45 protein-coding genes and 1 tRNA gene are annotated in these 47,513 nt (G+C 60.9%); 32 read left to right on the forward strand and 14 right to left on the reverse strand.

The features are described from left to right. The 12 genes from BFN10_RS28755 to BFN10_RS11240 all read left to right on the forward strand — a co-directional run. Window positions 1-701: transposase (locus BFN10_RS28755; protein ID WP_208610097.1), on the forward strand; the 701-nt coding region annotated here is incomplete at its 5' end. Window positions 702-1,161: 460 nt separating this feature from the next. Further along, on the forward strand, window positions 1,162-1,554 hold the full coding sequence (locus tag BFN10_RS11190; protein ID WP_170856112.1) for a DUF2846 domain-containing protein: 393 nt from the start codon (window positions 1,162-1,164) through the stop codon (window positions 1,552-1,554). A gap of 79 nt (window positions 1,555-1,633) precedes the next feature. Continuing rightward, window positions 1,634-2,329, forward strand: coding sequence for a hypothetical protein (locus BFN10_RS11195; RefSeq protein WP_071489754.1), 696 nt, complete (start codon window positions 1,634-1,636; stop codon window positions 2,327-2,329). A gap of 58 nt (window positions 2,330-2,387) precedes the next feature. Then, window positions 2,388-3,269, forward strand: a complete 882-nt coding sequence (locus BFN10_RS11200; protein WP_162276393.1) for a tetratricopeptide repeat protein — start codon at window positions 2,388-2,390, stop codon at window positions 3,267-3,269. Window positions 3,270-3,561: 292 nt separating this feature from the next. After that, a complete protein-coding gene (locus BFN10_RS11205) occupies window positions 3,562-4,143 on the forward strand; it encodes a hypothetical protein (RefSeq protein WP_071489786.1) in 582 nt (193 codons plus the stop codon). A gap of 40 nt (window positions 4,144-4,183) precedes the next feature. After that, window positions 4,184-4,864 carry a CsgG/HfaB family protein gene (locus tag BFN10_RS11210; protein ID WP_071489756.1) on the forward strand — a complete coding sequence of 227 codons (681 nt, stop codon included), beginning with the start codon at window positions 4,184-4,186 and terminating at the stop codon, window positions 4,862-4,864. Between the two features lie 29 nt (window positions 4,865-4,893). After that, window positions 4,894-5,256, forward strand: a complete 363-nt coding sequence (locus tag BFN10_RS11215; protein ID WP_025855472.1) for a DUF4810 domain-containing protein — start codon at window positions 4,894-4,896, stop codon at window positions 5,254-5,256. After that, window positions 5,253-5,903, forward strand: coding sequence for a DUF799 domain-containing protein (locus BFN10_RS11220; RefSeq protein WP_058426354.1), 651 nt, complete (start codon window positions 5,253-5,255; stop codon window positions 5,901-5,903). Before BFN10_RS11215 ends, BFN10_RS11220 begins: the two co-directional genes overlap by 4 nt. A 185-nt stretch (window positions 5,904-6,088) precedes the next feature. Continuing rightward, entirely contained in the window at window positions 6,089-7,711 is a 1,623-nt protein-coding gene (locus BFN10_RS11225) for a vWA domain-containing protein (RefSeq protein WP_071489757.1), read from the forward strand. Window positions 7,712-7,863: 152 nt separating this feature from the next. Next, window positions 7,864-8,436, forward strand: a complete 573-nt coding sequence (locus tag BFN10_RS11230; RefSeq protein WP_071489758.1) for an RNA polymerase sigma factor — start codon at window positions 7,864-7,866, stop codon at window positions 8,434-8,436. Then, entirely contained in the window at window positions 8,433-9,026 is a 594-nt protein-coding gene (locus BFN10_RS11235) for a hypothetical protein (RefSeq protein WP_071489759.1), read from the forward strand. The genes BFN10_RS11230 and BFN10_RS11235 overlap by 4 nt, the downstream gene beginning before the upstream one ends. Before the next feature lie 254 nt (window positions 9,027-9,280). Then, a complete protein-coding gene (locus BFN10_RS11240) occupies window positions 9,281-10,345 on the forward strand; it encodes a 2,3-butanediol dehydrogenase (RefSeq protein WP_231999541.1) in 1,065 nt (354 codons plus the stop codon). An 83-nt stretch (window positions 10,346-10,428) separates the two neighbouring features. Here BFN10_RS11240 and BFN10_RS11245 read toward each other — a convergent pair. Continuing rightward, window positions 10,429-10,505, reverse strand: a tRNA-Arg gene (locus BFN10_RS11245). A 371-nt stretch (window positions 10,506-10,876) separates the two neighbouring features. Between BFN10_RS11245 and gabD the strand changes: the two genes are divergently transcribed. The 3 genes from gabD (at window position 10,877) to BFN10_RS11260 (ending at window position 15,127) form a co-directional block, all read left to right on the forward strand. After that, window positions 10,877-12,319 carry an NADP-dependent succinate-semialdehyde dehydrogenase gene (gene gabD / locus BFN10_RS11250; RefSeq protein ID WP_025855477.1) on the forward strand — a complete coding sequence of 481 codons (1,443 nt, stop codon included), beginning with the start codon at window positions 10,877-10,879 and terminating at the stop codon, window positions 12,317-12,319. Between the two features lie 181 nt (window positions 12,320-12,500). Beyond that, a complete protein-coding gene (gene gabT / locus BFN10_RS11255) occupies window positions 12,501-13,778 on the forward strand; it encodes a 4-aminobutyrate--2-oxoglutarate transaminase (protein WP_071489761.1) in 1,278 nt (425 codons plus the stop codon). Window positions 13,779-13,918: 140 nt separating this feature from the next. Next, window positions 13,919-15,127, forward strand: coding sequence for an HDOD domain-containing protein (locus tag BFN10_RS11260; RefSeq protein WP_071489762.1), 1,209 nt, complete (start codon window positions 13,919-13,921; stop codon window positions 15,125-15,127). Window positions 15,128-15,234: 107 nt separating this feature from the next. On the opposite strand, the gene BFN10_RS11265 is transcribed toward BFN10_RS11260, so the two are convergent. Both BFN10_RS11265 and desA read right to left on the reverse strand, forming a co-directional pair. Beyond that, a complete protein-coding gene (locus BFN10_RS11265; protein ID WP_071489763.1) occupies window positions 15,235-16,236 on the reverse strand; it encodes a sensor domain-containing diguanylate cyclase in 1,002 nt (333 codons plus the stop codon). A 188-nt stretch (window positions 16,237-16,424) separates the two neighbouring features. After that, window positions 16,425-17,609 carry a delta-9 fatty acid desaturase DesA gene (gene desA / locus BFN10_RS11270; protein ID WP_071489764.1) on the reverse strand — a complete coding sequence of 395 codons (1,185 nt, stop codon included), beginning with the start codon at window positions 17,607-17,609 and terminating at the stop codon, window positions 16,425-16,427. A gap of 166 nt (window positions 17,610-17,775) precedes the next feature. Here desA and dibA point away from each other — a divergent pair, with 166 nt between their 5' ends. From dibA to BFN10_RS11300, 6 genes are all read left to right on the forward strand, one after another. Then, on the forward strand, window positions 17,776-19,689 hold the full coding sequence (dibA, locus tag BFN10_RS11275; RefSeq protein ID WP_071489765.1) for a phosphodiesterase DibA: 1,914 nt from the start codon (window positions 17,776-17,778) through the stop codon (window positions 19,687-19,689). Between the two features lie 301 nt (window positions 19,690-19,990). Beyond that, the gene (gene oscA, locus BFN10_RS11280; protein WP_003170956.1) at window positions 19,991-20,173 is read left to right on the forward strand and encodes a sulfur starvation response protein OscA; all 183 of its coding nucleotides are present in this window, start codon (window positions 19,991-19,993) and stop codon (window positions 20,171-20,173) included. 65 nt (window positions 20,174-20,238) lie between these two features. Beyond that, window positions 20,239-21,249: a sulfate ABC transporter substrate-binding protein gene (locus BFN10_RS11285; RefSeq protein ID WP_071489766.1), complete on the forward strand. Its 1,011-nt coding sequence runs from the start codon at window positions 20,239-20,241 to the stop codon at window positions 21,247-21,249. Window positions 21,250-21,414: 165 nt separating this feature from the next. Continuing rightward, window positions 21,415-22,233: a sulfate ABC transporter permease subunit CysT gene (gene cysT, locus BFN10_RS11290; protein ID WP_016975029.1), complete on the forward strand. Its 819-nt coding sequence runs from the start codon at window positions 21,415-21,417 to the stop codon at window positions 22,231-22,233. Between the two features lie 13 nt (window positions 22,234-22,246). Then, on the forward strand, window positions 22,247-23,119 hold the full coding sequence (gene cysW, locus BFN10_RS11295; protein WP_010214166.1) for a sulfate ABC transporter permease subunit CysW: 873 nt from the start codon (window positions 22,247-22,249) through the stop codon (window positions 23,117-23,119). Between the two features lie 3 nt (window positions 23,120-23,122). Continuing rightward, window positions 23,123-24,103, forward strand: a complete 981-nt coding sequence (locus tag BFN10_RS11300) for a sulfate/molybdate ABC transporter ATP-binding protein (protein ID WP_034101869.1) — start codon at window positions 23,123-23,125, stop codon at window positions 24,101-24,103. 118 nt (window positions 24,104-24,221) lie between these two features. Here the strand turns inward: BFN10_RS11300 and BFN10_RS11305 are convergent, their stop codons facing one another. Continuing rightward, entirely contained in the window at window positions 24,222-24,749 is a 528-nt protein-coding gene (locus BFN10_RS11305) for an Mpo1 family 2-hydroxy fatty acid dioxygenase (protein ID WP_071489767.1), read from the reverse strand. Between the two features lie 83 nt (window positions 24,750-24,832). Here BFN10_RS11305 and BFN10_RS11310 point away from each other — a divergent pair, with 83 nt between their 5' ends. After that, window positions 24,833-25,522 (forward strand): Crp/Fnr family transcriptional regulator, encoded by a 690-nt coding sequence (locus tag BFN10_RS11310; RefSeq protein ID WP_071489768.1) that lies wholly within the window; start codon window positions 24,833-24,835, stop codon window positions 25,520-25,522. On the opposite strand, the gene uraH is transcribed toward BFN10_RS11310, so the two are convergent. Beyond that, complete coding sequence (gene uraH, locus BFN10_RS11315; RefSeq protein WP_058424846.1) at window positions 25,519-25,929, reverse strand: hydroxyisourate hydrolase; 411 nt, start codon at window positions 25,927-25,929, stop codon at window positions 25,519-25,521. The two genes, BFN10_RS11310 and uraH, sit on opposite strands and share 4 nt — an antisense overlap. A gap of 10 nt (window positions 25,930-25,939) precedes the next feature. Next, the gene (locus tag BFN10_RS11320; RefSeq protein WP_071489769.1) at window positions 25,940-26,413 is read right to left on the reverse strand and encodes a GlcG/HbpS family heme-binding protein; all 474 of its coding nucleotides are present in this window, start codon (window positions 26,411-26,413) and stop codon (window positions 25,940-25,942) included. A 98-nt stretch (window positions 26,414-26,511) separates the two neighbouring features. Here BFN10_RS11320 and BFN10_RS11325 point away from each other — a divergent pair, with 98 nt between their 5' ends. Next, entirely contained in the window at window positions 26,512-26,877 is a 366-nt protein-coding gene (locus tag BFN10_RS11325) for a response regulator (RefSeq protein ID WP_071489770.1), read from the forward strand. Window positions 26,878-27,004: 127 nt separating this feature from the next. Here the strand turns inward: BFN10_RS11325 and BFN10_RS11330 are convergent, their stop codons facing one another. Further along, window positions 27,005-28,009: an AraC family transcriptional regulator gene (locus tag BFN10_RS11330; RefSeq protein ID WP_071489771.1), complete on the reverse strand. Its 1,005-nt coding sequence runs from the start codon at window positions 28,007-28,009 to the stop codon at window positions 27,005-27,007. Window positions 28,010-28,109: 100 nt separating this feature from the next. Between BFN10_RS11330 and BFN10_RS11335 the strand changes: the two genes are divergently transcribed. Beyond that, entirely contained in the window at window positions 28,110-29,189 is a 1,080-nt protein-coding gene (locus BFN10_RS11335) for a fatty acid desaturase (protein WP_071489772.1), read from the forward strand. Here BFN10_RS11335 and BFN10_RS11340 read toward each other — a convergent pair. The 3 genes from BFN10_RS11340 to BFN10_RS11350 are packed head-to-tail and all read right to left on the reverse strand — an operon-like array spanning window position 29,161 to window position 33,197. Further along, window positions 29,161-30,771 carry an arylsulfatase gene (locus BFN10_RS11340; protein WP_071489773.1) on the reverse strand — a complete coding sequence of 537 codons (1,611 nt, stop codon included), beginning with the start codon at window positions 30,769-30,771 and terminating at the stop codon, window positions 29,161-29,163. The genes BFN10_RS11335 and BFN10_RS11340 overlap by 29 nt on opposite strands. A 15-nt stretch (window positions 30,772-30,786) precedes the next feature. Beyond that, complete coding sequence (locus tag BFN10_RS11345; protein WP_071489774.1) at window positions 30,787-31,602, reverse strand: ABC transporter ATP-binding protein; 816 nt, start codon at window positions 31,600-31,602, stop codon at window positions 30,787-30,789. After that, window positions 31,599-33,197 carry an ABC transporter permease gene (locus tag BFN10_RS11350; RefSeq protein ID WP_071489775.1) on the reverse strand — a complete coding sequence of 533 codons (1,599 nt, stop codon included), beginning with the start codon at window positions 33,195-33,197 and terminating at the stop codon, window positions 31,599-31,601. The genes BFN10_RS11345 and BFN10_RS11350 overlap by 4 nt, the downstream gene beginning before the upstream one ends. A 287-nt stretch (window positions 33,198-33,484) precedes the next feature. On the opposite strand from BFN10_RS11350, the gene BFN10_RS11355 reads away from it, so the two are divergent. Continuing rightward, entirely contained in the window at window positions 33,485-34,486 is a 1,002-nt protein-coding gene (locus BFN10_RS11355) for an ABC transporter substrate-binding protein (protein WP_071489776.1), read from the forward strand. Window positions 34,487-34,492: 6 nt separating this feature from the next. On the opposite strand, the gene BFN10_RS11360 is transcribed toward BFN10_RS11355, so the two are convergent. Further along, entirely contained in the window at window positions 34,493-35,413 is a 921-nt protein-coding gene (locus BFN10_RS11360; RefSeq protein WP_071489777.1) for a LysR family transcriptional regulator, read from the reverse strand. A gap of 179 nt (window positions 35,414-35,592) precedes the next feature. On the opposite strand from BFN10_RS11360, the gene BFN10_RS11365 reads away from it, so the two are divergent. Beyond that, window positions 35,593-36,498 (forward strand): TauD/TfdA dioxygenase family protein, encoded by a 906-nt coding sequence (locus tag BFN10_RS11365; RefSeq protein ID WP_071489778.1) that lies wholly within the window; start codon window positions 35,593-35,595, stop codon window positions 36,496-36,498. Here the strand turns inward: BFN10_RS11365 and BFN10_RS11370 are convergent, their stop codons facing one another. Beyond that, entirely contained in the window at window positions 36,499-38,106 is a 1,608-nt protein-coding gene (locus tag BFN10_RS11370) for an alkaline phosphatase family protein (protein WP_071489779.1), read from the reverse strand. 190 nt (window positions 38,107-38,296) lie between these two features. Then, window positions 38,297-39,241, reverse strand: a complete 945-nt coding sequence (locus tag BFN10_RS11375) for a LysR family transcriptional regulator (protein WP_071489780.1) — start codon at window positions 39,239-39,241, stop codon at window positions 38,297-38,299. Window positions 39,242-39,396: 155 nt separating this feature from the next. Between BFN10_RS11375 and BFN10_RS11380 the strand changes: the two genes are divergently transcribed. Next, entirely contained in the window at window positions 39,397-41,745 is a 2,349-nt protein-coding gene (locus BFN10_RS11380) for a TonB-dependent receptor (RefSeq protein ID WP_071489781.1), read from the forward strand. On the opposite strand, the gene BFN10_RS11385 is transcribed toward BFN10_RS11380, so the two are convergent. After that, window positions 41,742-42,926, reverse strand: coding sequence for a CynX/NimT family MFS transporter (locus BFN10_RS11385; protein ID WP_071489782.1), 1,185 nt, complete (start codon window positions 42,924-42,926; stop codon window positions 41,742-41,744). The two genes, BFN10_RS11380 and BFN10_RS11385, sit on opposite strands and share 4 nt — an antisense overlap. A gap of 109 nt (window positions 42,927-43,035) precedes the next feature. Between BFN10_RS11385 and BFN10_RS11390 the strand changes: the two genes are divergently transcribed. The 5 genes from BFN10_RS11390 to BFN10_RS11410 all read left to right on the forward strand — a co-directional run bounded on the left by BFN10_RS11390 (window position 43,036) and on the right by BFN10_RS11410 (window position 47,461). Then, window positions 43,036-43,887, forward strand: coding sequence for a LysR family transcriptional regulator (locus BFN10_RS11390; RefSeq protein ID WP_071489783.1), 852 nt, complete (start codon window positions 43,036-43,038; stop codon window positions 43,885-43,887). A gap of 240 nt (window positions 43,888-44,127) precedes the next feature. Continuing rightward, window positions 44,128-44,937 carry an energy transducer TonB gene (locus BFN10_RS11395; RefSeq protein WP_071489784.1) on the forward strand — a complete coding sequence of 270 codons (810 nt, stop codon included), beginning with the start codon at window positions 44,128-44,130 and terminating at the stop codon, window positions 44,935-44,937. 51 nt (window positions 44,938-44,988) lie between these two features. Further along, window positions 44,989-45,711 (forward strand): MotA/TolQ/ExbB proton channel family protein, encoded by a 723-nt coding sequence (locus BFN10_RS11400; RefSeq protein ID WP_130898165.1) that lies wholly within the window; start codon window positions 44,989-44,991, stop codon window positions 45,709-45,711. A gap of 1 nt (window position 45,712) precedes the next feature. Then, the gene (locus tag BFN10_RS11405) at window positions 45,713-46,114 is read left to right on the forward strand and encodes an ExbD/TolR family protein (RefSeq protein WP_010565408.1); all 402 of its coding nucleotides are present in this window, start codon (window positions 45,713-45,715) and stop codon (window positions 46,112-46,114) included. A 198-nt stretch (window positions 46,115-46,312) separates the two neighbouring features. Next, the gene (locus BFN10_RS11410) at window positions 46,313-47,461 is read left to right on the forward strand and encodes an integrase core domain-containing protein (protein WP_071488463.1); all 1,149 of its coding nucleotides are present in this window, start codon (window positions 46,313-46,315) and stop codon (window positions 47,459-47,461) included. Window positions 47,462-47,513: the final 52 nt, after the last annotated feature.

The following is a 47,513-nucleotide window of genomic DNA, read 5'->3' on the forward strand; positions in this document are numbered from 1 at the left end:
CTAGAGTTATACTGCCGGATATCCCGTTGCACATTATTCAGCGGGGAAACAACCGGTCTGCGTGTTTTTATTCAGACGAAGACTATATTTTCTACATTGATAAATTAGACCTGCTTGCTGAATTGTATGGCTGTAAAATTCACGCAATGTGCTTGATGACAAATCACGTTCACTTGTTGTTGACTCCCACCTGCTTCGCAGGGGCTGGTCTACTTATGAAAGGGCTGGGGCAGCGCTACGTTCAATACATCAATCGAACCTATCAACGAACGGGCACGTTGTGGGAAGGACGTTTCCGTTCCTGTCTGGTTCAAAAAGACAACTATGTTTTAGCTTGCTATCGATATATCGAAATGAATCCGGTTAGAGCGGGCATGGTTGCTCATCCGGGCGACTATCGCTGGACCAGTTACAGGGCAAATGCACAGGGCGAGCCATCAAGCTTTTTAAGCCCACATGCGGTCTATAGAGAGTTAGGTAGTAGCACCATGCAACGAGCCGAATCCTACCGGTCTTTATTCAAGGATCGGCTTTCAACTGAGTTGATAGAGAAAATTCGATTTTCTACAAACGGTAATTACGTTTTGGGCGATCAGAAATTTGCGGCCGAGATTGAGCAGGCATTAGGTAAACGAGTTTCGCAGGGTGTGTCAGGGCGCCCAAAAAGTGTGATCTCAAAAAGTAGAAGAATAGAAGAGTAGAAGAATAGTGGTCTGACCCCTATTTCCCCAAAATGCAAACCCCGCAGGGCGGGCAGCCCTGGCGAGCGTGTCATTGGTTATTTATTTATCGGGGTTTTTATTGGATTTCGGTAAGGGCACCTAAGTGGCCTCTGCGGCAAATTCCGTAAAAAAGGGGGCAGTCTCATTTAATAATTACTTGCCGATCAGAAGAAAATCCGGATCAGACCGCATTTTGTACAAAACCGCACACGGGATCACGGTGATGGCACAATGCCTCATGTAATGCCTTCCACTGCCGACACACTGGCGATGGCCAGACGCATCAGGAAAGGGTGAACCGGCCTTCGTCGGCGTTTTCGAAACCGCCCCACCGCTACCCACAAGGAAGAAATACATGATCAAGTTGTTCTGCAAAGCCGCTGTTGCTCTGTCCCTCGTCACTCTGTTTGGCTGCTCCTCGACGCCGTCGGTGGAGAAGATGCAAGCCGATGTGGCGAACTATTCGTTGCCTAAGGCTGCTGTCGCCGATAAAGGCTTGGTGTATGTGGTGCGTCCGAGCAACGTGGGGATGATGGTTCGCTTCAACGTGTTCCTGGATGACAAGGAAGCCGACTCGGAGATGGGTTACAACCGCGGTAACCAGTACATCTATTTTTTCGTGACACCGGGCAAGCACGTAATCAGTTCCAAGGCTGAAAACTGGGCGGACATGCCGATTGATGTCAAGGCGGGTCAGGTGGTTTACCTCAAGCAGGAAGTCGACATGGGCTTCGCCATCGCACGCAACAGCCTTAAAGTGCTGAGCGACCTCGAAGGCCGTTACCTGGTCAAGGATGCGTCCCTGGGCACCGTGGCAAAAGAAAGCAAGTGAGTTAAACCGTTGAAGCCTGCCGGGCTCCAGGTCCGGCAGGCCGTCATTTTTCACCCTGCGCAAACGTTCAAGGACTGATGTGAAAAACTTCCTCTTCATCCTCTTTACCACCCTTATCCTCGGCGGCTGCGTCAGCCACCCCCTTACGCCCGAACACCGCGCCCAGATCAAGACGGTCAAGGTGTTGCCGGTAAAGTGGGAGTCGCAACAGATGGTCTACATGGGCCGTGAGCAAGCCTGGGGCGCAGCATTGGGGGCCGGGCTTGGCGCGGGCGTTGGCATGGCCAGCGGTGCATCCAGGTTGGGCACGGCGGCGTTGAGCGGCGCCGGGTTTGCAGGGGGTATGAAACTTGGGCAGTTGGCCGAGATGCCGACGCCGGTAGCGATCCTTACGGTGATGGACGCTGAAAAAATCGATTTGGGCGTGTTGCTCAAACAGGGCTTTATCGATGCGTTGGGCAAGACCTCAACCCTCAAAGTGGTGGGTGACGACGAACCCGCCGATGCGCAGATCCAGCTGACCGTGGCCGAGTGGGGCTTTCGCCTGACCCAAGGGTTCAGCAGTGTGGTGTACCCCACCCTCAATGTGCTGGCGCAGATGAATCGCGGCGATGAAATGGTCTGGCGCACCAGCGAGGCGGTCACGCCGTTCAATGGCCAGAACGTCTACGGCTACACGCCGCTCACCTATCGCACCGACCCCGAGGCGTTGCGCCGCGCGCTCACGGGGATTACGCAGATCTCCAGTGGGTATTTGGTGAAAGAGCTCAAATAAGCCAGCGCGTGCGTTAATGCTGGCCTGCCCCTGTTTCCCGATTCCACGGACGCATCACATGAAAAAGGCAATGGTTCTACTGGCAGTCACGGGCTTCGTCACCGGGTGTCAAGCTGCCAGGCCACCAAGCTCCTTTGAACAGAGTCTGGCCAACGTTCAGTGCATGCTGTCCGAGGGCGAGAAAAGCCCCACAGCCGATCAGGCTCAGTTCATTCGTCAAGCCAGCGATAACGGCAACGTGCGCTGTAAGACTGCGCTCGGTGGTTTGTACGAATCCGGTCGTGGCGGCCTGCCACAAGATTTTGTCAAGGCCAGATCGCTTTATGAGTCCGTCGCCGCCGTGGATGGCGTCGGTTACGAGAGGCTGGCGCGCATGGCCGAGGAGGGCCACGGGCAAGTGCGCAACGATGTGGAGGCGCGACGGCTTTATCAGTTGGCGCTGACCAACAGCGACAGCGATAAAAGCAAACTCGCCTTGGCCCGATTGATGGAAGAGGGGCGCGGTGGTCCGCAGGATTTGTTCGGGGCCATGATGTATTACGTGGAGGCCAGCCAGCATGCCGGCGATGTCGCGTGGAAAGGCCTTCAGCGCATTCGTGCGCAACGGCCGGTACTGACGCCTGAACAGGTACAGCGCTACAACGAGGCCTGGGGTGACACCAGTCGCAAGAGCCTCAATCGTACGGCACTGGACATCGAGATTGCCTTGAACAAGCAAATCAAACGCGGCAGCGCGAGCAAGCCGGTGACGCTGCAAGTGCAAGGCCTGTCGGGTTCGAATGTGCCGAAAATCCTATTGATCGAAAGCTCGGGCAACGCCGAGGTAGACCAGGCCGTGGTCACCGCATTCGGTCAATATCGCTTTCCTGCCGAGCCGCTATTGCAGGCAGGCCAGGACTCCTGGTCGTCCGAGCGGTCTCTCAAGGTCGGTTTGAAGTGAAGTGCTGGAGCCCTGATGCCATGGGCCGTTCACATTCAACGCAGACACAAACACCTTGAATCTGGAGCAACACCGTATGGATGCAAGCAACACCCCTGAACGCCCGACCGTCCTGGCCAGCATCGGTCGTCGCATGGTTGCACGGGGCATCGACTGTGCCATCGCAGTACTGATCTTTTTCATCGTGAAGTTCAGCGCCGCTCGAGCTGTAAAACAGCTTGAGAACGCCTTTCAACTCCGTAAAATGCCGCCACTGTTCAAAACACGATACTTTTCAGGGACGAATTCATACATGCGCGTGTTTGCCGTATTTCTCGCGGCCTGCCTCATGGCGGGCTGTGCCTCCAAGCCGGATTACTACATCTCCCCGGCGCCGGTGACCATTCCCAAGACCGCTACTTACTGGCTCGACACCTTCGACGTCGAGGTGGTCGGCAAGAACGAACGCTTCCTGCCGGATGACAAAGTGCGCCAGCAACTCGGGGTTGATCTGGTCGACCGCCTGCTCAAGGCCAAGCGCTACGCCGCCAGCAAGGACAAGGCCGATTACCTGCTGGATGTGAACGTCATCTATACCCGGCGCATACAAGACACCCAAGGCGGTTTCATGACGGCAATCGTCGATGACAAGACCATCCTCGCCAGTGTCGACTTCAACTACCAGGTCAAGGTCAAGAAAGCCGGCGCCGAGGTGCTGCATTTCTCTCAGGCTCGCCAAGGGCTGATGCCAGGCGGGTACAAGGGCGACTGGCAGAACATGAAAACGATGGCCGGGGTGCTGACCAACTCTGGCAACTCCAGCGTCGAGACCTTCTACACCGGTTTGTTGAGCCGATTCATCGTTGACGACCTGCGTGGCATTCCGTCCCGCTAGCGTTAGCTGCCGTACCCGTTTTCCCACTTAGGAGCACCCTGTGAACACACTGTCCAAAATCCTGCTGTCCGGCTTCACCGCCGCAGCGCTGCTGACCGTGGCCGGTTGCGCCACGGAGAGCAACCGCGCGATGCCGGTGGAACAAGTCGCCAGCGCCAACGTCGCCTATTCCGGCGTGCGCGTGCCGATTGCCGTAGGCAAGTTCGACAACCGCTCCAGCTACATGCGCGGCATTTTCTCCGACGGCGTCGACCGCCTCGGCGGCCAGGCCAAGACCATCCTGATCACCCACCTGCAGCAGACCAACCGCTTCAGCGTGCTGGACCGCGACAACATGGGCGAAATCTCCCAGGAAGCCGCGATCAAAGGCACCGTGCAGAAGCTCAAGGGCGCTGACTACGTGGTGACCGGCGACGTGACCGAGTTCGGCCGTAAGGAAACCGGCGACCGCCAGCTGTTCGGCATTCTTGGCCGTGGCAAGACCCAAGTGGCCTACGCCAAAGTCGCGTTGAATATCGTCAACATCAGCACCTCCGAAGTGGTGTATTCCACCCAGGGCGCCGGTGAGTACGCGCTGTCCAACCGTGAAGTGGTCGGCTTCGGCGGCACCGCCAGCTACGACTCCACCCTCAATGGCAAGGTCCTCGACCTGGCCATGCGCGAAGCCATCAACCGCCTCGTCGACGGCATCAATGCCGGCGCCTGGAACCCGCGCAACTGATCAGCAGCACCTCAAGGAGCAGTACAAGAATGAGCAAGGCAGTCAAGTTGGCGCTGATGCTGACAGCAGTGGCGACGGTCGCCGGGTGCCAAACCGCGCCCCAGCCGTTGTATCAATGGGAAAGTTATCAGCCGCAGGTTTACGAATACTTCAAGGGTGAGCCAAAGGAGGCGCAGGTCGAGGCGCTGGAGCGCGATCTGCAGAAGATCAATGCCAGCGGCCGCAAGGCCCCGCCGGGTTACCACGCCCACCTGGGCATGCTGTACCTGAGCATGGGCAAGGATGACCAGATGGTGCAGGAGTTCCGCACCGAAAAGGCGCTGTTCCCTGAATCTGCCTCGTACATGGACTTTCTGCTGAAAAACGCCAAGACCGGAGTCGCCACTAAATGAGCCTGTTGAAACTCACGGGCGCCTTGCTGGCCCTGGCCCTGCTCGGCGGTTGCGCAGCCCCCAAGACCATTGATTACACGGCGTACAAGCAGGCACGACCGAAGTCGATCCTGGTACTGCCGCCGCTCAATGAGTCGCCGGAAGTGCAGGCTTCCTACAGCCTGGTCTCGCAAGTGACCTACCCGTTGGCGGAAGCCGGCTACTACGTGCTGCCGATAGCCCTGGTGGATGAAACCTTCCGCCAGAACGGCCTCACCACGGCCAATGATATCCAGGCCCTGCCACCGACCAAGCTGCATGACATCTTCGGTGCGGACGCCGCGCTGTACATCACCGTCACCGAGTACGGCACCAAGTACATGCTGATCTCCAGTGACACCGCCGTGACGGCTTCGGCCAAACTGGTGGACCTGCGCACCGGCACCACCCTGTGGACCGGCTCGGCGCGGGCGTCCAGCGAGGAAGGCAATAACAACAGCGGCGGCCTCGTCGGCATGCTGATCACGGCGGCGGTCAAGCAGGTGATCAACAGCTCCACCGATGCGGCGCACCCGATTGCCGGTATCACCAGTGCGCGCCTGCTGTCACCGGGGCAGCGTGCGGGGATCCTGTACGGTCCGCGTAACCCCAAATACGGCACGGACTGAGTTCATGTGGGAGGGGGCTTGCCCCCGATAGCGGTAGATCAGTCAGTACATGTTTGACTGACCCACCCCATCGGGGGCAAGCCCCCTCCCACAGTTGGACTGTTATTTGAATCAGGGTTAACCCGAACATTCCACACCTCGCGTCTGACCTTGTGAACGGATCATTCATTCACGAGGTTCAGCCCATGTCCCACCCTCTGTTTTTCCTGCGTCCTGCCGCCCAAGGCTTTGCCGTTACCATGGTGGTGGCGTTGGCCGGTTGTGGGCTGTCCTCATCCCCTGAGTTGGCCAAGCCGGCCGAGCCCGTCGCCGAGCTGCAAAGCGCGTCACCCCAGGGTGCTTTGGTCAAACGCATGGCAATGCCTGCACCGATGCATATGCAGGAGTCAGCCGTGATGGACTACCGCAGCGAACCCCGTGAACAATACGCAAATCTGCCGGACAACCCGGTGCATCGCGTGGCCGAGACGCCGGTGTCCACCTTCAGCGTCGACGTCGATACCGGCAGCTACGCCAACGTCAGGCGTTTCCTCAACCAAGGCAGCCTACCGCCCGAAGGCGCTGTGCGACTGGAGGAGATGGTCAACTATTTCCCCTACCACTACGCGCTGCCCACCGACGGCTCACCTTTTGGCGTGACCACCGAAGTCGCTGCCACGCCGTGGAACCCGCATACCCAGTTGCTGCGCATCGGCATCAAGGCGTCCGACCGTGCCGTGGCGCAATTGGCACCGGCCAACCTGGTGTTCCTGGTGGATGTGTCCGGCTCCATGGACCGCCGCGAAGGCTTGCCGCTGGTGAAAAGCACGCTGAAATTGCTGGTGGATCAGTTGCGTGAGCAGGACCGTGTTTCGCTGGTGGTCTATGCCGGTGAGTCCCGGGTAGTGCTCAAACCGACTTCCGGTCGAGACAAGGTGAAGATCCGTAACGCCATTGACCAACTCACCGCCGGTGGCTCCACGGCGGGCGCGTCCGGTATCGAACTGGCCTACCAGATGGCCCGCGAAGGCTTTATCGACAAGGGCATCAACCGCATCCTGCTGGCGACCGACGGTGACTTCAACGTGGGCATCAGTGATTTCGACAGCCTCAAACAGATGGCGGTAGAGCAGCGCAAAAGCGGCGTGTCCCTTACTACCCTGGGCTTCGGTGTGGATAACTACAACGAACACCTGATGGAACAACTGGCCGATGCCGGCGATGGCAATTACGCCTACATCGACAACCTGCGCGAAGCGCGCAAGGTGCTGGTGGATCAGCTCAGCTCGACCTTGGCCGTGGTCGCGCGGGATGTGAAGTTGCAGGTGGAATTCAACCCGGCGCAGGTCAGTGAATATCGCCTGCTGGGCTATGAAAACCGCGCCTTGAAGCGTGAGGATTTCAATAACGACAAAGTCGACGCCGGTGAAATTGGCGCAGGGCATACGGTCACGGCACTGTACGAAATTGTGCCGAAGGGCGAGAAGGGGTGGTTGGAACCTTTGCGCTATGCCACTGCGCCTGTGACCGGGGATCGATCCGCTGAACTGGCGATGCTGCGGGTGCGCTACAAACCTGCTGCGGGCGGTGCCAGCCAACTGATCGAAAGGCCCATCAGCCAAGAGCCCACCAAGGCCAGCGATGACCTGCGCTTTGCGGCGGCAGTGGCGGCCTTTGCCCAACAGCTCAAGGGTGATGGCCGCTACACTGGCAGCATGAGCCTGCAGGACACCGCTGCACTGGCCCGCTCGGCCCGAGGCGATGATCCGTTCGGCCTGCGCAATGAATTCGTGCAACTGGTGGAACTGGCCCAAAGCCTGAAACCCTGATCACAGCCATGACAACAATCGAATGTGGGAGGGGGCTTGCCCCCGATGGCGGTGTATCAGCATCAAGTTTGCTACTGACCCACTGCTATCGGGGGCAAGCCCCCTCCCACAGTTAGACCAGCTTCGGCTGATAAAAAGGAGTTCGCCCCTACATGGCTGTTCCAGATGATCTACCCAGCGACGAATCGCTGCTGGCCCGCTACCGCACCGGTGACAGCGCCGCGTTCGAAGCCTTGTACGCGCGGCACCGCCAGGGCCTGTACCGGTTCCTTGTGTCCTTGAGCAACAAGACCGAACTGGCCGAGGAAATCTACCAGGAGACCTGGCTCAGCCTGATCCGCAGCGCCACCCAGCCACAAGGCCGGGCGAGTTTTCGCACCTGGCTGTTCCAGATCGCCCGCAACCGCCTGATCGACCACTGGCGCAAGCACGGCGTCCACAACCCGTTGCACGACAGCTACGACGAACAACTGCATGCCCAGGCCGATGACAGCGCTGGCCCCGAGCAGCAACTGAGCCTGAGCCGCGACCAGGCGCGCCTCGATGCCGCGCTGCAAGACCTGCCCGAAGACCAGCGCGAAGTCTTCCTGCTGCGCCTGCACGGCGACCTTGAAGTGCCGCAAATCGCCGCCCTCACCAACGCCCCGCTGGAAACCGTGAAAAGCCGCCTGCGTTACGCCCAGCAGAAACTGCGCCGCCTGCTGGCCGAGGAGATACCCGCATGATCGACTCCCGAAACACTCCCGATTCCGACGACGAATTGCTCCAGCACTATCGTCAACACAGCCCCGTCGAGCCGCCGGCGTCCCTCGACGCCTTCATCCTCAACGCCGCCCGCCGTGAAGCCCCGGCGCCGCAGCCGAACCTGTGGCAACGCTGGCTGCAAGCCTGCCAACGGCCGCGCTGGCAGATGGCATTCGCCACCGTTGCAGGGTTGGCCCTGATGATCGGCGTGGTGATGCGCTCGCCCGTGCCGCAACCCGACGTTTCCACCGCGACCTTCTCCGCGCTTCGCGACGAAGCACCGCGTCCCGCTGCACCCGCGATGTCCGCGCCTGCCCCCGTCGCCCGAATGGCCGCCGCGCCCCAGGCAGAGAGTGCGCAGGTCATGGGCTCGATGGCGGAGGAGTCCGGCGCCAAACTCAGCAAGCGTGCGCCGGTGGTGTTGCCTTCGTTAGAGGAGGGGTTGCAGAAGATTGTGCGCTTGCGTGAAGCCGGTGAAGGCAAAGCCGCGGATGAAGAACTGCTGGCATTGCATGCGCGTTTCCCTGACGAAGACCTGCCGGCGCGTTTGGAGGCGTTGCAAAAGCGTTGATCCACAAAGGCCGTGAGACGCGATGTCTCACGGTCTCATGGCCGCCGCCTGCGATCTGGCATCACGGATCTCATTTGAGCTCAATGCCGGCTACCCTCGGGCTTTCTTCGGCCGCTCTATGAAAGGCGTGTCCAGGCGTTTTCGCGCAGCTGGCACTGGCCTTGCTCCGGCACTGGTAAACCGCCCGGCACGCCAGTGCCATCCGCTTCAAGGAGAAAAACGCCATGAGCCTCTCGAGCAATTCGCAACGCAGCATGCGTGCCGCTGTATGGCACGGCCGTAACGATATCCGCGTCGAAGATGTGCCGCTGCCCGTTTCGCCCCCTGCGGGTTGGGTGCAGATCCGAGTGCAATGGTGCGGCATTTGCGGGTCCGATCTGCACGAGTACGTGGCCGGTCCGGTGTTCATACCGGTTGATGCGCCGCACCCGCTGACCGGGATTAAGGGCCAGTGCATTCTCGGTCATGAGTTTTGTGGCGAAATCGTCGAGCTCGGTGCCGGGGTGCAGGGCTTCAGCGTGGGCGAGTCGGTGGCAGCCGATGCCTGCCAGCATTGCGGCACGTGCTACTACTGCACCCACGGGCTGTACAACATTTGCGAAAACCTGGCCTTCACCGGGTTGATGAACAACGGTGCCTTTGCCGAATGGGTCAACGTGCCCGCCAACCTGTTGTACAAGTTGCCGGCGAACTTTCCGGCAGAAGCCGGGGCACTGATCGAACCTCTGGCGGTAGGCATGCACGCGGTGAAAAAAGCCGGAAGCCTGCTGGGGCAAAACGTGGTGGTGGTCGGCGCGGGCACCATTGGCCTGTGCACCATCATGTGCGCCAAGGCCGCCGGTGCTGCTCAGGTGATCGCGCTGGAGATGTCCGGAGCACGCAAGGCCAAGGCGCTGGAAGTGGGAGCGACCCACGTGCTCGATCCCAATCAATGCGATGCCCTGGCCGAAGTACGCCGCCTGACCGGCGGGCTCGGGGCGGATGTCAGTTTCGAATGCATCGGTAACAAACACACCGCCAAACTGGCCATCGACCTGATCCGCAAGGCCGGCAAGTGCGTACTGGTGGGCATCTTCGAGGAGCCCAGCGAATTCAACTTCTTCGAGTTGGTGGCCACGGAAAAACAGGTAATGGGCGCGCTGGCCTACAACGGAGAGTTCGCTGACGTGATCGCATTTATCGCGGACGGGCGGCTGGACATCACGCCACTGGTGACAGGGCGTATTCAGTTGGAGCAGATCGTGGGGCAGGGCTTCGAGGAACTGGTCAAAAACAAAGAACATAATGTGAAAATCATTGTGTCGCCTGCCCGGGTTTGAAGCGAAGGGCGGGCGATGCGGTCTTTGCCCCACGCCCACAAAAAAGCCCCAGGCCTTTCGACCTGGGGCTTTCTCATTGTATCTGGTGCACCCGGCGGGATTCGAACCCACGACCCCTGCCTTCGGAGGGCAGTACTCTATCCAGCTGAGCTACGGATGCTTGTGCGGGCGACATCATACCCATGTCGACCTTGGGCGTCCATGCTGGTCTTTGGGCGTTCAAGCGTAGGAATTCGCTGCATAAAGGCCCTAGGCCGGGCGCCACCCATCGGAAGGGCAGAATCCGGGCCAACGACGCTGATCAGAAAGATCGACTAAAAGCGCCGTTTTCGTTCTTTTTTTCGAACAGACTATTGCCCTGTACCCCCATTGATCCTAGGATTCGTTTGAGATTTCAAACGCTCTGTCTCCCGCGCGCTATTCACGCTATCCCGCGTGCTGGGGCTGATTTCCCTGACGGCAGCCCACAAGGCGCCTTTCAACAACTCTAATTCGCTCCGCGTGCGCGCGGTGCTGTTAAGGAAACCCGACATGCAGCTCAAAGATACCCAGTTGTTCCGCCAGCAAGCCTTTATCGATGGCGCTTGGGTCGATGCGGACAACGGTCAGACCATCAAGGTCAACAACCCGGCCACGGGCGAGATTCTTGGCACCGTGCCGAAGATGGGCGCCGCTGAAACCCGCCGCGCCATCGAAGCCGCCGACAAGGCGCTGCCGGCCTGGCGTGCACTGACCGCCAAGGAGCGCGCGAATAAGCTGCGCCGTTGGTTCGAACTGCTGATCGAAAACCAGGAAGACCTCGGTCGCCTGATGACCCTCGAGCAAGGCAAGCCACTGGCCGAAGCCAAGGGTGAAATCGTCTACGCCGCCTCCTTTATCGAGTGGTTCGCCGAAGAAGCCAAGCGCATCTACGGCGATGTGATCCCGGGCCACCAGCCGGACAAGCGCCTGATCGTGATCAAGCAGCCGATCGGCGTGACCGCCGCGATCACCCCGTGGAACTTCCCGGCCGCGATGATCACCCGTAAAGCCGGCCCGGCCCTGGCCGCCGGTTGCACCATGGTGATCAAGCCTGCTTCGCAAACCCCGTTCTCGGCCCTGGCCCTGGTTGAACTGGCGCACCGTGCCGGTATCCCGAAAGGCGTGTTGAGCGTGGTCACCGGCAGTGCCGGCGACATCGGCGGTGAGCTGACCAGCAACCCGATCGTGCGTAAATTGTCCTTCACCGGATCGACCGAAATCGGTCGCCAGTTGATGGCCGAATGCGCCAAGGACATCAAGAAAGTTTCCCTGGAATTGGGCGGTAACGCCCCGTTCATCGTGTTCGACGACGCCGATCTGGATAAGGCCGTCGAAGGCGCGATCATCTCCAAGTACCGCAACAACGGCCAGACCTGCGTCTGCGCCAACCGCCTGTACATCCAGGACTCGGTGTACGACGCGTTCGCCGAGAAGCTGAAAGTGGCGGTGGCCAAATTGAAGATCGGCAACGGTCTGGAAGAAGGCACCACCACTGGCCCGCTGATCGACGAGAAAGCCGTGGCCAAGGTGCAGGAACACATCGCTGACGCCCTGAGCAAAGGCGCCAAGCTGCTGGCCGGTGGCAAAGTGATGGAAGGTAACTTCTTCGAGCCGACCATCCTGGTCGACGTGCCGAAAGACGCTGCCGTGGCGAAGGAAGAAACCTTCGGCCCACTGGCGCCGCTGTTCCGCTTCAAAGACGAAGCCGAAGTGATCGCGATGTCCAACGACACCGAGTTCGGCCTGGCGTCCTACTTCTATGCCCGCGACCTGGGCCGTGTGTTCCGTGTGGCTGAAGCCCTGGAATACGGCATGGTTGGCGTCAACACCGGGTTGATCTCCAACGAAGTGGCGCCGTTCGGCGGCATCAAGGCCTCGGGCCTGGGCCGTGAAGGCTCCAAGTACGGGATCGAGGATTACCTGGAAATCAAATACCTCTGCCTGGGCATCTGACCCGGCAAGAGATTGCAGCAAACGCAAAGGGCACGAGAGCGCTGACCCTTTGCGTGTTTCACCACGTAATTCGTAGTGGCCGGGAAAGCTGTGGCAGTCGATCATCGCATGCTGCCGTAGTTGCCTCCCCGCCACGTATTCCTTGGACCACGCCACCCGATGAGTGGCGAATGAGGACTTTATGAGCAAGACCAACGCATCCCTGATGAAACGCCGCGAAGCCGCTGTACCGCGCGGTGTTGGCCAGATTCACCCGATCTTCGCCGAATCCGCGAAGAACGCCACCGTGACCGACGTTGAAGGTCGCGAGTTCATCGATTTCGCCGGCGGTATCGCCGTGCTGAACACCGGCCACGTGCACCCGAAGATCATCGCCGCTGTGACCGAGCAACTGAACAAGCTGACTCACACCTGCTTCCAGGTATTGGCCTATGAGCCTTACGTGGAACTGTGCGAGAAAGTGAACGCCAGGGTCCCAGGCGATTTCGCCAAGAAAACCCTGCTGGTCACCACCGGTTCCGAAGCTGTGGAAAACGCCGTGAAAATCGCCCGCGCCGCCACGGGCCGTGCCGGCGTGATCGCCTTCACCGGCGCCTACCACGGCCGCACCATGATGACCCTGGGTCTCACCGGTAAAGTCGTGCCTTACTCGGCCGGCATGGGCCTGATGCCAGGCGGCGTGTTCCGCGCTCTGTTCCCGAACGAATTGCATGGTGTGAGCGACGACGACGCCATCGCCAGCATCGAACGCATCTTCAAGAACGATGCCGAGCCGCGTGATATCGCTGCCATCATCATCGAGCCGGTGCAGGGCGAAGGCGGTTTCTACGTCGCGCCGAAATCCTTCATGAAGCGCCTGCGCGAACTGTGCGACAAGCACGGCATCCTGCTGATCGCCGACGAAGTGCAAACCGGCGCCGGCCGTACCGGTACTTTCTTCGCCATGGAACAGATGGGCGTTGCCGCCGACCTGACCACCTTTGCCAAATCCATCGCCGGCGGCTTCCCGCTGGCCGGTGTGTGCGGCAAGGCCGAATACATGGACGCCATCGCGCCAGGCGGCCTGGGCGGCACCTACGCCGGTAGCCCGATCGCTTGCGCAGCTGCGCTGGCGGTGATGGAAGTGTTCGAAGAAGAGCACCTGCTGGACCGCTGCAAGGCAGTTGGCGAGCGTCTGGTGACCGGTCTCAAAGCCATCCAGGCCAAGTACCCGGTGATCGGCGAAGTACGTGCCCTGGGCGCGATGATCGCGGTCGAGCTGTTCGATGACGGCGACACCCACAAGCCAAATGCGGCGGCTGTTGCTTCCGTGGTGGCCAAGGCGCGTGACAAGGGTCTGATCCTGCTGAGCTGCGGCACCTACGGCAACGTGTTGCGCGTACTGGTCCCGCTGACTTCGCCGGACGAACAGTTGGACAAAGGCCTGGCGATCATCGAAGAGTGCTTCTCCGAGCTGTAAGAGAAAGTTGACCTGTTCGACAGAAAAAACCCGCTTCGGCGGGTTTTTTTACGCCCATTGCCGCACATTCAGGTCGTGTTCATTGTACGTAGGCGGCTCCATTGACTAAGGTTGCAAGCATTGCCGATGGAGCGTGCTGGATGACTGCTGTTGATTTACCCGCTGTACCCCGCGTGTTGATTGCCGAGGCGGACCCTTGGTCGCGGGACCTGCTCAAGCAAGTGCTGTTGAATGTGCGCTGCGATGCGCGGCTGGATGTGTGTGCGGACGGGCAGCAAGCGGCGACCCTGCTGCGAGATAAGGCCTATGACCTGATCCTGGCCGATTGGGAGTTGCCCGGCATCGATGGCCTGAGCCTGCTGCGCAGTGTGCGCCATAAGCGCCGCTCGCCGCTTCTGCCGTTCATTCTGCTGAGCAGTCGCAATGACAGCGCCAGCGTGCGCGAAGCCTTGCCCCTGGCGCCCACGGCGTACCTGACCAAACCCTTGAACATGGAAGGCCTGACCCAGCGCCTGCAGGACCTGCTGCTCAACGAAGGCGAAACGGTGTACTGCGAGATCCCACCGCTGGCGCCCGGCATGACCTTGCCAGTGTTCCTCGAGCGGCGCCGCGAAGTGTGCGATGGCGCGCCCTTGCGGGTCGATGTGAAAGCCGCCGTGCAACACAGCCTCGGGCCGGAAAGCCTTGACCTCAAGCATCTGGAAGACCAGGTGCGCATGGACCCGCAAATCACCGCCGTGCTCATCGCCGCTGCCAACAGTGCAGGCCATCACGGCGCACCGGTGCAGACCCTGCCCGGCGCCCTGCACAAGCTGGTGCCGGGGCAAAGCATGAACCTGATCCTCGGGCTGGCGCTCAAGCACAACGTGGTACTGAGCGACCCGGCGCTGGTCGCCTACGCCGAGCGGCACTGGCAATTATCCCAGGACACCGCTGACTACGCCCTGCGCCTGGCCCGCATGCTGGAGCTGGATCACGAGCGCTGCTACAGCGCGGGTATCCTCCATCGGCTGGGCGACTTGGCGCTGTTACGCTGCCTGGAGGACTGGCGCCAGGGTGGCGGCGAGCTGGATGACGAAGCGATTGGCGAATCCCTCTACACCTTTGGCGCCGCCTACGGCTCGGCACTGCGCGCGCGTTGGCGTTTGCCGCTGGAGCTGCGCCAGTTGATTGCGGCGATCTACTCGCTGGAGGGCGGTGTGTATGCGCGGGATGCGCTGGTGGTGAACCTGGCGGCGCAGATGGCGCGTTTGACTGAACATGAAGGTTTGGAAGAGCTGGCGGCGGGCAAGACGGCGCGATTGCTCAAGCTGGGCTTTTCGGAGCTGACTCGAGTACGCAAATCCTAATGTGGGAGGAGGCTTGCCTCCGATGGCAGTGTATCAGTCACCCATGTGCTGGCTGACCCCCTGCTATCGGGGGCAAGCCCCCTCCCACATTTGAGCAGTGTCGACTCCTAGCCCGCGATCACACGGTTCTTGCCCAGGCGCTTGGCCTCGTACATGGCCGCATCGGCACGGGCGAACAGACTGTCCAGGGTCGAGTCGCGCTCGGTGAGGCTGGCAAGGCCCTGGCTGATGGTCACGCTGAAAGCCTGGCCTTCGTAGCTGAAGCTCAGCTCCTGGATCTCCCGGCCCAGGCGCTCGGCCACCTGCAACGCCATCTCCGGCGCACAGCCAGGCAGTACGGCGGCGAACTCTTCGCCACCGATGCGTCCGAACAGGTCGCCACGGCGCAGCACCCCTCGACCGCTCTCGGCGATACGCCGCAGTACCTGGTCGCCCTCCAGGTGGCCGTAGCTGTCGTTGATGTCCTTGAAGTCATCGATATCCAGCAGCAAAAAGGCCAGCGGGGCACCTTGTGCGCAGGCACTGTCGAAGGCCTGGTTGGCGCATTCGAAGAAGTGCCGGCGGTTGCTGCTCTGGGTCAGCACGTCGGTGGTGGCGAGGCGGTGCAGCTCCAGCTCCATCTGTTTCTTTTCGGTGATGTCTTCGGCCATGCCCACCACGATCAGTGGCTCGCCGGGCTCGACCTGCTGGTTGATGTAGCACTTGTCGCTCAACCAGCGAATCTGCCCGTCGGCGGTGATGATGCGGTACTCGCGGTCTTCCACGGCGCCCTGTTCCAGCACGCGGGCCAGGCTGTGTTCGGCGTAGTCGAGGTCTTCGGGGTGGATACTGTTGCGCCACTCCCGGTGGTCGGCCAGCAGCAGGCCGGCAGAGCGCCCGAAGACGCGTTCGTAGGCGGGGCTCACATACAGCACGCGGCGGGTTTCCCAATCGATGGCCCACAGCACAGCATTCACGCTGACCAGCATTGAGCTCAGCAATTGCTCACGTTCGCTCAGTCGCTCGACTTCGCCCTGGGCATGCACCAGCGCCAGCAGGGTCGCCGCCGCCGCTGGGCGGGGATGCTCAGCTGCAGGCGCGTCGATTAAGGAGGACTTTTCGTGAACCATCGGCACAACTCTCTCTGGGCGCGCCGCAAACAGGAGCAGCGGTCACTACAAGGGGCCACCATGATGGCGAAGTGTTCATTGAGAGAGGCGAATTGCAGTGAAGTTCCGTCAACAGGACCGATTGCCGGTGCCCGGTAAATGACGCCAAAAAGCCGATAGGTGGGAGGGCAAGCCCTCCCACCGCAGCATCAGACTGCCGCAGGACGCAGCGAATAAGTCTTCAATTGGTGCGCAAAATCCCGCAGGGACTGGATGCCGCTGGCCTCGGCTTCATGCACCCATTCCTTGATGGCCGCCAGCATATCGTGGCCATTGGAGCTGGTCTTGAGCCATATCTGCTGCAGCGCCAGGCGCTTTTCGTAGATCACTTTCAGTGCATGGCTGTGTTCAAGCATGCTCTGGATGCGCACGTGATGGCGGTCATCCAGCAAGCTGGTTTCCCGCGACAGCAGGCGCTTGGCGCGGTGGAATTGATGGCGCACCGAGTGATCGACCTTTTCCAGCTCCTGCTTGACCAGCGGGCCGATCACCAACTTGCGGTACTGGGCCATGATCTGGAAACGATTGTTGAGGATCGCCATGGCGGTATCCATGTCCAGGTGGCCCTTGCCTTCCACGCGGTGGGCGATGGGGGCGACACGCTGCACCTTGGCCAGGCGCAGGAAGCTGAACACCTTGATCCATGCCCAGCCCAGGTCGAACTCCCACTTCTTCACCGACAGTTTGGCGGAGTTGGGGTAGGTATGGTGATTGTTATGCAGCTCCTCGCCGCCGACGATGATGCCCCACGGCACCAGGTTGGTGGCCGCGTCACGGCATTCGAAGTTGCGATAGCCCACGGCATGCCCCAGGCCGTTGATCACGCCGGCGGCCCAGAAGGGAATCCACATCATCTGGATCGCCCAGATGGTGATGCCGATGGTGCCGAACAGCAGCAGGTCGATCACCCCCATGATCGCCACGCCCAGCAGCGGGTAGGGGGTGTAGAGCTTGCGTTCGATCCAGTCGTCCGGGCAGTTCTTGCCGTAGATACGCAGGGTCTCTGGGTTTTCAGCCTCGGTGCGGTACAGCTCGGCGCCTTTGCGCAACACGGTGGACAGGCCCTTGATGACCGGGCTGTGCGGGTCGTCGACGGTTTCGCATTTGGCGTGGTGCTTGCGGTGGATGGCAGTCCACTCGCGGGTGTTCTGCGCCGTGGTCAGCCACAGCCAGAAGCGGAAGAAATGTTTCAGGCCGGCATTGAGCTCCAGGGAGCGATGGGCTGAATAACGGTGCAGATAGACCGTGACCCCAACAATGGTCACGTGGGTCATCAACAGCGTGACTGCCACCAGTTGCCAGGCTGACAGGTCAAGAAAACCGTTGTACCACATAGGCTGTATGGCCCTCAGATAAAGAAAAGAACAGCTCACGCATTATCACTAAGCCTACAGAGAAAACCAGCCGCCCTTTCAGATAGGAGTGACTGGATGTTTCTTATTCTATAATCCGCAGCCTTTGTAGGGCGATTCTGTTTTTTTGGTAAGGATTACTGAACATATGCCGTTTTCATACCGAGGTGCCCTGCGTGTGGGGCTGGTATACCTGCTGGTTTCCATTGCGTGGCTCCAGCTCAGCAACCACTTATTGATCAGCTTTCTCGATGAACCGTGGGAGTTGGGACGCTGGCTGCAAGTGCGTGGCTATGTGTGGGTGGCCTTCAGCGCCTTGGCGATTTACCTGATGTGCGCCCGATTTGCGCGTGCCAGCCAGCTTCAGCAACCGTTGAAGGAAAACCGCGAACGCCTGCGCCAGGCCGCCGCCGTGTTCGACTGCACCCGCGAAGGCGTGCTGGTCACCGACGCGCAGGGGCTGATCGTGCATGTGAACCGGGCCTTCATGGCGATCACCGGCTACAGCCGCGAAGACGTCATGGGCCAGCAGCCCAGCCTGTTCAAGTCCGGGCGCCATTCGTCGCATTTCTACCAGCAGATGTTCCAGAGCCTGGAGCGCACCGGCGAATGGAGCGGTGAAATCTGGAACCGGCGCAAAAGCGGCGAAATTTACCCCCAGTGGCAAACCATTCGTGTGATCCACGATGACCAGGGCCACGTCAGCCATTACGTCGCGGTATTTTCCGATATCAGCGCCATCAAGGACTCCGAGCACGAGTTGGCTCACCTCGCCCATCACGACCCGCTGACCGACCTGCCCAACCGCCTGCTGTTCACCGACCGTGCCGAACAGGCGCTGGCTTCGGCACAAATCCACAAGCGTGGTTGCGCCTTGCTGTTGCTGGACCTGGACCACTTCAAGATCATCAATGACAGCCTGGGCCATAACATTGGCGACCAGTTGCTCAAGCTGGTCGGCGAACGGCTCAAGGCGCTGTTCGGCCCAGGCGTGACCCTGGCGCGGCTGGGTGGGGATGAGTTCGCCGTGCTGGTGGAAAGTTGTCCACAGGTGGCGCAAGCGGCCAGTTTGGCGCAACGCATGCTGGATGCGATGAAGCAACCGTTCATCTTCGACGGCCATCAGCTGTTTATCAGCGCCAGCATTGGCATCAGCCTGTTCCCCAACGACGCCCTGAGCGCCGAACAGCTGTTGCGCAACGCCGATTCCGCGCTGTTCAAGGCCAAGAGTGCCGGCCGCGAAAGCTATGCCTTGTACACCGAAGAACTGACCGCCCATGCGCAGAACCGGGTGGAGATCGCCAGTGAGCTGCGCCGTGCCCTTGAACAGCAGGAGCTGTGCGTCTACTACCAGCCGGTGCACGACCTGCAGGGCAGCCGCCTGATCGGCGTCGAAGCGCTGGTGCGCTGGCAGCACCCGGAGCGCGGTCTGGTGCCGCCGGGCGAGTTCATCCCGATTGCCGAGCGCACCGGGTTGATTGCCGATATCGACGCCTGGGTGATGGACAAGGCCTGTCGGCAGATGTGCCAATGGCTGGCCGATGAGGTGCCGCTGAGTTTTATCGCCATCAACGTCTCCAGCCGCCTGTTTGCCCGGCGCGAGTTGTACGAGCAGGTCGCACAGGTGCTGCACGACACGGGTCTGGATCCCGCCTGCCTGGAACTGGAAGTCACCGAAAGCGCGGTGATGGATGACCCTGAAATGGCCCTGGAACAACTGCATCGTCTGCGCGAGCTGGGTTTGCGCCTGGCAATCGATGATTTTGGGACCGGTTATTCCTCGCTGTTGCGCCTCAAGCGCCTGCCGGTGCAGAAGCTCAAGATCGATCAGGGCTTCGTTGCCGGTTTGCCGTGGGACGAGGACGATGCAGCGATCGTGCGCGTGGTAATCGCCCTGGCGAAAAGCATGGGCATGCAGGTGCATGCAGAGGGAATCGAGCAGGTTGAACAGGCGCGGTTTCTGCTGGATCAGCAGTGCGATATGGGGCAGGGGTATTGGTTTGGCCGGCCGGTGCCGGCCCACGAAATTGATTGGCACCGAGCCCCCCCAATCCAGACCTGAAATGCAGTCAAAAGGTGGGAGCGGGCTTGCCCGCGAATGCGGTGCATCAGTTAACACATTTTTAGCTGACACACCGCTTTCGCGGGCAAGCCCGCTCCCACGTTTGGATCATCTCTAGGCTTTATTTACGTACTTGGGCACCAAACCCGCACGCAACCCCGCGTCCCACCAGAAAATTCTTTCTGGTTATATAAACATTCTTAAATAGTATTTTTAAGAATATCCGCGCTTATCTACTATCGCCCTCACGCCGCAAGCAGTGCCGCCACTGCCAGGCACTATTCATTTCAGGAGCGAGACCATGAGCGCATCTCTACGTAGCGTCGACGGCCAGGACGAAGCAGCCATTTTGCGTGAGATCCAGAGCGCCTTGCGCGATCTGCGGTTTGGCGCGGTGGAAATCACCGTGCACAACGCCCAAGTGGTACAGATTGAACGCAAGGAAAAATTCCGCCTGCAGAACCCGGGTAACAAACCGAGCTGAGCAAGAACGGCGATAGACCCGCAACTATAAAAAAAGCCAACACCCAAAGAATTTCAGGAGCTTCTATGTCGTCGATTCGCCGTTACGCCCTGGCCGCCCTGGCCAGCGCCGTGTTTGCAGGTTCCGCGGTTGCCAAGGACTACGAGTTGCTCAACGTCTCGTACGATCCTACCCGTGAGCTGTACCAGGACTACAACGCTGAGTTCACCAACTACTGGAAACAGGCCCACCCGGGTGACAACGTCAAGATCCAGCAATCCCACGGTGGTTCGGGCAAGCAGGGCCGTGCCGTGATCGATGGCCTGCGCGCCGACGTGGTCACCCTGGCCCTGGCCGGTGATATCGACGAAATCGCCAAGCTGGGCAAGACCCTCCCGGAAAACTGGCAGACCCGCCTGCCGGACGCCAGCACCCCGTACACCTCGACCATCGTGTTCCTGGTGCGCAAGGGCAACCCAAAAGGCATCAAGGATTGGGGCGACCTGATCAAGAAAGACGTGTCCGTGATCACCCCGAACCCGAAAACCTCCGGCGGCGCCCGCTGGAACTTCCTCGCCGCCTGGGCCTATGGCCTCAAGGCCGGCGGCAGCGAAGCCAAGGCCCAGGAATACGTGAAGGAGCTGTTCAAGCACGTGCCGGTGCTGGACACCGGTGCTCGCGGCTCGACCATCACCTTCGTCAACAACGGTCAGGGTGACGTGTTGCTGGCCTGGGAAAACGAGGCGTTCCTGGCACTGAAGGAAGACGGTGGCGCCGACAAGTTCGACATCGTCGTGCCGTCCCTGTCCATCCTCGCCGAACCACCGGTTGCCGTGGTCGACAAGAACGCCGAGAAAAAGGGCAACACCGAAATCGCCACTGAATACCTGAAACACCTGTACAGCCCGGCCGGCCAGGAGATTGCGGCGAAGAACTTCTACCGCCCACGCGATGCAAAAGTGGCCGCCAAATACGCCCAGCAGTTCCCGAAACTGGACCTGGTGACTATCGACAAAGACTTCGGCGGCTGGAAAACTGCCCAGCCGAAATTCTTCAACGACGGTGGCGTGTTCGACCAGATCTACACGGCGCAGTAAGCCAAAATACCTGTAGGGGCTCGCTTTTCTGTGGGAGCTGGCTTGCCTGCGATAGCATCACTGCGGTGTGACTGATACACCGTGGTGCCTGCATCGCGGGCAAGCCCGGCTCACACAGAAAAGCGCGCTCCTACAGTGGTTTCTACCCTTTGACCAAGGACTCTTATGTCGCGTCGTATCTCCCCCGTCATACCCGGCTTCGGGCTGACGCTGGGCTACACCGTGGTGTACCTCAGCCTGATCGTACTCATCCCCCTGGCGGCGATGTTTGTACACGCCGCTCAACTCACCTGGGATCAGTTCTGGAACATCATCTCCGCACCGCGTGTGCTGGCGGCGTTGCAACTGAGCTTCAGCACCGCGCTGTACGCAGCGTTGATCAATGGCGTGATCGGCACGCTGCTGGCCTGGGTGCTGGTGCGCTACACCTTCCCCGGCCGCAAGGTCATCGATGCGATGATCGACTTGCCGTTCGCCTTGCCCACCGCTGTTGCCGGCATCGCACTGACCGCGCTGTACACGCCTAACGGCCTGGTCGGCCAGTTCGCCGCCGACCTGGGCTTCAAGATCGCCTACACCCCGCTGGGTATCACCCTGGCGCTGACCTTCGTCACCCTGCCGTTCGTGGTGCGCACGGTGCAGCCGGTGTTGGCCGATATCCCCCGGGAAGTCGAAGAAGCCGCCGCCTGCCTGGGCGCCAAGCCGTTGCAGGTGTTCCGTCACATCCTGGTGCCGGCGCTCCTGCCCGCCTGGTTGACCGGTTTCGCGTTGGCGTTTGCCCGTGGTGTCGGTGAGTACGGTTCGGTGATTTTCATTGCCGGCAACATGCCGATGAAAACCGAGATCCTGCCGTTGCTGATCATGGTCAAGCTCGACCAGTACGACTACCGCGGCGCCACATCCATTGGCGTATTGATGCTGGTGGTTTCCTTTGTCCTGCTGCTGCTGATCAACCTGTTGCAGCGGCGCATCGAACGTCCATAAGGAGGCGCGGAACATGTCCCAATCGTCTATTTCCGCCGCGTCCTCGGCCAACGCTGCCCGCCGTGGCAGCGCCGCGTCGCGACGCATCCTGATCGGCCTTGGCTGGCTGGTGTTCGCCCTGTTCCTGTTGTTGCCGCTGTTTATCGTGGTGACCCAGGGCCTGAAGAACGGCCTCGGCGCATTCTTCACCGCGATCCTCGAACCGGACGCGCTGTCGGCGCTGAAACTCACGGTGATCGCCGTGGTGATCTCGGTGCCGCTCAACCTGGTGTTCGGCGTCAGCGCCGCGTGGTGCGTGAGCAAGTACTCGTTCCGTGGCAAGAGCATCCTGGTGACGCTGATCGACCTGCCGTTCTCGGTATCGCCGGTGATCGCCGGCCTGGTCTATGTGTTGATGTTCGGCGCCCAGGGCTTCTTTGGCCCGTGGTTGCAGGACCACGACATCCAGATCGTGTTCGCCTTGCCCGGCATCGTGCTGGCGACCATCTTCGTCACCGTGCCTTTCGTGGCCCGTGAACTGATCCCGCTGATGCAGGAACAGGGCACCCAGGAAGAAGAGGCCGCACGCCTGCTCGGTGCCAATGGTTGGCAGATGTTCTGGCATGTGACCGTGCCGAATATCAAATGGGGCCTGATCTACGGCGTGGTGCTGTGTACCGCACGGGCCATGGGGGAGTTCGGCGCGGTGTCGGTGGTGTCCGGCCACATTCGCGGCGTGACCAACACCCTGCCGCTGCACGTCGAGATTCTCTACAACGAATACAACCACGTTGCCGCGTTTGCGGTGGCGAGTCTGTTGCTGATCCTGGCGCTCTTCATCCTGCTGCTCAAGCAGTGGAGCGAGAACCGTATTAACCGCCTGCGCGCCGGTGCGGCTGAGGAATAAGTCATGTCGATCGAAGTCCGTAATGTCAGCAAGAACTTCAATGCCTTCAAGGCCCTGAACAGCATCAACCTGGACATCCAGAGTGGCGAGCTGGTGGCCTTGCTCGGCCCGTCCGGCTGTGGCAAGACCACCTTGCTGCGCATCATTGCAGGCCTGGAAACCCCGGATGACGGCAGCATCGTGTTCCACGGTGAGGACGTGTCCGGCCACGACGTGCGCGATCGCAACGTCGGCTTCGTGTTCCAGCACTATGCGTTGTTCCGTCACATGACCGTGTTCGACAACGTGGCGTTCGGCCTGCGCATGAAGCCGAAGAACCAGCGCCCGAGCGAAAGCCAGATCGCGGTCAAGGTCCACGAATTGCTGAACATGGTGCAACTGGATTGGTTGTCGGATCGCTACCCGGAGCAGCTCTCCGGTGGCCAACGCCAACGTATCGCCCTGGCCCGCGCCCTGGCGGTGGAGCCGAAAGTGTTGCTGCTGGATGAACCCTTCGGCGCCCTCGACGCCAAGGTGCGTAAAGAGTTGCGTCGCTGGCTGGCGCGCCTGCACGAAGACATCAACCTGACCTCGGTGTTCGTGACCCACGACCAGGAAGAGGCCATGGAAGTCGCCGACCGCATCGTGGTGATGAACAAGGGCGTGATCGAGCAGATCGGCTCACCGGGTGACGTCTACGAAAACCCGGCGAGCGATTTCGTCTACCACTTCCTCGGTGATTCGAACCGCCTGCACTTGGGTGAAGACAAGCACGTGCTGTTCCGCCCGCATGAGGTGTCGCTGTCGCGGCATGAGCTGGAGGACCACCATGCTGCTGAAGTGCGGGATATCCGTCCGCTCGGCGCTACCACCCGTGTGACGTTGAAGGTGGAAGGCCAGAGCGAGCTGATCGAGGCGGAAGTGGTGAAAGACCACGACAGCCTTACCGGCCTGGCGCGGGGCGAAACCCTGTTCTTCAAGCCCAAGGTCTGGCAGAAAGCCTGATAATCCCGCACTGTGAAAACGGTGCCAATGTGGGAGTGGGCTTGCCCCCGATAGCAGTGGGTCAGTTGATAAACATGTCACTGAAACACCGCCATCGGGGGCAAGCCCCCTCCCACATTTAGGCCTCTCTCGGCTTCAGATCGCGTCGAACCACCGGCCCCGAGCGCTCCTCGATCTGCTGCTTGAGGTCATGCCGCAACCCCAACAGGAATGCCAGTTCGGCCACCACGAACAATGGCCCCACGATCAATCCCGACACGTCATCCACAAACGCCGGCTTCCTGCCTTCGTAGTAATGCCCGACAAACTGAATCACCCAACCCACCACGAACAGGCCGATGCCGCTGCTGAGCCACACCAGCGTTCTCTGCGCCGCCAGTACGTGGCCGGCCCACACCGACAGGCCCATCAGCACTGTCATCAGCAGACCCAGGGCCAATTCCAGGCGCAGGTAAAACCACGCCGCCAACAGCGCGACAATCACGGCGGGTGAGATCCATAGGCCAGCGACGGCCCATTCCGGGCGTGACAACAACACCGCAACCGCCACCACGATCAGCGGGATGCCGACAAAGTGGCTGGCGATATTGCGCGGGTCGCGGTGGTAGGCAGCGTATTGACTCAGGTGATCGACGAGGCTTTTCATTGTTATTCCTCCTGTAGGATGTTTGATCATCTCCCGTCAGCCAGCGACTGACTGTCAACTGGGCGACAATCTCTGGAGTTCTCATGATTGCGGCAACCTGGCATGCCCGATTGGCCACCGGCCAGTGGTTCAGCCACCTGCCTGTACCGCTACAGGATAGTTTGCTGGCGGCGGCTCGGCTGCGTCAGCTGACGGCGGGGCAGTACCTGTTCCGGCGCGGTGATCCGCCCTGTGGGGTGTATGCGGTATTGGAGGGGGCGGTGCGGGTCAGTGCGGTCAATGCGCAGGGCAAGGAAGCTATTCTGAGCCTGGTTGAAACGCCTTACTGGTTCGGCGAGATCTGCCTGTTCGACGGTTTGCCGCGTACCCACGATGCCTTGTCGGTTGGGCCGTGCACGCTGTTGCAGGTACCGCAATCGGCGATGCTCGAGATTCTTGACCAAAGCCCAGCGTATTGGCGCGACATGGCGTTGTTGATGAGCCAGAAGTTGCGCCTGTCGCTGATCAATATCGAACAGATGAGCCTGATGCCGGCGTCGACACGTATCGCTCACCGGCTGCTGATGATTGCCGGCGGGTACGGCGAGATAGAGCATTCCCGTCGCGTCCTGCAACTGCCCCAGGAAGATCTGGCCGCGATGCTGAGCCTGTCGCGCCAGACCACCAACAGTTTGCTCAAGGCGTTAGAGCAGCAGGAGATCATCAAGCTGAGTTACGGCGCGATTGAAGTGCTCGACCTGCCGCGCTTGCGGCAGGCCGCGGGGGCTGGCTAGGAACCGCGATACGTCGAAAAACCGTAAGGGCTCAGCAGCAGCGGGATGTGGTAGTGCTGGTCGGCCTGCTTGACCTCGAATATTACCGGGACTTCCGGGAAAAACGTCTCGCGATTGGCTTTCTTGTAGTAGTCACCGGTCTTGAACACCACGCGATACTCGCCCGGCTTCATGGCTTGGTTGGCCGGGAACAGTTCGGCGATGCGCCCCTGCTGGTTGGTGACACCTTCGGACAGCGACTGCCAGTGATCGCCTACGTGTTGCTCCAGGGTGACGTTGACACCGGCAGACGGCAGACCGTTTTCCAGGTTCAGCACATGCACGCTCAGCGGGTTGCCGGCCGCCAGGGCCAGGCTGCTCAGGCCGCTCAGGCTGAGGGCGGCGAGGGTCATAGTCAGGGTTTTCATTGAGGTTTCCTCAAGGGGTGATTGTCAGGCCAAGTTGATTGGCCGCCTCTACCGCGCACGCGTCGTCCTGCTCGGCACCGCCGGCACCGGCAATGCCAAGCGCGCCTACCAGTTCAGTGTCGGCGAACAGCGGCACGCCGCCCCCGAGCAACAGCAATTCGGACAAGCTGTTAAGGTTGGCGGCCTCTGGGTTGTTGCGCGCACGCTCGGCAAACAACCGAGTGGGGGTTTTAGTCGACAACGCCGTGTACGCTTTGCGTTGGCTGGCGATGCTGTTGTGTGGACCTACGCCATCGGCCCGCAGGCTCAGCAATGGATTACCGCCCCGGTCGAGTACGGTAAGTGCCGCCGTGCACTGCGCCAGGCTGGCGTCTGCCAGTTGGCGTGCGGTGTGCAAATCCAGGTCGGCGTGGCGCGGCAGCGGTGGTGCTGCCAGGACGCTGGCGCTGATGGCGAAGCTCAAGAACAAGGTATTGCGGTACATGGGAACGGCTCCAGAAAGCAGGCCGTTACCTTAGCCAGCGGTCTCGCTCAAAAGCCGAACAATTCGATTACAGGTTTGTAATGAACCAAGAGGTAGGCATGCAGGTGTTGTTAGTGGAAGACCAGCCGAAATTGGCGCAACTTATGGCCCAGGGCTTGAGTGAGGCCGGCTTCGCAGTAGAAGTCGCAGCCAATGGCATGGCAGCTCAGCGGTTTGTGGAAAGCACTGACTATGACTTGGTGATCCTGGATGTAATGTTGCCGGGTTTGAATGCCTGGAGGTTGCAGCAGTCGATTCGCAAGAAGGGCGAGACGCCGGTGTTGTTCTTGACGACCCCGGAAGGAATCGAGGACCGTCTGCGCGAGTTGGAACTGCATGAGGATGATTACTTGCTCAAGCCGTTTGAAGCCAAGGCCTTGGTGGCGCGGGTGAAGAAGTTGTTGCGGCGTGACCGTGGGCGCTGATTGATCCGGCATCTTCAATACCTGGACCACCGCCATCGCAGGCAAGCCAGCTCCCACATTTGGAATGCATTCCCTGTAGGAGCCGGGCTTGCCCGCGATGGGGCCATCACGAACACCGCAAATCCACCTACCGCAACCCATCCCTGAACTGCCCCGGCGTCATCCCCGTCCAGCGCTTGAACGCGCGGTTGAAACTGCTGGTATCAGCAAACCCCAGCAAATGACTGATTTCCGCCAATGAGCATTGCGGATCCCGCAAATGCAGCAACGCCAAATTCTCCCGGCACTCATTGAGCAACGCATCAAACCGGCAGCCTTCATCCGCCAGGTGACGCTGCAAGCTGCGCAGGCTCAGGTGCAGCGCCTGGGCGACGCGCTCGGCACTTGGCTCGCCGTCCGGCAACTGCGCTTCGATCACCCGGCGAACCTTGCGCTCCCAGGTCAGCGGTTGCAGTTGAGCGAGGGTGCGCTTGAGCACAGTTTCGTTGTGCTCGGCCAACTCGGGGTTGGCGTCGTCCAGGTGGCTGTCGAAATCCTGGGCGGCGAACTCCAGGCGGTCTTCCTCAGCGCCGAAAAACACCGGCGCGCGAAATACTGTGTGCCATGGCTTGGGATCGGCCGGTTCCGGCCTTCGCAGGTACACCGCCAGCGGCGCGTATTCGCGCCCCAGGCGATTGCGACAGGTACGCACATAGATCGCCGCAAACGCATCGATGGCCTCGAACGCTGGCGCCGGGTTGCCGGGCAATTGCAGCAGGCGAAACCGGTAGCGCTCGCCATCGCCGCTCAGCTCCAGGGCCAGTGCATCGCTGACCACCTGGTGATACCGCACGATGCGCTCGAACACCTCGCGCAAGCTGCCACTGGCCACCAGCGCATACCCCAACGCATGAAACGTGGTGGGGCTGACGAACCGCGACACCCGCAGACCAATCGCCGGGTCGCCGCTGGCCTGCACCGCCAGCGCCCACAAACGCGTGGTCGCTGACAGCGGATAGCGCGCGTTGGGATCGTCCATCTGCTGCGGGTCGAGCCCGGCTTGCAGGCACAGCGCGGCGCTGTCGAGGCCCAGGGCGTCGAGTTGCTTGCGCAGGGCGCGGGTCCAGCTGGCGAGGGAGGTGGGTTCGGTCATGGCGATTGGCGCTTGCGGTCAACAGGTTGGCGTGCGTGGCTGATGCCCTGGCGGACCGCTTGGGCCAGGATGCATCCATCAATAACCAGAGGATGGAAGCATGGACGGTACTTCTGCAAGTCCCCAGCAGATGAACGCACAACAGCGCTCGGCGCATATCCGTGAAGTGGTGCTGGCCGAGGGCGTGCGCCTGCGCCAGCAGCACCCTTGGCTGCTGCATCAAGACGCGTTGGGCGCGGGCATCCTGGCGTTTGCCTTGGCGGGCATGATTGGCTGCGCAGCGCTCTACATCAGCGGGCATATGGCCTGGTGGGTGTGCCTGCTGCTCAACGCGTTCCTGGCTTCACTGACCCACGAGCTGGAACACGACCTGATCCACAGCATGTACTTTCGCAAGCAGCGTGTGCCTCACAACCTGATGATGGGCCTGGTATGGCTGGCGCGGCCCAGTACGATCAACCCGTGGGTGCGCCGGCACCTGCACCTCAACCATCACAAGGTCTCCGGCACCGAAACCGACATGGAAGAGCGCGCCATCACCAACGGCGAGCCCTGGGGTTTTGCGCGGTTGCTGATGGTAGGCGATAACGTCATGTCGGCCTTCATCCGCATCCTGCGGGCCAGGACCTGGACGCACAAACTGACGATTCTCAAGCGCTCGCTGCTGGTGTACGCACCGCTGGCACTGCTGCATTGGGGCGCGTGGTATGTGTTCCTTGGCTTTCATGCCGCCAATGGCATTGCCAGTCTGCTCGGTGCGCCTATCGAGTGGTCAGCTGGCACCGTGCAGATGATGCAGGTGATTGATATCGCTGTCGTGGTGATCATCGGCCCCAACGTGCTGCGTACCTTTTGCCTGCACTTTGTCAGCTCCAACATGCACTACTACGGCGATGTGGAACTGGGCAATGTGATCCAGCAGACCCAAGTGTTGAACCCCTGGTGGATGTGGCCTCTGCAGGCGTTCTGCTTCAACTTCGGCAGCACCCATGGCATCCACCATTTTGTGGTGAAGGAGCCGTTTTACATCCGCCAGATGACCGCCAAGGTGGCGCACCAGGTGATGGCTGAGATGGGCGTGCGCTTCAATGACTTCGGGACGTTTGCGCGGGCCAATCGGCTGGAGCCGCAAGCGCGCACAAACGCGGGGCTCAATCCGGCTGAAACGGTGATGCGCTGAGTATTACGCCGGTTTCGTCCACGTATTGCTGCCAATGGTCGATAAGCGTGGCCAGTTTGTCCGGGTGACGCTGGGCCAGGTCGTGGATCTCGCCGGGATCCTGGCCCAGGTCGTAGAGCTGCCATGTCGCCGGGCCCACCGGGCCTGGGATGTACACGGCTTTCCACCGGCCCTGGCGAATGGCCCGGCGCCCGAACAGCTCCCAGCCGGTGACGGTGTGCTCATCGTGCACCTCGGCGGTTTCACCTGACAGGAAGCCCAGCCACGACTTGCCCCGCAGTGGCGCCACCGGCTTGCCGCGCCATTGTTGGCCCGGATGGCGCACACCGGCCAGGTCCAGGAGCGTCGGCGTGATGTCCATCACTGTGCCAAACCCATGGCTGATCCGGCCTTCAAGCGCCAGCCGAGGGTAGTGCATCAGTGCCGGCACCCGAATCCCGCCTTCGGTGGTAAATGCCTTGAACAGCCGTGACGGGGCGGTTGCCACTTGAGCCCACGAGGGGCCGTACCAGACGTAGGAGTTGGCCCGCCCGATGTTCTCCAGGCTGTTGTCGTAGTGCTGGTTGAGATAGGTCAGCAGCTCGGGGCCGAACTTGGGAAAGGCTTCCAGCAGCGCACCTTCAGCGCCGTTGTCGGACATGAACACGATGAACGTGTTATCCAGTTGACCCTGCTGGCGCAGGTACTCCACCACCCGGCCGATGTTCCAGTCCATGCGCTCGACCATGGCCGCATACACTTCCATCGCCCGCGCCGACACTTGGCGCTGTGTCTCGGTAAGGCCGGCCCATTGGGCACTCAATCCGATCAGTGGATGGGGTTCGACATCCGCGTCGATCAGCCCCAGGGTCTTGAGCTTTTCCAGGCGTTCCAGGCGCAGCACCTCGGGTCCGGCGTCGTAGCGGCCACGGTATTTGTCGACGATCTCGGCGGGAGCCTGCAACGGCCAGTGCGGGGCGGAGAATGGCAGGTAAGCGAAGAACGGTCGCGCCTGGTCGCGCTCCCTGAGGTATTGCAGCAACTTGTCGCCAAAGGCGTCGGATGAATAGAAATGTTCAGGCAGTCGCTCGACGAAAGTGTCGTCTTCGATATACAGCGCAGGCGTGGATTTGAGCAGGCCGGGCGTCGTCTCGTCGTAGGGCGGTTCGAAGCCATAGTGGTTGGCCGCGCCGGGCAACAGCGCGAAGGAGCGTTCGAAACCCCGCGCGTGGGGCGCCAGTTCGGCGGTCAGGCCCAAGTGCCATTTGCCGCTCATCAGGGTTTGGTAGCCGGCCTCGCGCAGCAGCTCCGGCAAGGCCACGACCTTATCGTTCAGGTAGCCCTCATAGCCGGGCTTGCCGATCAGCTCGGGTGTGAGGGCCTCGGCCATGGTGCCAATGCCGGCGATATGGTGGTCGGTGCCGGTCAGTAGCATCGAGCGGGTCGGCGAGCAGGTGGGCGCGGTGTGGAAGTCGGTCAGGCGCAGGCCGTTCAGAGCCAGGGCGTCCAGGTGTGGTGTGGCGATTTCCCCGCCAAAGGCGCCGAGGTCGGAAAAGCCCAGGTCGTCGGCCAGTATCACGAGAAAATTGGGACGTTGCGGCATCAAGGCACTCCTCATTCAGCAGGCAATAAAGGCCAGGGGCAGGTTGCGGATCTGTTCGCGCACAGGGTGCTGGTAATGGTCATCGTTGGTCAGTTCGTGCAACAGCTCCTCACGTAATTGATGGAACTCGAAACTGCTGCGTTGGCGCGGATGGGGCAGGGTGACTTGCACCACTTGTTTGATCCGGCCTGGCCTTGGCTCCATCACCACGACGCGGTCGGCGAGGAAGATCGCTTCTTCCACGTCGTGGGTCACCAGCACTGTCGTGATCCTGGCGCGGGCGCGAATCGCCAGTAGTTCATCCTGCATCTGCTGGCGTGTCAGCGCATCGAGGGCGCCGAATGGCTCGTCCAGCAGCAGGATACGTGGGCTGGCCACCAGGCCGCGGGCAATTGCCACGCGTTGCGCCATGCCGCCGGAGAGCTGATGGGGGTAGGCACGCGTAAAGTCGGCCAGGCCGACCAGCTCGATAAAATCATGGACCCGTTGGCTGCGCTCGGCGTCGCCTGATGGTTCGTTGACCAGCCCCAGCCCAATGTTTTGCTCCACGGTCAGCCAGGGAAACAAGCGGTGTTCCTGGAACACAATGCCGCGCTCACGGCCGATGCCACTGACGGCTTTGCCGTCCACCTCGATCTGGCCGCGGAACTGTGTGTCCAGGCCCACCAGCAGGCGCAACAGGGTGGATTTGCCGCACCCGCTGGAACCGACAATCGCGACGAATTCGCCTTCGGCAATCTCCAGGTTGAATTCACGGATGGCTTCCAGCTCGACACCGTCGACGTCAAAGCTCTTGCCCACATGGTTGAAGCGGACGATAGGTGCGTTCATGCGTGTCTCCAGCGGGTAGCGCGGGTTTCGATGCGTTGGCCGATAAGGTTGAGGACGGCGCCAGTGAGGCCGACCAGGAGCATGCCGCTCATGATCAGGTCCATGCGCAGCAACTGTTGAGCGCCGATCATCAGGCTGCCGATGCCGCCGTTGGAGGGCATGAAATACTCAGCGCCGATGGTGCCCAGCCAGGCATAGATCAGGCTCAGGCGCAGGCCGGCGAAAATCCCCGTCGCAGCGCCGGGCAACACCAGGCGGCGCAGGCGCTGGAACAGGTTCAGGCGCAGCACCTGCGCCGCCTCGCGCAGTTGGGGTGACAGGTTCAATACGCTGCGCTGGGTGGCGATAAATAACGGGAAGAACGCGGCGAGGGCGATAAACACCCCCTTGGCCAACTCGCCCAGTCCGAACCACGCGGTGAGCAACGGTACCCAGGCGAAGATCGCAATCTGGCGCAGCGCAGACAGCGTCGGCCCGAGTACGCGCTCGCTGCGCCGCGACAATCCCAGCCACAGGCCCATGGCAAACCCCAGGCTGGTGCCGAGGATCAAGCCGCCCAGCGTACGGCCCAGGCTTTTGCCCAGGGCACCGGACAGGCTGCCATCCAGCACGCCCGTCACGGTGGTGTGCAGGACTGTCCATGGGCTGACCAGAATGTTCGCATCCACCCAATCCTGCTGGGTTGCCAGTTGCCATAACGCCAGCAACAGCAGCGGCAACAGCCAAGGCTGCAGGCGTTGCCAGCCTTGATAGCGGGGGCCCTGAGGAATCTGTGCCGTCGCCGGATGGGGCCAGTGCACCCATTTGCGGTCCAGCCAGCCGATGCCGCGATCCATCACCACGCCCAACACGCCGATCACCACGATGCACACGAAAACGATATCGAGCATGAACAACTGGCGAGCCCATACCATCAAGTAACCAATGCCTTCGCTGGACGCCAACAACTCCACGGCCAGCAATGAGGTCCAGCCGGCGGCCAGCGCGAGGCGTACGCCGGCCATGAACGCGGGGAGCGCGGCCGGCAGGATCAGCCGACGAATCAGCAGGTGAGTGGGCAGGCGCAGCACGCGGGCGGCTTCACGCAGGTGGGGCTGGGCATCGCGCACGCCGACCAGTACATGCAGGGTGACGGGCACTACGATTGCCTTCACCAGCACCACCAGCTTCAAGGTTTCGCCGATGCCGAAAAACACCATGAACAGGGGGATCCAGGCCAGTGTTGGCACTTGCGCCAAAGCGCTGAACGTGGGGAATACCACGCGCTCGACACGGGCGCTGAACCCCAGCAGGGCACCCAGCAACGCCCCGGCGCCGATGCCCGCCAGGAGTCCCCAGAACAAGCGCTGAACACTGATTGCCAGGTGAGTCCACAACTCGCCACCGGCCAATTCCACAGCGCTGCTCCACACCAGTGAGGGTGGTGGCAGAATCTGCTCGCTCATCCAGTGATTGTGGCTGGCCAGCCACCACAGCGCGAACAGCGCCAAGGGCAACAGCCAGGGCAATAACCGTTCTCCCAGTTTTGGCCAGCGGTGCGCCCGATCATGACGGGGAGCGGCCAGAGGCAGGCTCAACAGTGATATTCGGGCCATGGATGACCTCCGTTGTCGCCGATGGCGTTATGTGATTTTGATCTTACAAAAACGCAATCAAGATGATTGGGGGATAAGAAAATGCATTTAATGCCTCAGCCGAGCACGCATCCAATGCATTCGGAGAATATTTTCAATGCTGTTCATGCATAGGCCTCAAGGGTCGGCGTTTTAAGCCTTATAGTTCTAAAAGCTATTAAATTGTGAATTTATAGTATTTAAAGTTTTGTGTAGGTTGTGCCTACTTTCTGCTCCCCGGACGACCGTCGCCCACAGGAGCTGCGCTTATGAAACTGCCCTTTAAACGCTTGATTGCATTGTTCGCGGGTACCGCCCTGGCCGGTTGGGTCCAGGCCGCCGAACTCAAGGAAATCCGCATTGCCGTACCCGACCTCAGCGCGGGGAGCCAGCACAGTGGTGGTGGTATCACGGATGTGTTGCGCGACCAGCAGATCTTCGAGAAAGCCTTTGCCGACCAAGGCATCAAGATCCAGTGGAATTACTTCAAGGGCGCAGGACCGGTGATCAACGAGGCCTTCGCCAACGGTCAACTGGACCTGGCCTACCTGGGCGACCTGGCGGCGATCATCGGTCGCTCCAATGGCTTGGACACCCGCCTGCTCAGTGCTTCGGCACGCGGCGTCAAACAGTATCTGGGCGTGGTTCCCGGCTCTGGCATCAAGACCCTGCAGGACCTCAAGGGCAAGCGCGTTGCGGTGTTTCGCGGCACGGCCACTCAACTCTCGTTCGACAGCGCCCTGGCCAGCCAGGGCCTGAGTGAAAAAGACCTGAAAGTAATCAATCTGGATTTCAGCGCCGCGAGCGCCGCCCTGGCTGCCAGGCAGATCGATGCCACTTGGGGCAGTTCTAGCCTCAGTGCGCTGCAGGCCAAGGGCTTGGCCGAATTGCCACTGACCACCAAGGACCTCGGCGGCGCTGGCAGCATCCAGGCTGTATTGGTGGGCAGTGGCAAGTTCGTCGATGAGCACCCCGATGTCGTGGCCAAGTTGCTCAAGGCCCAGCAGCAAGCAGTGCAGTGGTTGACCGATGACAACAACAAGCAAGCCTATATCGACCTGGTGTCGGGGCTGGCCAGTTACCCACCGATCATCCTGAGCAATGACCTGAAAAACGAGAAGCTCAGCGAGCTGTTCCCCTCGACCCTCGACCCGGTGTTCCTCGGCAAATTGCAGGAGTCGGTAGACCTGGCGACCAAGGAGCGGCTGATTCGCAAGTCCTTCCAGGTCAGTGACTGGGTGGCGCCGAATCTGCAGGCGGCGGGTCTCTAAGCGACGTCAGACCGCCACGCTCACGTCTTGGCGGTCGACTTGTACCAGCGTCTCGATCATTGCCTTCGCCGCCGGCGACAGGCGCGAGCCGGTGCGGCTGACCACCCCGCACCGCGCACTCATGGTGTCCATGTTCTGCGGCAGGTTGCGCCAGTGCAGCACCACCAGGGAGCCACGGGCGATGTCTTCGGCAAATGCTTCTTCGGTGCCCACGCCAATGGCATTGGACTGCAGCACGATCTTCACCAGCGCCGGGAAGTGCTCGGTCTGGATGCTGGGTGAAAAGTCCATGCGCCCGCTGAGGTTCGCCAGCAGTTTGCGAATGCCCTGGGAGATCAGCGGCGACGCCAGCGGATAGTCGAACATGTCGTTGGTCGACAGGCTGTCCTTGGCCAGCAGCGGGTGGCCCGGACGGCAAAAAAACACACCACGCTTGGGGCTCAGTGCGCGGGTCTGGAAGTTTGGATCGTTTTCGAACTGGCGGATGTCGGCAATGAAGAATTCGATTTCTTCGCGGCTCAGAGCGCGGCTGAGTTTTTCCCAGTTATCCACCTGGAAACTGGTCCGGATCTTCGGGTGTGCAGTGATAAAGCGCGCCACCGCATCGGGTACCAGTTTCACCGCGGGCGCCGGTCCGGTGCCGAAGCGCAGGTCGCCGGCATCGAGCTTGGTCATGCGGGTGACTTCACTGCTCAGCAAGGCGGCACCGTGCACCAGGCTCAGCGCATGTTGCAGCACTACCTGGCCCTCGGGAGTGGGGCGCAAGTCCTTGTTGCCACGGTCCACCAATACGCAGCCGAACTCATGTTCCAGGCTTTGGATACTGCGGCTGAACGCGGGTTGGGTGATGCCCATGGCGTCCGCGGCACGCACAAAACTGCGGTGTTCGTTGAGGGCGATGAAATAGCGCAGTTGGCGAAGATCCATATGCTTTCCCGGCATTTTAAAAATAGGTCGAAGGCATTTGCGACCGAGGGAGCTGAGGTTTTAAATGCAAGCTCTTATTCCGTCAACGAAGCATTCATTCATCTGCTAGATCAAAATTGCATATGAATAGAGCGTTGTCGGAAAGCGTTCCCACCATCAGGCACATGAGGGTCACCACAATGAGCAATGTCGCATTCGCTGTTCAACCCATCGCCCAAGCGCTGGACATTCACCCCGTCGGCGGGCGCATTGGCGCCGAGATCCGTGGGGTCAGACTGTCCGGCGACCTGGATGCCGCTACCGTCGAGGCCATCCAGCAGGCCCTGGTGCAGTACAAGGTGATCTTCTTCCGCGAGCAGACCCACCTTGATGACCAGAGCCAGGAAGCATTTGCGCACCTGCTGGGCGAACCGATTGCCCACCCGACCGTACCAGTGCGCGACGGCACCCGTTTCCTGATGGAGCTGGACGGCGGTCGTGGCCAGCGCGCCAACTCCTGGCACACCGACGTGACCTTTGTCGACGCCTACCCCAAGGCTTCGATCCTGCGTTCGGTGCTGGCACCCAGGTCCGGCGGCGACACGGTCTGGGCCAACACATCCAGCGCCTACAATGACCTCAGCGTCGAGCTGCGAGCCCTGGCGGACAACCTGTGGGCGGTGCACAGCAACGAATACGACTACGCCGCGCGCAAGCCGGATGTGTCGGTGGAGACGCTGGAGGAATACCGCAAAGTGTTCACCTCCACTGTCTACGAAACCGAACACCCGGTGGTGCGCGTACATCCGGTCAGCGGCGAGAAAACCTTGTTGCTGGGACACTTCGTCAAGCGCCTCAAAGGATACTCCCAGGCAGATTCGGCGCAGCTGTTCAACCTGTTGCAGAGCTACGTCACCCGCCTGGAAAACACCGTGCGCTGGCGTTGGAGCACCGGTGATGTAGCGATCTGGGACAACCGCGCCACCCAGCATTACGCAGTGGATGACTATGGCACCCAGGAGCGTATTGTGCGCCGGGTCACGCTCAAGGGCGATGTGCCGGTGAGCGTGCACGGGCAGGCCAGCAAGACCACCAAGGGTGTGTGATCACCACACGCCGATCTGCACCACCTTGTCTGTTTCCGGCTCTCCATAACGAAACCGTTGGCCACGCAGATCGATCTCTGTGTGGCTGATGGTGGTGCGCCGCTTCAGGCCGCGCAGCCATTCGAACAGATAGCCCGAATGGGTTTCGCGCACGTCGGCGTACGCCGGGTCGGCCCCCAGGTCATGCAGTTCCTGCGGGTCGTTTTCCAGGTCGAACAGCTGTGGGCGAAAGCCATCGTACGCCAGGTATTTCCAGCGTTCGCTGCGCACCATCGTCATGCGGCAACGGTCGATGGGCTGCTCCAACCGTTCACGGGCCGGGGCCTGGAAGGCGTAGTCGTATTCGGCGATGGCGTAGCGTCGCCAGGCGCTTTGCGTACGGTGCAACAGTGGGATCAGTGAGTGGCCTTCCAGGCGGTGGTCGGCAGCAGGCAGCCCCAGGGCGTCGAGGAAGGTCGGCAGCGCATCAATGGTTTCCACCAGGCGGTCGTCGAATGTGCCACGGCTGGCATCGGCACTGGCGCGTGGGTCGCGCACAATCAACGGGACGCCTACGGCCGGCTCCAGCAGGAATTCTTTCTCCCCGAGGAAATGATCGCCAAGGAAATCGCCATGGTCGCTGGTGAACACGATCAGCGTGTCGTCCCAGCGCCCATTGCTTTGCAGAACATCGAACAGCCGCCCGAGTTGATCGTCGATCTGTTTGATCAGCCCCATGTAGGTCGGGATCACCGTGAGGCGTACCTCGTCACGGGAAAAGTTGAGGCTTTCCTGGTGCTGGCGAAACGCTTGATAAACCGGGTGATCGCTGGGTTGCCCCGGCTGGATGGGCGCCTGGATGTGCTCGGCGCCATACAGCGCGTGGTACGGCGCGGGGGCGATGTAAGGCCAATGCGGCTTGATATAGGACAGGTGCAGGCACCACGGCTGCTCGGCTTGTTCGTGGATAAAGTCGATGGCGCGGTCGGTGGTGTAGACGGTTTCCGAATGCGCCTGGGCTACCCGCGCCGGTAGCCCGGCATTGCGCATGTGCCAGCCGCTGAGTAGCTCACCGTCCTGACCTTCTGCGGCGTTGGCCCAGTCATGCCATGGGTTGGTGCCGTTGTAGCCTTGTTCGCGCAGGTAATGCGTGTAGGGCGCGGACTCGCGCTTGTCGTCGAACAACGGGCTGTCAGGGTAAATCCCGTCGTGACGCATATACGCTTCAAAACCGACCTCGTTCAGTGGCTCGGCCTGGGCGCCGTGGGGGTCGATCTTCAGGCGCTGCAAAGCGTCCAGGTTTGGCGTGGCGTGGGTCTTGCCTACCAGCGCGGTGCGGATACCGTGGGGGCGCAGATAATCGCCGATCGTCAACTCTTCCAACGGCAGCGGCACCCCGTTCCAAGCCACCTGGTGGCTGCTGACATAGCGTCCTGTATAGGCCGACATCCGCGACGGTCCGCAAATGGTGCCCTGGGTGTAGGCACGGCCGAATCGCACACCGGCGGCGGCGAGACGGTCGATATTCGGCGTGTGCAAATGAGCGTGGCCGTAGCACGACAGGTAATCGCGGCGCAGTTGGTCGCACATGATGTACAGCACATTGCGTACAGGTTTTGGTTGAGGCATGAGGGTTTACCGAACGGAGGACAGGGGGCTTTTTTCGTCCTTTGCGCCGGGGCTGGCAAGTGCATTTGGGGACTGGGTTTCATGCAGGCCATGCATGGGCGTTGCTGCAGGCGTTATCGGGGACAAGCCCCCTCCCACACTTGAAATGCATTCAAAAAGTGGGAGGGGGCTTGCCCCCGATGGCATCAGTTCAGACAGCGAAATTCTCCAGCGCACACACATCCTCATCCAGCGCATCAATCTCCTTGATCTGCTCGATCATCGCCTCCGCCAGTGGTGATAACCGGTACCCTGCGCGGCTGACGATACCGTAGCGGGTGAAACGCTCCTCCAGGTCTTCGGCGAGTCCGTCGATCTTCAAACACACCAATTCGCCTCGGGCCATGTGCAGCACATCGCTGTTGGCACTGACGATACCAATGGCATCGGAGCGCAATACCACACCCATCAAGCTGTAGCCGTTTTCGCACTCCACATTGGGCAGGTAATCGGGGCGTCCGCTGAGGTCGACGATGACCTTGCGCAGGTTGGGCGGGCGGATCGTCACGGCCAGTGGATAACTCATCAACTCTGCGGCGCTCACGCTCTCGCGACCGGCCAGGGGATGGCTGGCGCGGCAGCAGAAATTCCAGCGGCGTGGACGCAAGCGATGGGTGTGATAGTCAGGGTTGGCTTCGAAGTGACGGGTATCAGCGACAAAGAATTCGAACTCCTCGCTGAGCAGGCGCTTGCCCAGGCTTTGCCAGTCATCTACCTGGAACAGCACGCGTGCCTTCGGGTAGCGCCCGATAAAGCTGCCAATGGCGCGGGGAATCAACCCGGCCGCGGGTGCGGGGCCACACCCAAAGCGCAGCTCACCGGCCTCCAACCCATTGAACTGGCTGATCTCGTTGGCCAGTTGCTGGGCACCGCTGACCAGGCGCCGGGCATGCTCCAGTAGCACCTGGCCTTGTTTGGTGGGCGCCAGGTCCTTGCGACCGCGGTCCACCAGTTGGCAGCCGGCGGCATGTTCCAGGGCCTGGATGCTGCGGCTGAACGCCGATTGCGACAGGTTCACGGTCAACGCCGCCGCCACAAAACTGCGTTGTTCGGCGAGGGCGATGAAGTGGCGGAGCTGGCGCAAATCGATATGCATTTTTCACATCAAAAATATCGGGGAAATGCATTGGCTATGCATTAGGTCGACTCCTTATAAAGGCTATCTCTTATGCAGTAAATGTTCTAAAAAACATAAATAAATAACCTTGGGGAATATGTATCGATGAGTATTTCCTGGTTACGGAGCCGCTTATGAGTGTGTTCAAGCCCGCTGTACCTTGCTCTTCCTGGAGGCTCAAGCGTCTGCCGCTGGCCTTGTTGCTGGCCGGCAGCGCCAGTTGGTCGTCCAGTCACGCGGCCGAGGTGATCTCCCCTGAACCTGAGGGCGAAAGCGCCAGCGGCCAACTGGAAACCGTCACGGTGACGGCACGCCGTCGTACCGAAAGCGCGCAGGAGGTGCCGACGCCGATGAGCGTGGTTGGCGGCCAGGCACTGGAGAGCCAACGGGTCTACCGCATCCAGGATTTGCAACAACTGGTGCCCAGCGTCAACGTTGCCTACATGCATGCGCGCCAGTCCAGCGTGTCAATCCGTGGCCTGGGCAACAACCCGGCCAGCGATGGCCTGGAAGGCAGCGTGGGGTTGTATATCGACAACGTCTATCTCGGCCGGCCGGGGATGGCGGTGTTCGACCTGATGGACATCGAACAGCTCGAGGTATTGCGCGGCCCCCAGGGTACGTTGTTCGGCAAGAACACCACTGCCGGGGTCATCAATATCAGTACCCGTGCGCCCAGTTTTACCCCGGAGCGCAGTATCGAGACGTCGTTGGGCGAAGATGGCTATTTCCAGACCAAGGGCACGGTTTCCGGCCCGCTCACCGATGATCTGGCGGGACGTTTTTCGGCGTATCGCACGCGCAGCGATGGCGACATCAAGAACGAGCACGACGGCCATGATCTCAATGGTGGTTCACGCCAGGGCTTTCGCGGGCAACTGCTGTACAAGCCGAGCGATACGTTCAACCTGCGCTGGATTGGCGATTACAACGAAGAGGATTCCAGCGCCGGCACCCGCGTGCTCTACAGCACCGGGCCCACGATCAATGGCACCAACCTCTATGAGTCACGCGCTGCGGCGGCTGGCGCAACGCTGGTGGACGGCACCCACCGCAAGGTCAATCTGGACAACGACCAGCATGTCACGGTGTTCCAGGGCGGTACGTCCCTGGAAGCCAACTGGACGCTGCCGAGTGATTTCACCCTGACCTCGGTCAGCGCCTACCGCTGGTGGAATTTCACACCGCGCAATGATGATGGCCTCAATGTGCCGGCGTCCTATAACGCCGGGGTGTCGGTGGAAGATAAGCAGTGGTCCCAGGAGTTTCGCCTGGCTTCGCCGACCGGCGGATTTTTCGATTACGTGCTGGGTGCCTATTACTTCGGTAACTCCCTGGACAACAAGTCCTTCGCCTATTACGGACCCCAGGCCGACATCTGGAACGGCACGGCGACGGGGGCGCTCGCCAACGTGAGCAGTGTGGGCAACGGGCACATCCGCACCGACAGCTTCGCGCTGTTTGCCCAAGGGACCTGGCACCTCACCGAGCGCCTGGATTTCACCGCCGGTCTGCGGGGTACTTATGAAGAGAAAAGCGCCTGGGTGACTCGCAATGCGCCGGTGGGTGGCGCGGCTGTCACGGGCGCGGCCGCTACGGCTCGGCGTGGGCGTGCCGGGGCCTACGACTCCGCAGACCTCAACCAGTACAGCACCAGCCCTTCGGGCCTGCTGAACCTCAGTTACCGCTTCAATGAAAACCTGCTGGGCTATGCGACCCTGTCCCATGGCGAGAAATCCGGTGGGGTCAACCTGGCGGTGGGTTCGGCGCCAACGGCCGGCGCGGATTCGCTGCTGGTCGGCACCGAAAGGGCCAACAACGCTGAACTGGGCTTTAAAAGCACGCTGTGGGACCGACGCCTGCAACTCAATGCCAACCTGTTCTGGACCCAGGTCAATGGCTACCAGACCAACGCCTATGATCAGGACAACCGGGTGCAGTACCTGACCAACGCAGGCTCCGTACGTTCGCGTGGGGTGGAAGTGGAAAGCACCCTGGTTCCCATCAAAGGACTGACGCTGAACGTGAATGGCTCGTTCAACGATGTGAGCTACCTGTCCTACAAGGACGCCCCGTGCCCACCGGAAGTCAGCTTGCGCCCGGGTGCCCCGGCCTCCTGTGACCTGACAGGGCATCAGGTGGTGGGCGCGTCGAAATGGATCGCCAATGCCAATGGCGAGTACAAGTGGAACCTGGACAACGGTCTGGAACCCTACGTCACTGCCAGCTATGCATTCCGCTCCAAGGCCGTGGGGACAGTGGAGGACTCGGACTACGGGCAGATCCCGGCGTACGCGGTGGTGAACGTGTCTACCGGTTTGCGTGGCAACTATCAGCAGGGGCAGTGGGATGTGTCGCTGTGGCTGAAAAACGCCTTCGACAAAACCTACTACACCACCCTGTGGACCGGTGGTAACGGCGGTTATGAAGGCTTGCTGGGCACGCCTCGCACCCTGGGTGTGACCGGTCGCTACGACTTTTAGGCCGGTACGCTGGCGGTGCGATAGGTGGCCGGGCTGAATACGCGGGTCACCACCAGCATCGCCACCGTTGTCACGGTCAGCACCACCCAGGCGCTGACAAAGCTGCCGGTGAGTTCGCGCAGCCAACCGGTCATCCACGGCGAAATCGCGTTGATCAAAAAGCCCACGCCTTGCACGAACGCCGCCAGTTGGCCGGCTTGGCGCGGGTCGCGGTGGTGGTCGAGGGTCAGCAACAGGCTCAGGGCAAAACATGCTCCCAGGCCAAAGCCGCACAGCGCCACCCATAGGTGCGGAAACTGCAACGGCGCGATCAATAGGCCTAGATAGCCGATGGTCTGGGCCAACAGGCTGATCCACAGCAGCGGCCGACGGTCGATCCCGCGTTGTGCCAGCACCGGCATCAATAGCGCGGCGATCACCTGGAAGATGGTCATGAACGCCAGCAATGAACCACTGGGCAACACGCCCCAACCCAGTTGCTGATAGTAGGCCGGCAGCCACGCCACCAGGCTCATGTAGCCGCAGTTCACCAGGCCGAAATACAGCGCCAGCAGCCAGGCACGGCGATTGCGCAGCCCCTTGTAGGCAGGGATGACGTTCGCGTTTTTTGCCGCACCCAGTGGCAACCAGGCCCACAGCAGCAGCGCCGCCAACGCGGGTAACAACCACACACCCAGCCCGGCCTCCCATTGCTGGAAATACGTGGCCGCCACCGGACTGAGCAGCGCCGCCAGGCCGCCGCCGGCCATCAACGAGGCCGAATAAACGCCCATCGCCACCGGCACGCGGTGATGGAATTCACGCTTGATCATCGCCGGCACCAACGCCTGGATCAGTGCCACACCGGCACCGCCAAGCAACGCAGTCACCAGCAATGTCGACCCTTGGCCCATCAGCCAGCGGGCCAGGCACGCCAACAGGATCATCATGAGGCCCAGGGCGATGCCGCGTCGTTCCCCCAGCTGCGCTTCAACACGCACGCCCACCAGCGCCACCAGGCCCATGCACACCACGGGCAGGCTGGTGAGCAGGGCGCTGCTCTGGAAGCTCAGGCCGGTGGCCAGGCGGATTTCGCCGAGCAACGGGCTGATGGAACTGAGGATCGGCCGCAGGTTCAGGCCCAGGACCACCAGCAGGCCCCAGCCGGCGAACCGGCCTGCGGTTGAGGAGTTAAGCGACATGCAGAACCTGCGGAGTGTGCAAATGAGGCGTGAAGTATCCACAGTCGCCGAGGTATTCTGAAATTAAATATAACCATGCCAACCAGTGGCAAATGGAATGGTGAGCACGATGTTCGATCCGGTGTTGTTGCGCAGCTTTGTCGCCGTGGTGGACTGCGGCAATTTCACCCGCGCGGCAGAGCGCCTGCACTTGACCCAGTCCACCGTCAGCCAGCAGATCCGCCGCCTGGAAGAGGCGGTGGCGTGCCAGCTGCTGGATCGCGACCAACGTCGTGTGGTGGCGACGGCGGAAGGCGAGCGTCTCCTGGCCTATGCGCGGCGCATCCTCGCGTTGCATGAGGAAGCCGCCGACGTATTGATCAACCAGCAAAGCGACGGCGTGCTGCGCCTCGGTGTGCCGGAAGACTTCGCTGCCGAACGCCTGATGCCTCTGTTATCGGCCTTTGTGCTGGCGTACCCCAGGGTGCGCCTGGAGGTCACCAGCGGTCTTGGCCCCGAGTTGCAGCGCCAGTACCGTAGCGGTGAGTTCGACGTATTGCTGGTCAAGCAGATGGGCGACAGCGACGACTGCCTGGCCTCATGGCCAGAGCCGTTGTGTTGGGTGGACAGCCGCAGTACGCCATCCCTGGGGCGCGACCCTTTGCCGTTGGTGGCCTTTCCGGTGGGGGGCCTGTACCGCAATGAAATGCTGCAACACCTGGAAGTGGGGGGCTGGCGCTGGCGCATCGGTTACTCCAGCGCGAGCCTGGCCAGTGTGTGTTCGGCGGTGGCGGCGGGGTTGGGTATCAGTCTGTTACCTCGGCGTGTGGTGCAGGCCGGGCATGTCGTATTGGGCGCGGACAGCGGTTTGCCTGCGGTGCAGGGCGTGCGGCTGGCGTTGTACGGGCGCACTGGCCTCGGCGCGGCGGGGCAGAGCCTGCAACGCCAATTGCTGGATTTGTGTGCTAACAGCCCGGCCTGAACGATGCCTTTGCCGAATATTTTTCATGCCCGGAAAGCATTGAAAAACATCGCCTGGACGCCAGCCCACGCAGGACGGGGCTTTGGCGTTTCATCATGTTTCATTTATTCGTTTTAGGTCTATGTATAACTTTAAAGGTTACTTTAAGAGATAAGCCTCTGGCGCCGATGATTCAGCCCACGACGGCCTTCCAAGCAGGCCTGTCGGTTTTTTTGCTTAAAAACCGTAGGGAGTGAATCAATGGGCAATGTCCAGACCGCCGCCAGTGCACACGAGGCGCCGTGGCGCCAGGCACCGGGTGGTGAGTTGGTCGACCTTGGCCGGCCGCACCGCGCGCCGTTGGGACAACTGCGAACGCAGAGGACTCCGAAGCGTTTCTCCAGCCGTCGCGAAGGTATTCTGCTCGGCCTGCTGGTGCTGGCCCTGCACGGTGCGGTGATCTACTGGGTGAGCCAGAAGCCGACCCCGGTGTTGCCGATCGTGCCGCCGGAAATTCCACCGATGACCATCGAATTTTCCCAGCCGGCACCCCCGGTGGTGGAACCGCCACCGCCCGTGCCGCCACCGCCGCCGCCTGTGGTCGAGCCACCGCCGCCGGTGGTGGATGAATTGGCCGCCAAGCCGGCGCCGCCAAAACCGATTCCTAAACCCAAACCCAAGCCAGTGCCAAAGCCTGAGCCCAAGCCTGCACCGAAACCGCCCGAGCAACCGCCTGCGCCACCGACTCCCGCGCCGCCTGCGCCTCCAGCACCACCGGCGCCGGCTCCGGTTACGCCCGCTTCGGCCAACGCCGCGTACTTGAAGAACCCGGCGCCGGAGTATCCGTCACTGGCCCAGCGGCGTGGTTGGGAAGGCACGGTGTTGCTCAGGGTGCATGTACTGGCCAGCGGTAAGCCTGGCGAGATCCAGATCCAGAAGAGCAGCGGTCGCCAGCAGCTCGATGACGCCGCACTGACCGCCGTGAAGCGTTGGAGCTTCGTGCCGGCCAAGCAGGGCGAGGTGGCCCAGGACGGCTGGGTCAGCGTCCCGATCGATTTCAAGATTCACTAATTATTCGGCTGCGGTGTGTTGCACGCGCCGCGACCTGCACAGAGGGAAGACATCATGGCATTAGCATCTCCACTTGAATCCATCGAAAGCGCGGTGATCTGGCTGCTGGTGGTTTTTTCGGTCGCCACCTGGGGCCTGGCCCTGCTCAAGGGCGTGCAGTTCGGTCGCCTCAAGGCGCAGGATCGCAAGTTCCATAAACAGTTCTGGGCGGCGTCGAGTCTCGACTCGGCTGCCGAGCTGGCGCAAACCCAGCCGGGTGCCGCTGCCCGCGTGGCCCAGGCCGGCTACGCCGCGATCCAGGTGGGCGAAACCCCACACGCGACGGACCTGAGCCAGGCGATCAATCACCAGGACCGCCTTGAGCGCGCCCTTCGCCAGCAGATCGTGCGAGAGCGGCGCTCCCTGGAAACCGGCCTGGCCGTGGTCGCCAGTATCGGCAGCACCTCGCCGTTCATCGGCCTGTTCGGTACTGTGTGGGGCATCATGGAAGCGCTCAAGGGCATCAGTGCCGCCGGTTCCGCCAGCCTCGAAACGGTGGCCGGCCCGATTGGTGCGGCACTGGTTGCGACGGGCGTCGGTATCGCCGTCGCCGTGCCGGCGGTGCTGGTCTACAACTACTTCCTGCGTCGCCTCAAGCTGACCGCTGCCGACCTCGATGACTTCGCCCACGACTTCTACAGCCTGGCGCAGAAAAATTCCTTCCGTGTGCTGCTGCACCCGACCCTGAACAAAACCACTGCCGCTAACCCGCAGAAAGTGAAGGAGGCGTCCTGACATGGCCTTCTCCACGCAAGACAGCGATGAGGTACTGAGCGAGATCAACGTCACGCCGCTGGTGGACGTGATGCTGGTGCTGCTGGTGGTGTTTATCGTCACCGCGCCGCTTTTGACCAACGCGATCCCGATCAACCTGCCCAAGACTGAGGCGGTCGCGCCGGTGGAGCAGAAAGACCCGCTGGTGGTGAGCATCGACGGCGCCGGCAAACTGTTTATCAACAAGGACGAAATCCAGCCGGACTTGCTGGAGTTCAACCTGCAGGCGGCCAAGGCCAAGGACCCCGATGTGCGGGTGCAACTGCAGGCGGATGATGGCGTGAACTACGGCGAAGTGGCGCGAGCCATGGCGTCTATCGAACGCGCGGGCATTACCAAGCTGTCGGTGATTACCGCTCGTTAAGTTACACAAGCCTCGACAAGTTTTTGGCCGTTTCCTTGGCAGGGTGCGGCCTTTTTTTTGCCTGCGATTCAATCCTCAACTTGAAATGCGATCAATGTGGGAGGGGGCTTGCCCCGGTACAAACCGGGGACATCGTTTACATTTCTAACCGGGGACATGGTTTACAGGTTAATACGCATGATCAGGAGGTAACTGATCATGCCCTGGAACCAAGAGTCCCCCATGAACCAACGAATCAAGCTGGTTGCTGACTGGCTTTCGGGTAACTTCACGAAAAGCCAGCTGGCCCGCCGCTTCGGTGTCAGTCGACCTACCGTAGACAAATGGATTTCTCGGCATAACGGCGATTTGAAGTCGTTAGCCGAGGTTTCTCGGCGACCTCATAACAGCCCCAACAAGACCGACGATAAGATCCTGGCTCGCGTAGTGGCCATGAAGGAAGCCCACGATAAATGGGGGCCAAAGAAGCTCATTGAGCTATTGCGAATTGAAGATCCCTCTATCGATTGGCCGTCTCCCAGTACAGCCGGCCAATGGCTTGACCGACTTGGGCTGGTCAGCAAACGGCGGTTCAAGCGTCGGCACGGTACCTCGCATATTGAAATGCGAGAGGCCAATGACCCCAACAAAACCTGGTGCGTGGACTACAAAGGGCAATTCAAGATGCTCAACGCCCAGCTTTGCTTCCCGCTGACGGTTACAGACCATGCATCCCGTTTGATTCTGGCGTGCAGGGCTCATCCTAAAATCATGACCCAGCCTGTAAAACAAACCTTTGAGCGGCTTTTTCAGGATTACGGCATGCCGGAAGTCATTCGCTCAGACAACGGAGTCCCTTTCGCCTCTCCTGGCCTGGCGAGGATATCCACACTGGCCGTTTGGTGGATCCGTTTAGGTATCTATCCCGAGCGAACCATGCCGGGAAGACCTGCCCAGAATGGTCGACACGAACGAATGCATCGCAGCCTGAAACTTGAGCTACCGCTAGGGAGCAACTTGGTCGAGCAGCAGCTTTTGCTGGAGCATTTCCGGCATGAGTTCAATTACGTACGCCCTCATGAAGCGCTTGGTATGAAACGTCCGGGAGATGTGTACGTGCCATCTACCCGACGGTACCCAGGGTGCTTGCCCGATGTGGAGTATCCGGCAGAAATGCGGGTGCGAAGCGTCAGGCAGGATGGATCGATCAAGTGGAACGGCAAGTTGGTATTTGTCAGCGAGGCCCTATCCGGAGAAAGGATAGGTCTTAAAGAAGCTGAGGATGATGTCTGGGATTTGTACCTGTGTGATTATCCCTTGGGGAGGCTTGGACGAGGTATGACCCGCGTCCAAGCCTCAAATGTGTAAACGATGTCCCCGGTTTCAGATGTAAACGATGTCTACGGTTCTACACCCCGAT

The sequence above is a fragment of the Pseudomonas extremorientalis genome (assembly GCF_001870465.1).
GTDB lineage: Bacteria > Pseudomonadota > Gammaproteobacteria > Pseudomonadales > Pseudomonadaceae > Aquipseudomonas > Aquipseudomonas extremorientalis.

Bases quoted from the DNA above. Each gene is read 5' to 3' on its own strand.
- BFN10_RS11240 (WP_231999541.1), top strand. From the start codon at position 9,281: ATGCGTGCCGCTGTATGGCACGGCCGTAACGATATCCGCGTCGAAGAT.
- BFN10_RS11395 (WP_071489784.1), top strand. From the start codon at position 44,128: ATGGGCAATGTCCAGACCGCCGCCAGTGCACACGAGGCGCCGTGGCGC.
- BFN10_RS11320 (WP_071489769.1), bottom strand. From the start codon at position 26,413: ATGTACCGCAATACCTTGTTCTTGAGCTTCGCCATCAGCGCCAGCGTC.
- gabD (WP_025855477.1), top strand. From the start codon at position 10,877: ATGCAGCTCAAAGATACCCAGTTGTTCCGCCAGCAAGCCTTTATCGAT.
- BFN10_RS11235 (WP_071489759.1), top strand. From the start codon at position 8,433: ATGATCGACTCCCGAAACACTCCCGATTCCGACGACGAATTGCTCCAG.
- BFN10_RS11375 (WP_071489780.1), bottom strand. From the start codon at position 39,241: ATGCATATCGATTTGCGCCAGCTCCGCCACTTCATCGCCCTCGCCGAA.
- BFN10_RS11370 (WP_071489779.1), bottom strand. From the start codon at position 38,106: ATGCCTCAACCAAAACCTGTACGCAATGTGCTGTACATCATGTGCGAC.
- BFN10_RS11285 (WP_071489766.1), top strand. From the start codon at position 20,239: ATGTCGTCGATTCGCCGTTACGCCCTGGCCGCCCTGGCCAGCGCCGTG.
- BFN10_RS11265 (WP_071489763.1), bottom strand. From the start codon at position 16,236: ATGGTTCACGAAAAGTCCTCCTTAATCGACGCGCCTGCAGCTGAGCAT.
- uraH (WP_058424846.1), bottom strand. From the start codon at position 25,929: ATGAAAACCCTGACTATGACCCTCGCCGCCCTCAGCCTGAGCGGCCTG.
- BFN10_RS11305 (WP_071489767.1), bottom strand. From the start codon at position 24,749: ATGAAAAGCCTCGTCGATCACCTGAGTCAATACGCTGCCTACCACCGC.
- BFN10_RS11325 (WP_071489770.1), top strand. From the start codon at position 26,512: ATGCAGGTGTTGTTAGTGGAAGACCAGCCGAAATTGGCGCAACTTATG.
- BFN10_RS11190 (WP_170856112.1), top strand. From the start codon at position 1,162: ATGCAAGCCGATGTGGCGAACTATTCGTTGCCTAAGGCTGCTGTCGCC.
- BFN10_RS11350 (WP_071489775.1), bottom strand. From the start codon at position 33,197: ATGGCCCGAATATCACTGTTGAGCCTGCCTCTGGCCGCTCCCCGTCAT.
- BFN10_RS11230 (WP_071489758.1), top strand. From the start codon at position 7,864: ATGGCTGTTCCAGATGATCTACCCAGCGACGAATCGCTGCTGGCCCGC.
- BFN10_RS11345 (WP_071489774.1), bottom strand. From the start codon at position 31,602: ATGAACGCACCTATCGTCCGCTTCAACCATGTGGGCAAGAGCTTTGAC.
- BFN10_RS11225 (WP_071489757.1), top strand. From the start codon at position 6,089: ATGTCCCACCCTCTGTTTTTCCTGCGTCCTGCCGCCCAAGGCTTTGCC.
- BFN10_RS11380 (WP_071489781.1), top strand. From the start codon at position 39,397: ATGAGTGTGTTCAAGCCCGCTGTACCTTGCTCTTCCTGGAGGCTCAAG.
- BFN10_RS11205 (WP_071489786.1), top strand. From the start codon at position 3,562: ATGCGCGTGTTTGCCGTATTTCTCGCGGCCTGCCTCATGGCGGGCTGT.
- BFN10_RS11260 (WP_071489762.1), top strand. From the start codon at position 13,919: ATGACTGCTGTTGATTTACCCGCTGTACCCCGCGTGTTGATTGCCGAG.
- BFN10_RS11390 (WP_071489783.1), top strand. From the start codon at position 43,036: ATGTTCGATCCGGTGTTGTTGCGCAGCTTTGTCGCCGTGGTGGACTGC.
- BFN10_RS11355 (WP_071489776.1), top strand. From the start codon at position 33,485: ATGAAACTGCCCTTTAAACGCTTGATTGCATTGTTCGCGGGTACCGCC.
- BFN10_RS11215 (WP_025855472.1), top strand. From the start codon at position 4,894: ATGAGCAAGGCAGTCAAGTTGGCGCTGATGCTGACAGCAGTGGCGACG.
- cysT (WP_016975029.1), top strand. From the start codon at position 21,415: ATGTCGCGTCGTATCTCCCCCGTCATACCCGGCTTCGGGCTGACGCTG.
- BFN10_RS11365 (WP_071489778.1), top strand. From the start codon at position 35,593: ATGAGCAATGTCGCATTCGCTGTTCAACCCATCGCCCAAGCGCTGGAC.
- desA (WP_071489764.1), bottom strand. From the start codon at position 17,609: ATGTGGTACAACGGTTTTCTTGACCTGTCAGCCTGGCAACTGGTGGCA.
- BFN10_RS11330 (WP_071489771.1), bottom strand. From the start codon at position 28,009: ATGACCGAACCCACCTCCCTCGCCAGCTGGACCCGCGCCCTGCGCAAG.
- cysW (WP_010214166.1), top strand. From the start codon at position 22,247: ATGTCCCAATCGTCTATTTCCGCCGCGTCCTCGGCCAACGCTGCCCGC.
- BFN10_RS11200 (WP_162276393.1), top strand. From the start codon at position 2,388: ATGAAAAAGGCAATGGTTCTACTGGCAGTCACGGGCTTCGTCACCGGG.
- BFN10_RS11220 (WP_058426354.1), top strand. From the start codon at position 5,253: ATGAGCCTGTTGAAACTCACGGGCGCCTTGCTGGCCCTGGCCCTGCTC.
- oscA (WP_003170956.1), top strand. From the start codon at position 19,991: ATGAGCGCATCTCTACGTAGCGTCGACGGCCAGGACGAAGCAGCCATT.
- BFN10_RS11385 (WP_071489782.1), bottom strand. From the start codon at position 42,926: ATGTCGCTTAACTCCTCAACCGCAGGCCGGTTCGCCGGCTGGGGCCTG.
- BFN10_RS11410 (WP_071488463.1), top strand. From the start codon at position 46,313: ATGCCCTGGAACCAAGAGTCCCCCATGAACCAACGAATCAAGCTGGTT.
- BFN10_RS11335 (WP_071489772.1), top strand. From the start codon at position 28,110: ATGGACGGTACTTCTGCAAGTCCCCAGCAGATGAACGCACAACAGCGC.
- BFN10_RS11300 (WP_034101869.1), top strand. From the start codon at position 23,123: ATGTCGATCGAAGTCCGTAATGTCAGCAAGAACTTCAATGCCTTCAAG.
- dibA (WP_071489765.1), top strand. From the start codon at position 17,776: ATGCCGTTTTCATACCGAGGTGCCCTGCGTGTGGGGCTGGTATACCTG.
- BFN10_RS11340 (WP_071489773.1), bottom strand. From the start codon at position 30,771: ATGCCGCAACGTCCCAATTTTCTCGTGATACTGGCCGACGACCTGGGC.
- BFN10_RS11405 (WP_010565408.1), top strand. From the start codon at position 45,713: ATGGCCTTCTCCACGCAAGACAGCGATGAGGTACTGAGCGAGATCAAC.
- BFN10_RS11360 (WP_071489777.1), bottom strand. From the start codon at position 35,413: ATGGATCTTCGCCAACTGCGCTATTTCATCGCCCTCAACGAACACCGC.
- BFN10_RS11310 (WP_071489768.1), top strand. From the start codon at position 24,833: ATGATTGCGGCAACCTGGCATGCCCGATTGGCCACCGGCCAGTGGTTC.
- gabT (WP_071489761.1), top strand. From the start codon at position 12,501: ATGAGCAAGACCAACGCATCCCTGATGAAACGCCGCGAAGCCGCTGTA.